We start from the raw sequence: 57,671 nt of genomic DNA on the forward strand, positions 1-57,671 counted from the left end.
ATGAATTTCATTATGTGTTCACTCGTGAGACTTGATATTTTTTACGTCCGGAGACGCTGATATCAATCCTGCGAGTGCCCACACAGATTGTCTGATAAATTGTTAAAGAGCGGTGCGAGCAGCGGGTTAACCGTCTGTCGCGAGGTGGCGTATATTACGCTTTCCTCCTTCAGAGTCAACTTCTTTTTGGGAAGTTTTTCTCCGGCGGCGCAGTCTCCTGTGCCTCTCAACCCGGCGGCCGGTAAGCCGGTGTTCCGTGTCAGTGGAGGCGCATTATAGGGGACGCTTCAGATAGCGCAAGTGCAAATTTAAACTTTTTTGCTGTTCGTCTGAAATTTGCACAAAAGCGCCGTTTTAGCCCTGTTTGATGCGTGCTGGCAGCGCGGCGAGGCTATCAATCACCCAGTCTGCTGCAGCTTCGCCTTCAGCGGTGACCGGCTTACCACTACGGACCAGTACTTTCTTACCCACGCCTGCAGCCTGACCCGCCAGCATATCTTCCAGCTTATCGCCCACCATATAAGAAGCCGCCATATCAATGTGCAGTTCCTGCTGCGCCGTTAACAACATCCCCGGCTGTGGTTTGCGGCAATCACACACCTGGCGAAACTCTTCAACAGTCGCCTCAGGATGATGCGGACAGAAATAGATGCCATCGAGATCCACATCACGATCGGCTAATGACCAGTCCATCCATTCGGTCAGCCGCATAAAGGTATCTTCGGTAAACATGCCGCGCGCAATACCAGACTGATTGGTCACTACGACCAAAGCAAAACCCATCTGCTTCAGTTGTTGTAGCGCCTCAATCGTGCCGTCAATGAACTGGAAGTTATCAATTTCATGGACATAGCCATGGTCGACGTTGAGGGTGCCATCGCGATCAAGAAAAATGGCTGGGACTTTATTCGCCACGTAGAAACTCCTGCTGTAAAAATTGCCGATCAGTATCGCATGATTGCTATAAAAGGGAGAATGCCAGATTGAATCACTTCCATTGATTTAGACGTCTGGATGCCTTACCATCCATCCAGCTTTGACAGCATATCAGGCTTAACCGCCTGCCACACCACGGACAACGCAACACGATAATAAATAACGTAATGATTAAATTAGAAAATATCACCAAGGTGTTCCAGCAAGGCAACCGCACCATTCAGGCGTTATCTGACGTCAGTCTGCACGTGCCTGCCGGACAAATTTATGGCGTCATCGGGGCTTCCGGTGCCGGCAAAAGTACATTGATCCGTTGCGTTAATCTGCTTGAGCGCCCGACTTCGGGCCGGGTACTGGTAGATGGTGCTGACCTGACTGCACTTAGTGAACGCCAGTTAACCCAGGCGCGTCGTCAGATCGGCATGATCTTTCAGCACTTTAACCTGATGAACTCCCGTACCGTCGCCGGCAACGTTTCACTGCCGCTGGAGCTGGGTAACCTGTCACGCGAGCAGATTAAGGCGCGGGTCGCTGAATTGCTGGAACTGGTCGGCCTGTCCGATAAGCATGATGCCTGGCCCGCAAACCTTTCAGGCGGCCAGAAGCAGCGCGTCGCCATTGCCCGCGCTCTGGCCAGTAATCCTAAGGTGCTGTTGTGCGATGAAGCCACCAGCGCGCTCGATCCGGCCACGACCCGCTCGATTCTGGAGCTGCTGAAAGACATTAACCGCCGTCTCGGCCTGACCATCCTGCTGATCACTCATGAAATGGATGTGGTGAAACGCATCTGTGACCAGGTCGCGGTTATCAGTCAGGGCGAACTGATCGAGAAAGACAGCGTCAGTGAAGTCTTCTCGCATCCGAAAACGCCGCTGGCGCAGCAGTTCATTCAGTCAACGTTGCATCTGGATATCCCGGATGACTATCAACAGCGTCTTTCGGCCGTCGCCAGCCATGACAGTGTGCCGCTGCTGCGTCTGGAGTTCACCGGTAAATCGGTCGATGCGCCACTGTTGTCGGAAGCGGCCCGCCGTTACAACGTCAATAACAACATTATCAGTGCCCAGATGGATTATGCCGGCGGTGTGAAGTTCGGCATTATGCTGGCCGAAATGCACGGCACAGAAAGCGATACCCGTCAGGCCATCGCCTGGCTGCAGGAGAATCACGTGAAAGTAGAGGTGTTAGGTTATGTCTGAGGCGATGATGTGGTTGCTGGGGCGCGGCGTATGGGAAACGCTGATGATGACCTTTGTCTCGGGCTTCTTTGGCTTTGTGCTGGGGCTGCCGGTCGGCGTGCTGCTGTATGTCACCCGTCCAGGCCAGATTCTTCAGAATCAGGGACTCTACCGGGTGCTCTCGGCGCTGGTGAATATCTTCCGTTCGATTCCCTTCATTATTCTGCTGGTCTGGATGATTCCGTTCACCCGCGTCATCGTCGGCACTTCAATTGGCTTACAGGCCGCCATCGTGCCGTTAACCGTCGGTGCCGCACCTTTTATTGCGCGTATGGTGGAAAACGCCCTGCTGGAGCTGCCAACCGGACTGATTGAAGCGTCACGCGCGATGGGCGCCACGCCAATGCAGATCGTCCGTAAGGTTCTGCTGCCGGAAGCGATGCCGGGCCTGGTCAACGCCGCGACGATTACCCTGATTACGCTGGTCGGTTACTCAGCAATGGGTGGTGCAGTCGGCGCTGGCGGTCTGGGTCAGATCGGTTATCAGTACGGTTATATCGGCTACAACGCCACCGTGATGAATACGGTATTGGTGTTGTTAGTGGTTTTGGTGTATCTCATTCAATTCTGTGGCGACCGCATCGTACGTGCGGTGTCCCATAAGTAAGCCAGCAATAACACTATTAAGGAAAGGATATGTCTTTCAGATTTAAAAAAATTGCCGCTGTGGGTGCACTGATTGGCGCGATTGCGCTGGCAGGATGCGATCAAAAAGAGAAAGATCCCAATCATATCAAAGTGGGCGTGATTGTCGGTGCTGAGCAGCAGGTAGCTGAAGCGGCACAGAAAGTCGCGAAAGAGAAGTATGGCCTCGACGTTGAGCTGGTGACGTTTAACGATTACGTGCTGCCTAACGAAGCGCTGAGCAAAGGCGATATCGACGCGAATGCCTTCCAGCATAAACCGTATCTGGATCAGCAGATCAAAGATCGTGGTTATAAGCTGGTCTCCGTCGGTAACTCCTTCGTCTACCCAATCGCGGGCTATTCGAAAAAGATTAAATCACTGGATGAGCTGCAGGACGGCGCTCAGGTGGCGATTCCCAACGATCCGACCAACCTGGGCCGTACCCTGCTGCTGCTGCAGAAAGTGGGTCTGATCAAACTGAAAGATGGCGTGGGCCTGCTGCCGACCTCGCTGGACATCACCGAGAACCCGAAGCATCTGAAAATTGTTGAGCTGGAAGCACCACAGCTGCCACGTTCACTCGACGATCAGCAGATTGCGCTGGCGGTCATCAACACCACCTACGCCAGCCAGATTGGTCTGACGCCAGCCAAAGACGGTATCTTTGTCGAAGATAAAGATTCCCCTTACGTGAACCTGATTGTGGCGCGTGAAGATAATAAAGATGCGGAAAACGTGAAGAAATTCGTTGAGGCTTATCAGTCTGACGAAGTCAGCGAAGCCGCGAATAAAGTCTTCAACGGCGGCGCCGTTAAAGGCTGGTAATACGGTTACTCATTTCTACCAGGGCGGCGCGATGCCGCCCTTTCTGTTATTGGGTCTCCTGCCCGACTTGTTATTTATTCTGGTCCTTGTTTCAATAACGCCACTTTTTGAAACCTGAGGATGTTGCCATGCGTTTTTTACCGCTCTGCTTGTTAGCATTGATGCTGACCGGGTGTGTCCATGAATATCACCCGATAAGCAGCGCACCTTCTCGTCCGCAGCAATCCAGCGAACCGGCCCGCAAACCTGCGTCGCGTCCTGCGCCGGTTAAGCTCTACACCGATGCGGCTGACCTGGTCAGCAAACCATTCCGTGATTTGGGCGAAGTCTCGGCTGAAGATTGCCAGATCAGTAACCAGAACTCGCCGGCTAACATCGCCACCGCGCGTAAACGCCTGCAGATCCGCGCCTCGCAGATGAAAGCCAACGCAGTGCTGCTGCATAAATGTGAAATTGTGACCGGAACGCCAGGCTGCTACCGCCAGGCGGTATGCCAGGGTTCGGCGCTGAAAGTCAGTAATCAATGAGTGAATTCGCCTTTGCGCAAATTGGGGTAATCCGCTCACCGTGGAAAGAGAAGTTTGCCGTACCGCGCCAGCCCGGTCTGGTGCAGGACGGCGGCGGCGAGCTACACCTGCTGGCACCCTATAACCAGCCGGAAGCGGTACGCGGGCTGGAAGCCTTCAGTCATCTCTGGCTGCTGTTCGTGTTTCATCAGACCATGGCCGGTGGCTGGCGACCGACGGTCCGTCCGCCCCGGCTCGGCGGCAATGCGCGCATCGGGGTGTTCGCGACCCGCTCAACCTTCCGCCCTAATCCGATTGGCATGTCGCTGGTTGAGCTCAAGGGCATTCATGTCGATAAACAGCAGGTGATCCTGCAGCTTGGCAGTCTGGATCTGGTCGACGGAACGCCGGTGGTTGATATCAAACCCTATCTGCCGTTTGCGGAAGCGATACCGCACGCCGAGGCTGGTTTTGCTCAGGCCGCACCGGCGGCTGATATGCCGGTCCGCTTCTCGGCTCAGGCGCAGCAGCAACTGCAACAGCAGCAGGTGCGCTACCCGCATCTGGCGCGCTTTATCAGTGAGGTGCTGGCGCAGGACCCTCGTCCCGCTTACCGTAAAGGTGAAGTGGAGCAACGGGAATATGCCGCCTGGCTGATCGATTTTAATGTGCGCTGGCGCATCGACGAGGCCGGAACGGAAGTGATCGCCATCGACCCGCGTTAAAACCCGCTTTTGAGCCGGTGATCTCACTGGTACACTAGCCGCCAGCAAAATTCTGTCTGTGACTTTCCGATCAACTGGAATCGTAATCAATGCGTACTACTCAATATCTGCTCTCTACTCAGAAAGAGACGCCTTCCGACGCTGAAGTGATCAGCCATCAGCTGATGCTGCGCGCCGGAATGATCCGCAAACTGGCTTCTGGCTTGTACACCTGGTTGCCGACCGGGGTGCGCGTGCTGAAAAAAGTCGAAAACATCGTGCGTGAAGAGATGAACAACGCCGGCGCGATTGAGATTTCAATGCCGGTGGTGCAGCCTGCCGACCTGTGGCAAGAGAGCGGTCGCTGGGAAGAGTATGGCCCGGAACTGTTACGTATTGCCGATCGCCACGATCGTCCGTTCGTGCTGGGTCCGACGCATGAAGAAGTGGTCACTGATCTGATCCGCAACGAGCTGAGCTCTTATAAGCAGTTGCCGCTGAATCTGTATCAGATTCAGACCAAATTCCGTGATGAAGTGCGCCCGCGTTTTGGCGTGATGCGTTCACGTGAATTCATCATGAAAGATGCTTACTCGTTCCACGTTTCGCAGGAGTCACTGCAGGAAACGTACGAGGCGATGTATCGCGCTTACAGCCAGAGCTTCACCCGTATGGGACTCGATTTCCGTGCGGTGCAGGCGGATACCGGCTCGATCGGCGGCAGCGCGTCACATGAGTTCCAGGTGCTGGCGCAGAGCGGCGAAGATGATGTGATCTTCTCTACTGACTCTGACTATGCGGCTAACATTGAACTGGCCGAAGCCGTTGCTCCAGCTGGCGAACGCGCCGCGCCGACCCAGGAAATGCGCATCGTTGATACCCCAGATGCCAAAACCATCGCCGAACTGGTTGAGCAATTCCAGCTGCCGATTGAGCAGACAGTGAAGACGCTGATCGTCAAAGGTGCGGAAGAGAGCGGCCATCCGCTGGTTGCCCTGCTGGTCCGCGGCGATCATCAGTTGAATGAGATCAAAGCGGAAAAAGCGGAGATCGTCGCTGCGCCGCTGGTGTTCGCCACCGAAGAAGAGATCCGGGCTGCCGTCGGTGCGGGTCCGGGTTCTATCGGTCCGGTCGGGCTGAAGATGCCAATCATCGCCGACCGTACCGTGGCGAAGATGAGTGATTTCAGCGCTGGCGCAAACGTCGACGGTAAACACTATTTTGGCATCAACTGGGAGCGCGATCTGCCGCTGGCCAGCGTGGCGGATATCCGTAACGTGGTCGAAGGCGATCTCAGCCCGGATGGCAAAGGCACGCTGCAGATTAAACGCGGCATCGAAGTGGGTCACATCTTCCAGCTTGGCACCAAATATTCTGACGCGATGAAAGCCTCGGTTCAGGGTGAAGATGGCCGCAATCAGGTGATGAGCATGGGCTGCTACGGCATCGGCATCACCCGTGTCGTCGCGGCGGCGATTGAACAGAACCATGATGAACGCGGCATTATCTGGCCTGCGGCGCTGGCACCGTTCGAAGTGGCGATTCTGCCAATGAACATGCAGAAATCGTTCCGGGTTAAAGAGCTGGCGGAAGAGCTCTACGCGACGCTCCGCGCCAAAGGTGTGGATGTCATTCTGGATGACCGTAAAGAGCGTCCGGGCGTGATGTTTGCCGACATGGAACTGATTGGTGTGCCGCACACCATCGTGATTGGCGATCGCAATCTCGACAATCAGGAGATTGAATATAAAGCGCGCCGTGCCGGTGAGAAGCAGATGATTAAGCAGGATGAGATCGTCGACTTCCTGCTGAAGGCTCTGAATAAGTAAGTTCTTAGCGATAGTCAAAGCGGGCTGAATCTGGCTGCAACGGATGAGCTCAACGCGAAGGAAACCGGGTCAGAAGAGGAAAGCGTCCCGCCGCCTGGATAAAAACGCCGGGAGCGTTTTTGAACAACGCATAACGTTGGCCCGTCTACGGGCGCACCTCAGGGATGAGGTGCGTAATTGTGCGGGCCGAGCGGCCATAGATGGCTTTAGCGACTTTCCGATCTGACCTTGTCCTCTGAGCAGGCTCGATTTCATCGCCGCACGAACCTGACTTTTTCAGCTCTCAAACGCCCCGCTTGCGGGGCGTTTTTTATTGTACTTTGCCGCGCATCGACTTAGTGGTACTGCGCCGTGCTTTCCCCTCCAGCCGTCGCTCTTTAGAAGCGCGGGTCGGCCGCGTCGCGCGCCGGGCCTTTTCCACCGTACTCAGTTCCCGAATCAGATTCACCAGACGCTGAAGCGCGGCTTCACGGTTCATCTCCTGACTGCGATGCTCCTGCGACTTAATCACCACGATCCCTTCGCGGGTAATCAAATGATGACTGGCGCTCAGCAATCGCTGTTTATAAAAGTCCGGCAACGAGGACGCGGCGATATCGAACCGCAAATGTATCGCCGTGCTGGCTTTATTGACATGTTGTCCACCGTTGCCTTGCGCACGAATCGCGGTCAGCTCAATTTCACTTTCCGGGATTTCAACACTGCGTGACAGCATAATCATCTGCCACCTTTCCCTGCGCTTATAGCGCTTACTGCCGATAACCTGTTCATCAACTTAACCTTTTGTGCTTTGACTCTTTCCGCGTCAGACAGCGGAATCTGTCACTTTAGCAGTGATTTGCGCGCTGTTCCTGCTTTAAGCGGGCTGATTTCCTGCAAATGGCTGTGATATAGTCGCCAGTTAACCAGAGTATTGACGCTCTGCTGAGGAGGGCCACGTGCAAAATTATTGTGAGTTAGTTCGCCGAAAATATGCCGAAATCGGCAGCGGGGATTTAGGTTACATACCCGATGCGATTGGCTGCGCATTGAAGGCGCTTAATGATATTGCCGCAAATACTGCGCTAAACTCTTCTGTCAGGGAACAGGCGGCCTACGCCGCTGCTAACTTATTGGTGAGCGACTATGTTGATAAATGAAGCGTACCAACCCATCAATTGCGATGATTACGACAATCTGGAACTCGCCTGCCAAAATAACTGGATGCTGTCGCTGGAGATGAAAAATGGCGAGCAGCTCAAGGCGAAGGCCGGCGAGATATTTTCACGCAAGAATGTGGAATATCTGTCCATTGATCTTGCCGGTGAAACCCGCGAGTTACGCCTCGACCATATCGCCAGCTTCAGTCACCCTGAACTGGGAACGGTCGTTGTCAGCGCAGAATAATCCACGTTTTCCGGGCGGGACTTTCCCGCCCTCTTCCGTTTCAGGGTTGTAACGATCCGTAGTAGGCCGCCAAATCTGCCATATCGGCATCACTTAATCCCGCGACGAACGCTTTCATCACTTCAGCCTGCCCCCCGTTACGCTCACCTTCCTTATAAGCCTGCAGGGCATGTTCAAGATATTCAGCGTGTTGCCCGGCCAGATTGGGATAGAGCGGCACCGTGGCTTTTCCTGCTGCACCGTGACAGGCCATGCAGCTGGCTGCCTTCTGCGCCCCACTCTGCGCATCACCCGCCGCCCAGGCCGGTAGCGCGGCGGCCACTAAACACGCCGCGATCCACGTTTTCATCATTGCTCTCCTGCGTTTCTATTTCGAATGCCAGACAACCTGCCAGCCATCCGCATCGATGGCCGCGCCCTCACGGGTAATGAAAAGATCCGGCGCGCAGATCAGCGTCTGGTTGTAAAAAATTAATGGAATCCGTTCGCGTTGCCACGGCGGAATGTGCAACGCCTGCCACAGCTTCTTCATTTCCCGTCCGCCGCTACGCCCTGCCAGATGAACCTGGCCCTGCGCATGGAACCGCACGCTGATCTGCTCATCCGGCTGGGGAAGACGTAACGGGCGCTGGGCCTGGCTGGCCTGCAGCAGGCCAAGATTGTCCGGCAACGCCAGCGGCTGGCTAATATCGGGCCACGCCAGCTGGATATCGCGTAGTGAGCTGAGCCGCGGCAGCCAGTAGAGCTGCTGGCGATAGCGTCGCAGTTCAGCCTGACCAGACTGCAGCCGCGGCTGGGCATCTTCGCGACTCGCCATCACTTCATGGCGGACACGGTTCAGCGCATCGCGTGACGGCATCGATCCGCCCTGCCCGGCAATCCAGCGGCGCAGCAGCGCATTGGCGCGCGCCTCACTCATCGTCAGTAAAGGTGGAAAGTGTAAGCTGCCGTCGGGCTGAGTCAGTGCGGCGAGCTGTTCGGCCAGCAGCTCATCCAGCAGCTGCTCCTGCTCAGCACAGAGTGCCGCGCTGCGCGCCGTCGCCTCGGCAAAATGGGGCCAGCGCTGACTCAGTTCCGGCAGCAGACGCTGGCGCAGAAAGTTACGGTCGTAGCGCAAATCCTGGTTGCTCTCATCCTCAACCCACACCAGTTGATGCGTTCGGGCATAGTGCTCCAGTGACTGGCGGGAATGATTAAGCAACGGACGTAGCAGGCGATGCGCGCCCAACATGCGGGATGGCGGCATCGCGGCTAAGCCCGCCGGACCACTGCCGCGCTTCAGCGCCAGCAAAAAGGTTTCGCATTGATCGTCGAGATGCTGGGCAGTGAGTAACGTTTCGCCAGGCTGTAGCGCCGCGCTCAGTGCCTGATAGCGGGCAGTGCGGGCGGCGGCTTCAATGCCGCTGTCGCGGCTATCGATCCTGACCCGCAGCACCTCGCAAGGTAGCTGCCATTGCTGGCAGAGCGCCAGACAGTGCGCCGCCCAGCGATCGGCATTAGGACTCAGGCCGTGATGAACATGCAGCGCCCGCAGGCGGGATTGAGGAGAGTGCTGCTGCCAGCGCCATGCCTGATGCAGCAGGACGGTGGAATCGAGTCCGCCACTGAATGCCACCACCAGCGCGGCATCCGGTTGCAGCAAAGAATCAAGAGCGGACAAAGACATGGTGCAATCCAGAAAATCGGGCCACCGGATGTGGCCCACTGAGCGCGCTATTTTACGCCTGATAAAGCTCCAGCGGCAAACCATCTGGATCGGCAAAGAAGGTGCACTGTTTACCGGTCAGCTCATCAATTCGGATCGGTTCGCACACCACGCCTTTCTCCGCCAGCGTTGCGGCGGCGGCGGCGACATCCGGCACGGTAAACGCGAGGTGACGCAATCCGCAGGCTTCAGGATGACTGACCCGTGCCGGCGGCTCAGGGAAAGAGAAGAGTTCGATGGTGTACTGGCCCTGTAACGCCAGGTCCCCTTTCCAGGAGTCGCGCGCTTCGCGGTAATATTCGCCCATCAGGCTGAAGCCCAGCACGTCACAATAGAACGCTTTGCTGCGCTGATAATCTGACGCGATGATCGCAATGTGGTGGATAGCCGTTAACTGCAGCATTTCAATTCCTTAATTTCAGACGAGCGCCTACCTTACGCAGGCACCCGATAGCTGACAATCTACAAAGTTCTTAACTGGCGTCGTTTTTCAGCACCCGAACGCGATATTCCCCTTCGTCGGTCAGCGTGGCACCATGGATATCGGTTTCAAAGCCCGGATAGTGGCGGCCAATGCTGCACAGCATTAACAGGAAATCGAGTACCGCACGGCTCTGTTCCGTGATCATCTCACCCGGCATCACCAGCGGCACGCCCGGCGGATAGGGCAAAATCATGTTGGCTGACACCCGCCCGACCAGCTCGCTGATATCGACGGTTTCAATATTGCCTTTCACCTGCTGCTGGAAAGCCTGATGCGGCGTCATTTTCATCTCCGGCAACACATCAAACGCCTGCAGCATCAGACGCGGCAGATCGTGATGGCGGATCAGCTGATGGATGCCCTGCGCCAGCGTCTGGATCCGCATATTGCGATAGAAGTCGGGATCTTCAGCGTAGAGATCCGGCAGCATATTTTTCACCCGCAAATTGAGATCGTAAGCGCGCTTGAACTCGGTCAGTCCGCGCAGCACGCTCATCGCTTTGGTTTTGTCGATGCCAATACTGAACAGGAACAGCAGGTTGTAAGGGCCGGTTTTCTCTACCACGATGCCGCGTTCATCCAGAAACTTCGCCACCAGCGCAGCCGGGATCCCCTCTTCGGCCATCTCACCCAGTTCGCTCATGCCCGGCGTCAGGATGGTGACCTTGATCGGATCGAGATACATGTGATCGCGATCGGCCTGGGTAAAGCCGTGCCACGCCTCGTCGCCAGGCTGGATCGGCCAGCACTGCGCCTCATCGATCTGTTCCGGCTGCCAGACATCAAAGAACCAGCTGTCAGACTCTTCACGCAGACGCTGGATCTCGCGGCGGAAATGCAGCGCGCGCTCCACCGAACGGTTGATCAGCCGCTTGCCCGGATTACCGCGCAGCATCGCCGCCGCGGTTTCAATCGACGAGACAATGGCGTAGTTCGGCGAAGTGGTGGTATGCATCATGTAGGCTTCGTTAAAGGTCTGCTCGTCGTAGTCGCCTTTAATATGAATCATCGACGCCTGTGAAAAGGCCGCCAGCAGCTTGTGGGTCGACTGAGTTTCGTACACCACTTTGCCCGGAATACGTTCGCCGCTCATGCCGCTTTTACCGGCGTAAATCGGGTGAAAATTGGTATAGGGCACCCAGGCGGAATCAAAGTGAATCGACGGCACATCCAGCGTCTCTTTAATGTACTGGGTGTTATAGAGCAGGCCGTCATAGGTCGAGTTAGTGATCACCGCATGGACCGGCCAGCTGGCACGTTCCGTGGCCGCGACTTTCTGTGTGATGCTGGCGCGGGTAAATTCCTGTTTTGGAATCCCGCCAAGAATACCCAGCGCGTTGCGGGTCGGCTTCAGCCAGATCGGGATCAGATCGCTCATCATCAGCAGATGCGTCAGAGACTTGTGGCAGTTACGGTCGATCAATACCGTGCTACCGGCCGGTGCCGCATACATGCCGACAATTTTATTTGAGGTCGAGGTGCCGTTGGTCACCATGTAACTTTGCTCCGCGCCAAAGGTGCGCGCCACATACTCTTCCGCTTCCAGATGCGGACCGGTGTGATCGAGCAGCGAGCCCAGTTCAGTCACTGAGATCGAGATATCGGACTTCAGGGTATTCGCGCCGAAGAAATCGTAGAACAGGCAGCCGACCGGACTTTTCTGGAAGGCGGTCCCCGCCATGTGACCGGGCGTGCAGAAGGTATATTTCCCCTCTTTGACATAGGTGAACAGCGCTTTGGTCAGCGGCGGCGTAATGTGGTCAATGTAGTCATCGGTGTACTGGCGGATATGCAGCGCGATATCGTCGGCGGCATTGAGCGCGTATTCAAAGAAGTGCAGCGGCATCCGCATCTCATTGATGCTGATATCCATCTGCGAATGGGTGTTGATGAAAGCATAGAGCGGCAGGTATTCGTTGAGCTGATTGATCTCGCCACAGAGTTCCGGGCTGTTATGCGCGTCCCAGTCGAAGATCACGCCGCTGATACGCGGATTGTGTTCAATCAGTTTCAGCAGATCGTCGCTGTTTTTTGGGTAAAGTAGCTGAAAACCTTGCAGATTTAATGCCGCGTCGAGTTCACGCAACGGCTCATCTTTATAAAACACGCCGTGCGCGCCCATGATCGCCAGAATATTCAATGCTCACCTCCCTTTGTCGTGGCATCGGGTAAGCATATACGCTAACCGATTGAAGGTGTAGCCAGCCGGCAAGCCACCTGCCGGATGAACAGCATGAAGGCGCAACGGTGGGCATTAAACAGACAGGAGAGGCTGGCGGCATAAAAAAAGCGGACCGGAGTCCGCTTTTTTAGCTATCTACCTAATCAGAATCAGGCGTAGCCGTAGCTCATCAGGCGCTGATAACGACGATCCAGCAGCTCTTCCGTGCTCAGGCCGTCGAGATCGGCCAGGTCGGCCAGCAGCTGCTGTTTCAGCGACTGCGCCATATCGACCGGATGACGGTGCGCTCCACCCAACGGCTCAGGAATTACCGAGTCGATCAGCTTCAGTTCTTTCAGACGGTGAGCGGTAATGCCCATCGCTTCCGCAGCCAGAGGCGCTTTATCGGCGCTCTTCCACAGAATCGAGGCGCAGCCTTCCGGTGAAATCACTGAATAGGTGCTGTACTGCAGCATGTTAACTTTATCGCCCACGCCAATCGCCAGCGCACCACCAGAACCGCCTTCACCAATTACGGTACAGATGACCGGCACTTTCAGGCCCGACATCTCACGCAGGTTGCGCGCAATAGCTTCTGACTGACCACGCTCTTCAGCACCCACGCCCGGATAGGCGCCTGGGGTATCGATGAAAGTGATGATGGGCATTTTAAAGCGTTCAGCCATCTCCATCAGGCGCAGCGCTTTGCGGTAGCCTTCCGGTGCTGGCATGCCGAAGTTACGGCGAATTTTCTCTTTAGTTTCACGCCCTTTCTGGTGGCCGATGATCATCACCGGACGGCCATCAAGACGCGCAATACCGCCGACAATCGCTTTGTCATCCGCATAAGCACGGTCGCCCGCCAGCTCATCGAAATCGTCGAACGCGTTACGGACGTAGTCAAAGGTATAAGGACGCAAAGGATGGCGCGCCAGTTGGGCGATTTGCCATGCGCCTAAGTCGGCGAAGATTTTACGGGTCAGCTCAACGCTTTTTTCGCGCAGGCGCTGAACTTCTTCGTCCAGATTAACGTGTTTATCATCCTGACGGCCAATCGAGGTCAGCGAATCGATCTTCGCTTCCAGTTCTGCGATCGGCTGTTCAAAATCCAGGTAATTAAGACTCATAATGTTCCTGTTTTAGTCAAACTCCAGTTCCACCTGCTCCGATCCAATCAACGAGCGCAGATCGTTAAGTAAACGATCGCTGGGCGAAATTCGCCACGCTGCACCAAAGCGCAGCTTCGCTCGCGCGTCGGCTCTCTGATAGTAGAGATGCACCGGAATGGTCCCTGAGCGATGAGGTTCCAGGGACTGACGGAGTCGGTTTAATAGCTGGTCATCAATTTGCCTGTCCGTCAGCGAGATAGCAAGTCCGCGCGCGTATTTTTCGCGCGCTTCGTCGATGTCCATGACTTCCCGGGCGGTCATTTTAAGGCCGCCGCTGAAGTCATCAAAGCTGACCTGTCCGCTGACGATCAGGATACGGTCTTTCTCCAGCAACTGCTGGTATTTGTCTAACGCATCGGTAAATAACATCACCTCAAGACGGCCGGAACGGTCGTCCAGAGTACAGATACCAATTCGGTTGCCGCGTTTGGTCACCATTACGCGTGCAGCGATCACCAGACCGGCCGCGACGGTAATTTTACCGCGATCGGTAGGATGCATATCTTTCAGCCGCACCCCGCCGACATAACGCTCAATTTCTTTCAGATACTGATTGATCGGGTGGCCGGTCAGATATAACCCCAGCGTTTCCCGTTCGCCATCGAGCTGAACCTGTTCTGGCCACGGCGTCACGCTGGCGTAGGATTTCTCAACCTGCTCCGGCTCCTCGGCCAGCACGCCGAACATGTCAGCCTGACCAATCGCTTCCGCTTTGGCGTGCTGATCGGCGGCTTTCAGCGCGTCACTGAGTGAACTCATCAGCGCGGCGCGGTGCGGTCCGAGACGATCGAAGGCGCCAGACATGATCAATTTTTCCATCACCCGACGGTTGATCTTTTTGGTGTCGGTTCGGGCGCAGAGATCAAACAGTTCGCGGAAGTAGCCGCCTTCGTTACGGGCATCAATGATCGCTTCGATCGGGCCTTCGCCGACGCCTTTTATTGCGCCGATACCGTAGACGATCTCGCCCGCTTCATTGACGTGGAACTGATAGAGACCGGAGTTGATGTCTGGCGGCAGCACTTTCAGTCCCATGCGCCAGCATTCATCCACCAGACCCACCACCTTCTCGGTGTTGTCCATGTCAGCGGTCATGACCGCCGCCATAAATTCGGCCGGATAGTGCGCTTTCAGCCACAGCGTCTGATAAGAAACCAGCGCATAGGCGGCGGAGTGTGACTTGTTAAAGCCATAGCCTGCAAATTTTTCTACCAGATCGAAGATTTTCATCGACAGTTCGCCGTCGATGCCCATTCTTTCCGCACCGTCCCGGAATACCGAACGCTGCTTGGCCATCTCTTCCGGTTTCTTTTTACCCATCGCACGGCGCAACATATCCGCGCCGCCCAGGGTATAACCGGAGAGAACCTGGGCGATCTGCATCACCTGTTCCTGATAGAGGATGATGCCGTAGGTTGGTTCCAGTACCGGCTTCAGGCTTTCGTGCTGCCACTGAATATCCGGATAGGAGATCGCTTCACGACCATGTTTACGGTCGATGAAGTTATCCACCATGCCGGACTGCAGCGGACCGGGACGGAACAGCGCCACCAGGGCGATCATATCTTCGAAGCAGTCAGGCTTCAGACGCTTGATCAGATCCTTCATGCCGCGTGATTCCAGCTGGAACACCGCGGTGGTTTCCGAGCGCTGCAGCATGTCGAAGCTTTTCTTGTCATCCAGCGGGATGGCGGCGATATCGATCGGCTCCAGGCCCTGCTTTTCCCGGCGCGGGTTGATCATCTTCAGCGCCCAGTCGATGATGGTCAGCGTACGCAGGCCGAGGAAGTCAAACTTCACCAGCCCGGCATATTCCACGTCATTCTTATCGAACTGGGTGACCGGAAACTGGCCGTGCTCATCGCAATAGAGCGGTGCGAAATCGGTAATTTTGGTCGGCGCAATCACCACGCCACCGGCATGTTTACCGGCGTTACGCGTGACGCCTTCCAGCTTACGCGCCATATCAATCAGCGCCTTCACCTCTTCATCCGCGTCATACATGGCCGGCAGCTGCGGCTCCGCGATAAAGGCTTTTTCCAGCGTCATGCCCGGATCGGGTGGGATCAGTTTTGAAATGCGATCGACAAAACCGTAAGGATGCCCCAGTACGCGGCCCACATCGCGGATCACCGCTTTCGCCGCCATAGTACCAAAGGTGATGATCTGGGAAACCGCTTCGCGTCCGTACATGTCAGCGACATGCTCAATCACCTGATCGCGCTTTTCCATACAGAAATCGACGTCGAAATCGGGCATCGACACACGTTCCGGGTTAAGGAAACGTTCGAACAGCAGGTCAAATTCCAGCGGATCGATATCCGTGATCTTCAGGGCGTACGCCACCAGCGAGCCGGCACCAGAGCCACGGCCCGGTCCGACCGGTACGCCGTTATCTTTCGACCACTGGATAAACTCCATCACGATCAGGAAGTAGCCTGGGAAACCCATCTGGTTGATAACGTTGAGTTCAATCTCCAGACGTTCATCATATTCCGGGCGTTTCTCTGCGCGTTCCGCTTCATCGGGGAACAGGAAAGCCAGACGATCTTCCAGTCCTTCACGCGACTTCACCACCAGATAATCTTCGGTGGTCATGTCGCCGGTCGGGAATTGTGGCAGGAAATACTCACCCAACCGGACGGTAACATTACAACGCTTAGCAATCTCTACGCTGTTTTCCAGCGCTTCGGGGATGTCCGAAAACAGCTCGCACATCTCCGCTTCGCTGCGCATATATTGCTGAGGACTGTAGTTGCGTGGACGTTTTGGATCGTCCAGCGTGTAGCCATCGTGGATGGCAACGCGGATTTCATGGGCGTCGAAATCCTCTTCATTAATGAAGCAGACTTCGTTGGTGGCGACGACCGGTACGCCTTCTGCGATTGCCAGTTCAACCGCCGCATGCAGGTAGCTCTCTTCATCCTGGCGACCGGTGCGCACCAGTTCCAGATAGTAGCGATCGGCAAAATGCTGCTGATAAAACGCCAGACACTGCGAAACCAGCGCCGTATTGCCACGCAGCAGGCTGCGTCCCACATCGCCGCGACGTCCGCCCGACAGCAGGATCAATCCCTCGTTTAACTCCACCAGCCAGTCACGATCGATGATCGGTCCGGCCACGCCGTAACCTCGCTGATAGGCGCGGGAAATCAATAGCGTCAGGTTCTGATAACCGGTGTTGTTAGCGGCCAGTACCGTCAGTTGGGTTAACTCATCCCCCATCAGTTCGCTGGCGACGTTGAAGTCGGCGCCAATGATCGGCTTGATCCCTGCGCCGTGCGCGCCACCGTAGAATTTCACCAATCCACACAGGTTAGTAAAATCGGTAATCGCCATCGCCGGCATACCCAGGGCAGCCGCCTTCTTGATCAGCGGCCCGGTTTTCGCCAGGCCATCAACCATCGAATAGTCACTGTGGACACGCAGATGTATAAAACGGGGTTCAGCCATATCAGTTTCCGGTTAAAACAGTGTCAGGCTATTAAAGCGTAAGGGGCTGGCGGGCTGCCAGTACGTCGGCATCAATCAGCGCGTTGCGTACCGGAGCAAAACTGCGACGGTGGTGCGGCGTGGCGCCATACTGCGTCAATTTTTCCATGTGCAGCGCCGTCGGATAACCTTTGTGCTGCGCGAAACCATACTGCGGGAACAGCAGATCGAGTTCCGCCATCTCACGGTCACGCGTCACTTTGGCGATGATGGAGGCGGCGCTAATCTCTGCGACCAGGCTATCCCCTTTCACCACCGCCTGCGACGGCATCGGCAGCGCCGGACAGCGGTTACCGTCAATCAGCACGTAGTCCGGCAGAATGTGCAGACCGGCGACCGCGCGCTGCATTGCCAGCATGGTGGCGTGCAAAATGTTCAGCTGGTCAATTTCTTCCGGTTCCGCACGACCCAGACTCCAGGCCAGCGCTTTTTCTTTAATTTCGTCATACAGCGCCAGCCGGCGTTTTTCTGACAATTTTTTCGAATCCGCCAGGCCAACGATCGGCTTCGCCGGATCGAGGATCACTGCGGCAGTGACGACCGCGCCGACCAGCGGCCCGCGCCCTACTTCGTCCACGCCGGCAATCAGCCCGGCAGCAGGATAGATAAAATCAGGCATTGGCCAGCTCCAGTACCGCATCCGCCGCTTGTTCATCGGCGTTCCAGCGGATCTGTTGATGTAATTCATGAAACGTCTGCAGCAGAGTGTCGCGCTCAGGCCCGGCGTGCAGCAGCGGATCTAAGGCGGCTGCCAGCGCATCCGGCTGACATTCATCCTGCAGCAACTCGGTCACCAGCTCGCGCCCGGCCAGCAGGTTGGGGAGCGAAACGTAGGGCGTTTTCACCAGCCGCTTCGCCAGCCAGAAGGTAGCAGGCTTCATCCGGTAACCGACCACCATCGGGCATTTTGCCAGCATGCATTCGAGTGCGGCAGTGCCGGACGCCAGTAATGCGGCGTCGCTCGCAATCATCGCTTCACGCCCGTGACCATCTAACAGATGCATCGGGAGTTCAGGTGCCACTTCGGCTTTGATTTTCTCAAACTGCTCGCGGCGTCGGGCGTTAACCAGCGGCACCACAATCTCCAGCGCCGGATAGTGCTGACGCAGTCGCTGGGCGGTTCTGAGAAAATCACCGCTGAGCATCTCCACTTCTGCACCGCGACTGCCAGGCAGCAGCGCCAGGCAGAGCGCATCATCGGCAATCGCCAGGTGACGGCGCGCGGCCAGCTTATCGGGTTGCAGCGGCATTGCATCCGCCATGGTATGGCCGATAAAGCGACAGGGGACGTTATAACGATCGTAGAAGGCTTTTTCAAACGGCAGAAACGCCAGTACCAGATCGGTGTTACGGCCAATCTTAAACACGCGCTTTTGCCGCCATGCCCAGACGGACGGGCTGACGTAGTGGATAGTGCGAATGCCCGCGCGCTTGAGGTTGCCTTCCAGCGTGATATTGAAATCGGGCGCATCGATACCGACGAACACATCCGGTTGCAGTTCGGTAAAGCGCTGAGTCAGATCGCGGCGGATGGTCAGCAGGCGTCGCAGCCGGCCCAGCACTTCAACAATGCCCATCACCGCCAGTTCTTCCATCTCGTACCAGGCTTCGCAGCCTTCCGCCTGCATCAGCGGACCGGCTACGCCGACAAAGCGAGCCTCAGGATGGCGCGCTTTTAACGCGCGGATCAGACCGGCACCAAGAATATCGCCGGAGGTTTCTCCGGCGACCAGGGCAATCGTTAAGGGACGCGCTGACATGGATTAACGAATTAATCCACGGGTTGAGCGGGCAAAGAAATCGTAGAAAGGCTGCACTTCGCTGTGCTGCTTCGCGATCGCTTCAATCTCCGGCTTCACTTCATCCAGCGTTCTGCCGCTGCGATAAAGCAATTTGTAGGCATTACGAATCGCGTGTAGTGACTCTTTGCTAAAGCCACGACGCTTCAGACCTTCAATGTTGATCCCGAACGGCGTGGCGTGGTTGCCCTGAGCAATCACGTAAGGCGGGACATCCTGCGCTACGCCGGAACAGCCGCCAACCATCACATGCGCACCAATTGTGCACCACTGATGTACCGCCGTCATGCCGCCAATAATGGCGAAATCATCGACCGTGACGTGACCACCCAGGGTCGCGTTGTTGGCGAAGATGCAGCGGTTACCGATCACGCAGTCATGCGCAATGTGCGCATTCACCATCAGCAGATTATCGCTGCCCACCTGGGTGACATGGCCGCCCTGCGTCGTGCCGCGATGAATCGTCACGCTTTCACGGATGCGGTTGCGATCGCCGATTTCAACCCGCGTCGGTTCACCGGCATATTTCAGATCCTGGTTCACTTCACCAATCGAGGCGAACTGATAGATCTGATTATCTTTGCCGATACGCGTATGGCCGTTAATCACGACGTGTGATTTCAGGACCGTTCCCTCACCGATTTCAACGTTGGCCCCAACAAAGCAAAACGGACCAATGTGAACGTTAGCGCCAATAATGGCGCCTTCTTCGATGACAGAACTGGCATGGATAGTGGCGGTAGGATCAATCACGAATTATGCCTCCCGGCTACGGGCACACATCATGGTCGCTTCACAAACGATTTTGCCATCGACGGTCGCCACGCCTTTAAAGCGGGTCAGACCACGGCGGGTTTTCTCGAAAGTGACTTCCATGATCATTTGATCGCCCGGCACGACCGGACGCTTGAAGCGGGCATCGTCGATACCGGCAAAGTAGTAGAGTTCACCCGGTTCCAGTTTACCCACGCTTTTGAACGCCAGAATACCGGTGGCCTGCGCCATCGCTTCCAGAATCAGAACGCCAGGAAAAATCGGTTTACCAGGGAAGTGCCCCTGGAAAAACGGTTCATTAACAGAAACGTTCTTTACTGCGCGCAGGTATTTGTGCTCTTCAAATTCCAGCACACGGTCTACCAGCAGAAACGGATAGCGGTGCGGCAGCAGCTCTAAAATCTCTTCAATTTTCAGAGTATGAGTTTCAGTAGTCAAAATACTCTTCCCGTCCTAAAAATCTGATGACATCAATAACACGGCCTGCACAGATCAATATGATCGTCCGCAGGCCGCAAATAGGTTCTGTGGCGCCTGGCTTCCCTGCTTAACACTTTTATTATGAAAGCCGGTCAGTTTTGGGATGGCGGTTAGTCGTCTTTACCGACCTTGCGCTCGATGGCTTTTAAGCGTTTGCTCATGTCATCGATGTTCATCACCAGCGCTGCAGTTTTGCGCCAGGTTTTGTTGGGTTGTAGCGGAATGCCCGACGAGTATACACCAGGCTCTGTGATCGGACGCATGACCATGCCCATACCGGTCACCGTCACTTTGTCACAGATTTCCATATGACCGTTAATGACGCTGGCACCACCAATCATACAATAACGACCAATTTTTAAACTACCCGCCATGATCACACCGCCTGCAACCGCAGTATTGTCACCAATAACCACGTTGTGGGCGATCTGACACTGGTTGTCTATGATAACACCATTGCCGATCAGAGTGTTATCCAGCGCACCGCGATCAATGGTGGTACAGGCACCTATTTCCACACGATCGCCGATAATGACAGCACCTAACTGGGGGATTTTCACCCAGTTACCGCGATCGTTGGCATAACCAAAGCCATCAGAACCAATGACGGTACCGGACTGAATCAGACAATCCTGACCGATCTGAATTTCATGATAAACCGAGACATTGGCCCACAAACGCGTGCCGCTGCCGATGCGGGTTTTTTTGCCAACAAAGCATCCCGCGCCGATCACCACATTGTCGCCCAGTTCAACATCCGCTTCGATCACTGCATTCGCGCCAATGGCGACATTCGCGCCGAGTCGGGCGCTGGGATCGATAACGGCGCTGGGCGCAATATTGCTGGCCGGTTGAGGCGTAGTATCGAGTATTTGCGCCATACGCGCATACGTCAGGTAAGGGTTTTTCACTACCAGCGCTGCGGTGTGGCACCACTCCAGATCCGCTTCCGTCAGCACCACGGCTGAGGCCTTAATCAGGGCGAGTTGCTCGCGGTAACGGCTGTTTGCAAGAAAAGTGATTTGGCCAGTTGTGGCGGATTGCATAGAAGCAATGCCGGAGATGACGATATCGCCATCTCCGTGCAATTCTGCATCCAACTGCTGGGCTAAATCAGCCAGTCGAATAGATGACATCAATTATTTAACCTGTTTCAGCACGTCGGCAGTGATGTCTTTTGCGTTTGATGCATAAGCCACCGCGTTAGCGTCGATTACGACGTCGTAGCCATCGCTGTCAGCGACTTTCTTCACGGCATCCTGAATACGGCTCAGCAGCTTGTTACGCTCTTCCATCTGACGACGGCGATTATCCTGCTCGAAAGCCTGCGCTTTAGAGGAGAAGGCTTCACGCTGCGACATCACGTCTTTTTCCATACGGCTGCGTTCGCTGGCCTTCATGGTAGAACCGTCACGCTGCAGACGCTGCATTTTGGTTTGCAGATCGCGTTCCTGGCTCTGCAGTTCGGTGGCGCGGCCTTTGAACTCATTTTCCAGCTGTTTAGCAACAGTCGCACGTTGCGGTAACTGTTGGAAAATGCTGGACACGTTTACCACTGCAATTTTGTCAGCAGCCTGAACACCAGCGGAAACCGCTAAAGCAAGACCCAGACCTGCGGCACACAACAACTTTTTCACTATAAACTCCTTACCATCAACGTTTGTGTCAGCGACACAGTGTTTGCCCCGGAACAGCAACATGAGCTGCCCGGTAGCAAGACTTCAGCTATGCATCCTTGCTCAGAACATTACCAGGTTTTACCAATGTTAAACTGGAACTGCTCTGACTTGTCTCCATCAATTTTCTTGATCGGCTGGGCGTAAGAGAACACCAGTGGGCCGAGCGGCGACATCCACTGCAGCGCAACACCGCTTGATACGCGGATATTGTTTGGATCGCTGTAGTCCGGAATACCCGCTGCACGCGTTTCCGCCGTATTTTCCCACTTGGTATCCCACGCCGTACCGGCATCGACAAACACCGAGGTACGGACCGAGTTAGCATACTTCTCGCTCAGGAACGGCGTTGGCGTAATCAGCTCCAGGCTGGCTATCGCCATGGCGTTACCGCCCACCGCATCATCCGACTTACAGATACCGTTTGGATCGGCGATCCGGCAGTTGGACGAGTTATTATTGTAGTACGCAGCCTTCGGACCAATCGTATTGGACTGGAAGCCACGAACGGTGCTGGAACCACCGGCATAGAAGTTCTCATAGAACGGCATCTCTTTGCCGTCGAGACCATCGCCATAACCGACACGACCACGGCCTAACAGCACCCAGGTGCGATCCTGGTTAATCGGCACATATTGCTGAGTATCCAGCGTGGCCTTGTAGAAGCTGTTATCCGAACCTGGAATGGTGACCTTACCGTTCAGGTTGGTCCGGTTACCGGAGGTCGGGAAGAAACCGCGATCCAGGGTGTTATAGGTCCAGCCGTAGTTGAAGGTGAAGTCATCTGCTGAGAAATCCCCTTCGTCATTGAGCTGCTGCGGCTTGCCGACCGAATTAAGATAACGCCACATCGCAACCTGCGGCTGCATGTTTGACAGGTCATTATGGACATAGCCCAGACCGACGCGCAGGGTGTTGTTTTCATTAATCGGGAAGCCAAGCGTTCCGTCTACACCATAACTTTTGTTGGTATAGTCAGAAAGGTCAGCATTGTCTGCTTTAAAGTCGTTATAGAACAGACGACCACCCAGACTGACACCGTCAACGGTGAAGTAAGGGTCAGTCAGCGAGAACTCGGCATAGGTCTGGTAGTCATTTTTGGTACCGCTGATGCCAACGGTATTACCAGTGCCCAGCCAGTTGTCCTGCGTAACGCCGACCTGGAAGCTGACGCCACTTTCGGTGCCGTAACCGACGCCGAAGTTAAAGGTACCGGTGTTACGCTCTTTAACTTTGTAGACCACGTCAACCTGATCAGGCGAACCGGGCACACGCTGCGTATCGACATCGACGGTTTCGAAGTAGCCGGTACGGTTCAGACGCTCTTTGCCCTGCTCAACCAGATCGCTGCCCAGCCATGCCCCTTCCATCTGACGCATTTCGCGACGCAGCACCGAATCTTTCGAGGTGTCGTTGCCTTCGAAACGGACGTTACGGACATAGTAGCGGTTGCCGGCATCCACATTGATATGCAGTTTTACCGTCTTATCGGCATCGTTGATTTCTGGCTGAGAAACCACGCGCGGATAGGCGTAGCCATAGCGACCCAGCAGCTTCTTGATGTCATCTTCCATCTTCGTGACTTTCGCGCCGTTATACAGCTCGCCCGCCGGAATCTTGGTCAGATGTTCAATTTCTGCTGAATGGCCTGCCATGCTGCCATTGACGATCACGCCAGCGATTTTGTACTGATCGCCTTCGGTGATGTTGACCGTAATGTAGATGCCCTTCTTGTCCGGCGTCAGGCTGACCTGCGTGGAGTCGATGTTGAAGCGGGCATAACCGCGATCGAGATAGAAGCTGCGCAGGGTTTCAAGGTCGCCCGCCAGTTTCTGTTTCTGGTATTTACGATCGCCGACCACGTTCCACCACGGCACTTCATCGCGCAGCTGGAAACGGGAGATCAGTTCATCGGAACTGAAGGCTTTGTTCCCGACGATGTTGATCTGCTGAATCTTGGCAGAGACACCTTCGGTGAACACCAGTTTCAGATCGACACGGTTACGCGGCAGCGGCGTAACGACCGCTTTCACGCTGGCAGTATATTTACCGACGCTGTAGTAGAAATCTTCCAGTCCCTTCTCAATGGAAGAGAGCATGGTACGGTCCAGCGCTTCGCCGACGCGTACACCAGAGGCTTCCAGATTTTGTTTAAGCTGATCCTCTTTCACCGCTTTGTTACCGGTGAAGGTAATGCTGGCAATGGTAGGACGTTCTTTGACCTGGACAATCAGCGTTGTACCGTCTCGCAGGACCTGAACATCCTCAAAGTTGCCAGTAGCGAACAGCGAGCGAATGGTATTTCTGACATCATCGTCATTCACCGTATCGCCAACCCGTACTGGCATGCTCAGCAGAGCCGCGCCGACGGCGACTCGCTGCAGCCCTTCGAAATGAATATCCTTCACCACGAAATCGTCTGCACCGTAAACGGTGGCGCTGCTAAACAGCAGCGACGCTATGAGCAACTTTTTCATCGCCATCGTTATTATGCGTTTTCCTAACACATCCCTCGAATGTTCGCGTTTCCGCGATTACAGACGGGAGAAATCATTGAAAAGTGCAAGCCCCATTAACAGCACCAGTAAAATCGAACCGATGCGATAACTAAAGTCCTGAACTCGCTCGGACACCGGTCCACCTTTGATCTTTTCGATCGCCAGGAAGAGCAAGTGCCCACCATCTAAAACCGGCAGAGGAAACAGATTGATGATGCCCAGGTTGACGCTAATCAACGCCAGAAACATCAGGTAGTAAATCAACCCATACTCTGCTGACAATCCTGCACCCTGCGCAATCGAAATTGGTCCGCTCAGGTTGTTCAGCTTTACATCACCGGTTATTAACTTGCCCAGCATAGAAACGGTGAGCTTCATCAGTTGCCAGGTTTTTACACTGGCTTCGCCGATTGCCGCAAACGCGCCATACTGTCTTACCGTTTTATACTCTTCTGGCAGTGGAACAATTCGGGGAATGACGCCCGCAAACCCTTCCGCTTCGTTGCCAGGTTTCGCCTCTGGCGTCATCGTCAGCGTGATGTTGTCACCGCCGCGATCCACCTCAAGCGCCATGCTTTTGCCGGGATTATCCCGGACCTGAGCGACAAAAGCCTGCCACTGCGATAATGGCTGACCATCGACTTTAACGATCCTGTCGCCTGCTTGCAAACCGGCTTCACTGGCTGGCGAGTTCGCCTGAACTTCGGCGAGGGTGGTTTCTATCTGCGGACCGCGCGGACGAATACCCAATGCCACCACCGGGTCCTGCTTATCAGGTTCAAACTGCCAGTTACGTAAATCCAGCGGCTTCTGTTGCGTGGCCTCTTCGCCGAAACGCGCCACGGTTAAGGTGGCAGTGCTGTCGCCGATTTTACCGACCAGCGCCATGCGTACAGCATCCCAGTCAGGCGTTTCGATACCGTCAACCGCCTTTAGTTCCATGCCAGGCTTAATTTGCGCTTCTGCAGCCACCGAACCGTTTAAAATTTCGCCAACGACCGGACGTACGCCAGGCACGCCGTGAATAAACACAACCCAGTAAGCGAAGATGGCGAAAAGGAAATTGGCGATGGGACCGGCCGCAATGATCGAGGCTCGTTGCCAGATAGCTTTGTTATTGAACGCCTGATGGCGCAGCTCAGCCGGTACGCTTTCAACGCGTTCGTCGAGCATTTTGACGTAGCCGCCGAGTGGGATCAGCGCGATAACAAATTCGGTGCCGTGACGGTCGCGGCGCTGCCAGAGTGACTTACCGAAACCGATGGAGAAGCGCTCGACTTTGACACCGCAGCGGCGAGCGACCCAGAAGTGGCCAAACTCATGTACGGTAATCAGCACGCCCAGCGCGACGATAAAGGCGACAAAACTCCAGATTATACTCAACATCGTTGCCTGTCCTTAAAGGGTGCGGAACACCAGCAGCAGTAAACAGGCAAACACCGGCACTGCCGCCGTCAGACTATCGATGCGATCCAGAATGCCGCCGTGACCGGGAATCAGGTTGCCACTGTCTTTAATCCCCGCTTCACGTTTGAACATGCTCTCGGTCAGGTCACCCAGCACCGAGGCCAGCGTGGCGATAATCGCGCAGATCACCAGCGTGCCGGCTGATACCGTCAGCGGTGCCAGCGTGGCAAACAGCAGTGCAATCAGCGCCGACGACACCAGACCGCCAAGAAAACCTTCCCAGGTTTTACCTGGAGAGACTTTCGGTGCCAGCTTGTGCTTACCAAACATTTTGCCAAACATGTAGGCACCCGAATCGGCGCCCCACACCAGCAACATCACAAACAGCAGCCACCAGGCACCGGCGAAATGGTCGGTATCGTAATGATACTGACGCAGCGCCATCATGCCCCAGAAGAAAGGCACCAGCGTTAACACGCCAAACAGTAAGCGGAGCGGACGCGAATGGCGCCAGAACGACGCCGAAGCAGGATAGGAGAGCACCAGCAACAGCGCAACAACCCACCACACCAGCGACGCCCAAAGCGAGGTCGCGACCTGCGGCAGATGCACATCATGTTGATAAGGTGGCAAGGTAAACAGCATCAGCGCCAGCAGCAGCCCACAGAGCACGGCCAGCCAGATGCGTTGTTGACGGGACGCCATGCCAGCCAGTTGCCCCCATTCCCAGGCAGCCAGCATGCAGATAACGATGGTGGTAATAGCAAAACCCACCGGCGGTAACCAGAACAGAGCAGCAATTACCAGCGGAATTAATATCAACGCGGTAATCAGACGAGACTTCAGCAAAGGTTACCCCCAGATTGCTCAGGCGCCGCCTGGTGCAGCGCCGCCAAAACGACGCTCCCGCAGAGAGAATGCATTCAGTGCACCTTCAAAAACGTGTTCATCGAAATCCGGCCAGAGCACATCGGTAAAATAGAATTCAGCATAGGCAATTTGCCACAGCAGGAAGTTGCTAATCCGATGCTCTCCCCCGGTCCTTATCACTAAATCCACTGGCGCCAGCTCATGCATACAGAGCTGCGACGTCAGGCTCTCTTCGGTAATCTGGTCAGGACGCAGTAAACCTTCCTGTACCTGTTCTGCCAGTTTTTTCACGCCTTCGATAATATCCCAACGGCCGCCGTAGTTCGCAGCGATGTTGAGCGTCAGGCCATCATTATTTGCGGTCAGCGCCTCAGAACGACGAATCCGCTCCTGAATACGCGGGCTGAACCGGCTGGTATCGCCAATGATGCGTAAACGGACATTGTGCTTGTGCAGGCTCTTTACTTCACTGTCGAGCGCCCAGACAAACAGCTCCATTAATGCGGTGACTTCCTGCGCCGGACGGCTCCAGTTTTCACTACTGAAAGCATAGAGCGTCAGCGCCTCAAGGTTGTTACTCACGGCAAAACTGACCGCGCGGCGAACCGATTTCACGCCCGCTTTGTGGCCGGAAATACGCAATTTTCCCTGATTTTTGGCCCAGCGACCATTGCCATCCATGATGATAGCGACGTGGCGCGGACCGGTTCCCTGCTGGTCATCAGTGTTGTTGTGATTGTTAGACGACATAACGCGTACTCTATTCCTTTCATCAGAAATGCTGTGGTTTCTGAATACATTGCGCCCGATCTAAATCCTGACACCTTATGTCAGGCTACACCGAATCCGGTGACAGACCGTGAAACGCGAGCCAGCGACTATACCATTTTCACCTGAAGCGAACAAATGGCCTCATAACGATCGGCGTCACGACGTGAAGCGCGACAACATTTCTGTCGCCAGCGCGCGTGCGGTGCGATCGATTTCAAGGACAGCGTCCACCGAATCCGGTTCCGGACACGCCTGTGCCGCCAGCACAGCGCTGTTCAGCGCGGCGATGTCGGTAAAGCGAATCTGGTGATTCAGGAAAGCCGCAACGGCAACCTCGTTGGCAGCATTGAGCGTGGTGGTCGCCGCCTGCCCTGCTTCACAAGCGTCGATCGCCAGCTTCAGACAGGGGTAGCGACCAAAATCAGGTTCTGCAAACGTCAGCGCCGACATGCGGGTGAAATCCAGCGGCGTGACGCCAGCGTGAATACGCGCAGGCCAGGCCATGCTGTGGGCAATCGGCGTACGCATATCGGGAGAACCCAACTGAGCCAGCACGCTGCCATCGCAGTATCGCACCATGGAGTGAATCACCGATTGTGGGTGCAGTATCACTTCCATCTGCGCTGCGCTGGCATTAAACAGCCAACGGGCTTCAATGTATTCAAGACCTTTATTCATCATGGTGGCCGAATCAACGGAGATTTTTCGCCCCATTGACCAGTTCGGATGTGCACAGGCCTGATCCGGCGACATGGCGCTAAGATCCGCTAAATCTGTGTCACGAAAAGGACCACCTGATCCCGTAAGGATAATCGACTCAATGCCGTTATCCTGCAGGTCAGCGTAACCTAACTGATGCTGGATGGTAGCCGGTAAACTCTGAAAAATGGCGTTATGCTCGCTGTCGACCGGCAGTAATTGAGCATTATGATGGCGCACCGCCTCCATAAACAAACGGCCGCAGGTGACAAGCGATTCTTTATTCGCCAGCAGCACGGTTTTGCCGGCGCGGATCGCTGCCAGCGTCGGCAGCAGACCGGATGCGCCGACAATTGCCGCCATCACCTGATCGACCTCATCCAGCGCTGCCAGCTCACAGGCTGCCTGAACGCCGGAGAGCACTTCAGTGTTTACCTTGAGTGCTCTCAGTCGCTCACGCAACGCGGCTGCTGACGTTTCGTCGGCCATTGCGGCATAGCGCGGATGGAAAGTGGCACACTGTTCGGCCATCAGCGCTACGTTTTGGCCGGCAACCAGCGCCGTAATCTGGTAACGCTCCGGATTGGCGCGCACCACCGCCAGGGTACTGGTGCCGATCGACCCGGTTGAGCCCAGCAGAGTTAATCGCTTCATGATGCTATCCATGTGAAGTCAACAGACGTGCCCGCAGGCACAATGTAAAACGCCGCCAGATGTCGCATTCATACGAATACCTCTCTGTACGGCGTTTTGTCCGGCAGTGATGGGATTAGAAATCCATCAGCTCCGTCTCTTTTTCTGACAGTGCAGCATCAACTTTCTTGATGTGTGCATCGGTCATTTTCTGAATTTCATCCTGCGCACGACGCTCGTCGTCTTCGCTGATCTCTTTATCTTTCAGCAGCGCTTTGATTTTATCGTTGGCATCGCGACGGACGTTACGTACCGACACGCGGCCCTGCTCGGCTTCGCCGCGCACGATTTTGATCAGGTCTTTACGGCGCTCTTCCGTCAGTGCAGGCAGCGGAACACGAATATCCGTGCCGGCTGAACTTGGGTTCAGGCCCAGATCGGAGGTCATGATCGCCTTTTCGACTGCCGGACCGAGGGAGCGATCAAACACGTTGATTTTCAGCGTGCGTGAATCTTCCACGGTGACGGAGGCGAGCTGACGCAGCGGCGTTGGCGTACCGTAATATTCGACGACGATGCCGTCGAGCAGCGAAGGTGAAGCACGACCGGTGCGCACTTTGCTGATGGTGGTTTTGAATGCTTCGACGCATTTGTCCATGCGCGTATCAGCATCTTTTTTGATGTCGTTAATCACGTTGAAACCCTTGGATTCGGTTTGACCTGGCCAGTTCCGGCATAACCGGAAGCGGGATCGATAATCATCGATAATCCTGACTGGTGCGCGATGCGTTATCATCGCGCTGACAGAATATACCTTATTTTATCTCGCCTCGGGTATTAATGCGTAATCAGGGTGCCTTCTTTTTCACCCATCACTACGCGACGCAGTGCGCCAGGTTTATTCATGTTGAAGACGCGGATCGGCAATTTATGATCACGCGCCAGAGTGAAGGCGGCAAGATCCATCACTTTCAGCTCCTGATCCAGCACTTCAGCGTAGGTGAGCTGTTCATACAGCGTCGCGTCCGGGGTTTTCACCGGGTCGGCAGAGTAAACGCCGTCAACCTTGGTTGCTTTCAGTACCACGTCGGCTTCAATCTCAATGCCGCGCAGGCAGGCAGCAGAGTCAGTGGTGAAGAACGGGTTACCGGTACCGGCAGAGAAAATCACCACGCGGTTGTTGCGCAGCAGGCTAATCGCTTCCGCCCAGCTGTAGTTGTCACAGACGCCGTTCAGTGGAATTGCCGACATCAGGCGTGCGTTCACATAGGCGCGGTGCAGTGCATCACGCATTGCCAGGCCGTTCATCACGGTCGCCAGCATTCCCATGTGGTCGCCCACGACGCGGTTCATGCCAGCCTGTGCCAGGCCTGCGCCACGGAACAGGTTACCCCCGCCAATCACAACGCCAACCTGGATGCCCAGTTCAACCAGTTCTTTTACCTCTTGTGCCATACGGTCAAGCACACTCGCGTCAATACCAAAACCTTCAGCGCCTTGCAGGGCTTCGCCGCTCAGTTTCAGCAGGATACGTTGATAAACAGGTTTTGCGTTGGTCGCCATGGTCAGTTCTTCCTGGAAGATAGGGTGATAAGGAGAAGTAAAATCTGATCGATCATCCGCTTACCGCAATCAAATTGCTATTGGGATGAAACTGAAAACGTGTCTGTTGCGGTTCACAGACAAAAAAGAACCGCCTTCTGGCGGTTCTTTCAGAGCATTAAGACTGTTTGGACATGGCTGCAACTTCTGCAGCGAAGTCAGACTCAACTTTCTCGATGCCTTCACCCACTTCGAAGCGGATGAAATTGATGACGTCAGCGCCCTGCTCTTTCAGCGCCTGGCCAACGGTTTTGCTTGGGTCGATAACGAAAGCCTGACCGGTCAGAGAAACTTCGCCGGTGAATTTCTTCATACGGCCTTCAACCATCTTCTCTGCAATCTCTTTTGGCTTGCCAGACTGCATCGCGATGTCCAGCTGAACCTGGTACTCTTTCTCTACCACGTCGGCAGAAACGTCTTCTGGCTTAACAAACTCAGGCTTGCTCGCCGCAACGTGCATCGCGATCTGCTTGATCAGATCTTCGTTTGCGCCAGTGGTTGAAACCAGTACGCCGATACGTGCGCCGTGCAGGTAGCTGCCCAGCTCTGCGCCTTCCAGGATTGCCACACGGCGGATGTTGATGTTCTCACCGATTTTAGCAACCAGCGCAACGCGCTCTTCTTCGAACTGCGCTTTCAGGACTTCAACGTCGGTAACGCGATCCGCTGCAGCCGCATCCAGAACTTTGTCTGCGAATGCCTGGAAACCACCATCTTTCGCAACGAAGTCAGTCTGGCAGTTCACTTCCAGAATCACGCCGTAGTCACCAACGATTTTGGTTTTGATTACGCCATCAGCAGCAACGTTGCCTGCTTTTTTCGCTGCTTTGATTGCGCCAGACTTACGCATGTTCTCAATCGCCAGCTCAATGTCGCCGTTCGCTTCAGTCAGCGCTTTTTTGCAATCCATCATGCCCGCGCCAGTACGTTCGCGCAGTTCTTTTACCAATGCAGCGGTAATGTCAGCCATTCCAGAATCCTCGGTTCGTGCCCCGGTACGTTTGCACCCACAGACACTTATTTGCGGAAAATTTACTCTGTCCCGCTGTCCCGAAGGGAGCGTGACAGACTTAGATAAAATAAAGGGGCCAGCATTGGCCCCTTACAGATCACATCTGAATACTAAGGGCTCTTATGCAGAGCAAACCTTATTAAGCGTTTTCTAAAGACGCTTCTTCAGCTTGCTCAGCCAGGTCCTGAGAACGGCCTTCGCGCACGGTGGTCGCAACGGCAGTCAGGTACAGGTTTACAGCACGGATCGCATCGTCGTTACCTGGGATAACGAAATCAACGCCATCTGGATCTGAGTTGGTATCAACGATAGCAAATACCGGGATACCCAGGTTGTTTGCTTCTTTGATTGCGATGTGTTCGTGGTCGGCATCAACAACAAACAGCGCGTCTGGCAGACCGCCCATATCTTTGATACCGCCCAGGCTGTTTTCCAGCTTGGCCAGCTCACGCCCACGCATCAGCGCTTCTTTTTTGGTCAGTTTGTCGAAAGTACCATCCTGAGACTGAGTCTCAAGATCTTTCAGACGTTTGATTGACTGACGTACGGTTTTCCAGTTGGTCAGCATGCCACCTAACCAGCGGTGGTTTACGAAGAACTGGTCGCAGCTCAGTGCAGACTCTTTTACCGCTTCAGCAGCAGCGCGCTTAGTACCTACGATCAGGATCTTACCTTTACGGGAAGCGATCTTGTTCAGTTCAGCCAGAGCTTCGTTGAACATAGGGACAGTTTTTTCCAGGTTGATGATGTGAACCTTGTTACGAGCACCAAAGATGAATGGCTTCATTTTTGGGTTCCAGTAACGGGTCTGGTGACCGAAGTGAACACCAGCCTGGAGCATGTCGCGCATGGAAACAGTTGCCATGATAACCTCTAAAAGTTTGATTGGGGTTGGGCCTCCATGTATCCCATACGACCGACCTCTTTCAAGGCACCCCGGCGTATGTGTCGATACATGTGTGTTTTATTACACATAATGAGAGTTATGCGTTTCCTGCCGACCGATAGACCCAGCCTGCAGAGAATCGTCGGCGCGCTTTATACCATAACCGCGCCCTGGACGCCAATAAATGATCGCTGACGGAGGCCAGCGCGTTCTCTATTTGGCAGCCCATTTACTGGCTGCTAACATGACAGCACAGAACTTATTATTGTCGAAAATTTCGACAAATGCGGATTAATTTAATGGCAATTTCAATTAAAACCCCTGAAGAAATCGAAAAAATGCGCGTTGCGGGCCGTCTGGCTGCCGAGGTGCTGGAGATGATCGAGCCACACGTTCAACCGGGTGTCACCACCGGTGAGCTGGACCGCATCTGCCACGACTACATCACGCAGCATCAGCAGGCAGTTTCTGCCTGCCTCGGCTACCACGGCTTTCCGAAGTCGGTCTGCATTTCGGTCAATGAGGTAGTCTGTCACGGTATCCCCAGCGATGACCGCCAGTTAAAAGATGGCGACATCATCAATATCGATGTCACCGTGATTAAAGATGAATACCACGGTGATACCTCGAAGATGTTTATCGTGGGTAAGCCGACCATTCAGGGCGAGCGTCTGTGCCGCGTCACGCAGGAGAGCCTCTATCTTTCATTGCGCCTGATTAAGCCAGGCATCCGTCTGCGTGAGCTGGGCCGCGCGATTCAGAAATATGTGGAGGCGAATGACTTCTCGGTGGTGCGTGAGTATTGCGGTCACGGCATCGGCAAGGGCTTCCATGAAGAGCCACAGGTGCTGCATTACGATGCGGACGATGGCGGCGTGGTGCTGCAGGCGGGCATGACCTTTACCGTAGAACCGATGGTCAATGCGGGCGATTACCGCATCCGCACCATGAAAGATGGCTGGACGGTAAAAACCAAAGATCGCAGCTTGTCCGCGCAGTATGAGCATACTATTGTGGTGACGGAAAACGGCTGTGAGATCTTAACCCTGCGCAAAGATGACACCCTGCCTGCGGTGCTGGTTGCTGAAGGGTAATTCCCCCACTACAGAATCAAGCCGGCGCTATGCCGGCTTTTTTTTGGCTGAAGAAGAGAAGAGCTGCATGAGCGTGAGCCTGTCGGAAGAGGTACAAAACGGTCTGGTCGATTCCCCGGCCGAATGGGATGACGATCAGCTCACCCGCGACATCCTGAAACAGCGGCTGGAGCAGTTTCATCAGTACCTGTCCACCGCGTTCGACGCCGGTGAACCGGTCGAGCCGCTGATTGACGCCCGCACGCTATTTATCGATCGCCTGCTGCGTCGCCTGTGGCGCTTCTTCGGCTTTGACCCGATGAGTGATATCGCCCTGGTGGCCGTCGGCGGTTATGGCCGTGCCGAACTGCATCCGCTGTCGGACATCGACGTGCTGATCCTCAGCCGTCAGCCGCTGGATGACCAGGCGGCACAGCGCACCAGCGCGCTGCTGACCCTGATGTGGGATCTGAAGCTGGAAGTCGGCCACAGCGTGCGCACTCTGGAAGAGTGTCTGCTGGAAGGCTTATCGGATCTGACCGTTGCGACCAACCTGATTGAGTCACGGATGCTGACCGGTGATGTGGCGCTGTTTCTTGAACTGCAGAAAAACGTCTTCAGCGACGGATTCTGGCCCTCGTCATCCTTTTTCGCCGCCAAAATCGAAGAGCAGCAGGAGCGCCATAAACGCTATCACGGCACCAGCTATAACCTTGAGCCAGACATCAAAAGCAGCCCTGGCGGTCTGCGCGATATCCACACTCTGCAATGGGTGGCGCGCCGCCATTTTGGAGCCACCACGCTGGATGAGATGGTCGGCTTCGGTTTCCTCACCGAAGTGGAGCGCAGCGAGCTGAACGAGTGCCAGGAGTTTCTCTGGCGCATCCGCTTCGCCCTGCACCTCTCCCTGCCCCGCTACGACAACCGCCTGCTGTTCGATCGTCAGCTCAGCGTGGCGCAACGCCTCAACTATCAGGGCGAAGGCAACGAGCCGGTCGAGCGGATGATGAAAGATTTTTACCGGGTCACGCGGCGGATAGGTGAACTGAATCAGATGCTGCTGCAGCTGTTTGATGAAGCCATTCTGGCGCTGCCGACCAGTGAAAAGCCCTGCCCGATCGACGATGACTTTCAGCTGCGCGGCGACCTGATTGACCTGCGCGATGCCACCCTGTTTGAGCGTGAGCCGCAGGCGATTCTGCGCATGTTCTACGTTATGGTGCGCAACGACGCCATTAAAGGCATCTACTCCACCACGCTGCGTCATCTGCGCCATGCGCGCCGCAATCTGAAACAGCCGCTGTGTCAGATCCCGGAAGCGCGTCGCACCTTTATGTCTATTCTGCGTCATCCTGGCGCCGTCAGCCGGGCGCTGGTGCCGATGCATCGTCACAGTGTGTTATGGGCTTACACGCCGCTGTGGGGTCATATTGTCGGCCAGATGCAATTCGATCTGTTCCACGCCTATACCGTTGATGAGCACACCATTCGCGTCCTGCAGAAGCTGGAGAGTTTCGCCAGCGAAACGACCCGATCGCAGCACCCGCTGTGCGTTGAGCTCTGGCCGCGCCTGCCGCAGCAGGAGCTGTTGCTGATGGCTGCGCTGCTACATGACATCGCCAAAGGGCGCGGCGGCGATCACTCGATTCTCGGCGCCCAGGATGCGCTCGACTTCGCTGAAATGCACGGCCTGAACTCGCGTGAAACCCAGCTGGTCGCCTGGCTGGTGCGCCATCATCTGCTGATGTCAGTCACCGCGCAGCGCCGCGATATTCAGGACCCGACGGTGATCCAGCAGTTCGCCGAGGTGATGCAGAATGAAAACCGGCTGCGCTATCTGGTCTGCCTGACCGTGGCGGATATCTGCGCCACCAACGAAAGCCTGTGGAACAGCTGGAAGCAGAGCCTGTTGCGCGAACTGTTTTTCGCCACCGAGAAACAGCTGCGGCGCGGTATGGAGAACAGCCCGGACCTGCGCGAACGGGTGCGCCACCATCGTCTGCAGGCGCTGGCGCTGCTGCGGATGGACAATATCGATGAAGAGCGGTTGCACCAAATCTGGAACCGCTGCCGCGCCGACTATTTCCTGCGGCATACGCCGAATCAGATCGCCTGGCATGCCCGGCATCTGATGGGCCACGATCTGACAAAACCGCTGGTGCTGGTCAGCCCGCAGGCGACGCGCGGCGGCACCGAGATTTTTATCTGGAGTCCGGATCGACCGCACCTGTTTGCCGCCGTGGCGGGCGAGCTGGATCGCCGCAACCTCAGCGTGCACGATGCGCAAATCTTTACCAGCCGCGACGGCATGGCGATGGATACCTTTATTGTGCTGGAGCCCGATGGCAGTCCGCTGTCACCCGACCGCCATCCGATGATTATTCAGGCGCTGGAACAGGCGATTACCCAGTCAGACTGGGTGCCGCCGCGAACCCGTCGTCCGTCGGCCAAACTGAAGCACTTCAGCGTGGATACCGAAGTCAATTTCCTGCCAACCCACACCGACCGCCGCAGCTACCTGGAACTGGTGGCGCTCGATCAGCCCGGCCTGCTGGCGCGGGTCGGTGAAGTGTTTGCCGATCTCGGCGTCTCGCTGCACGGCGCGCGCATCAGCACCATCGGCGAGCGGGTCGAGGATTTGTTTATTCTCGCCAACAGTGAGCGCCAGGCGCTGAGTGAAGAAATGCGTAAAGCGTTGCAACAACGGTTGACAGAAGCCCTTAATCCAAACGATAAAGTGTGACCAAAGTCGATTTGTGAATCTTAAACTTTTTACTGGTGTCGGGGGATTGCCCGGCACTGCACATGACAGATCAGGAAAAAAATATGCAACAGTTACAGAGCGTTATTGAATCCGCCTTCGAACGTCGTGCTGATATCACCCCAGCCAGCGTCGACAACGAAACCCGTGATGCCATCAACCAGGTGATCTCTCTGCTGGACAGCGGTGCACTGCGCGTTTCCGAAAAGATCGACGGCGAGTGGGTAACGCATCAGTGGCTGAAGAAAGCGGTCCTGCTCTCTTTCCGCATCAACGACAACCAGGTAATGGAAGGCGCGGAAACCCGTTTCTACGACAAAGTACCCATGAAATTTGCTGGCTGGGATGAGACGCGTTTCAGAGAAGCGGGTTTCCGTGTCGTGCCACCTGCGGCGGTGCGTCAGGGTGCCTATATCGCCCGCAACACCGTGCTGATGCCTTCTTACGTCAACATTGGCGCCTTTGTGGATGAAGGCACCATGGTGGATACCTGGGCGACCGTGGGTTCCTGCGCGCAGATCGGTAAAAACGTTCATCTCTCTGGCGGCGTGGGTATCGGTGGCGTGCTGGAACCGCTGCAGGCAAACCCGACCATCATCGAAGATAACTGCTTCATTGGCGCACGCTCTGAAATCGTTGAAGGCGTCATCGTTGAAGAAGGTTCGGTGATCTCGATGGGCGTTTACATCGGCCAGAGCACCAAAATTTATGACCGCGAAACCGGTGAAGTGCATTATGGCCGCGTGCCGGCGGGCTCGGTGGTGGTTTCCGGTAACCTGCCCTCTAAAGATGGCAGCTACAGCCTCTACTGTGCCGTTATCGTCAAGAAAGTAGATGCGAAAACGCTTGGCAAAACAGGTATCAACGAACTGCTGCGTACCATCGACTAATGTCACTGACGGGCTGGAAACCGGCCCGTCATCTTTTCTTTACAGCCATTCCCAAATAACATGCTTCGCGCCGCGAATTAACTGGTGCGTTTAGTTTTTATTCAGGTCATAATCCGCGCCAGTTAAATCCCGTCGCGCAATGTTCATCCAGCTTATTTATGTCTACAGTTGTTTAACGTCATGAACACGACTGCGCGCTTCTCACTTTTTGATGGAAACAACGCTATGTATGACAATCTGAAAAGCTTAGGTATCAGTAATCCGGACGATATTGATCGCTACAGCCTGCGTCAGGAAGCCAATAACGATATTCTCAAGATCTACTTCCGCAAAGACAAAGGGGAGTTTTTCGCCAAAAGCGTAAAATTCAAATATCCGCGTCAGCGCAAAACCGTAGTAGCCGATCACGCCACGCAGGGCTACAAAGAAGTGCAGGAAATCAGTCCTAATCTGCGCTATGTGATCGACGAGCTGGACCAGATTTGCCAGCGCGACCAGGTTGAAGTGGACCTGAAACGCAAAATCCTTGATGACCTGCGTCATCTGGAAAGCGTGGTATCACACAAGATTACCGAAATTGAATCTGATCTGGAAAAGCTGACCCGCAGCGGTCGTTAATTCCCTGCCAGACCAGCGATGAAAAAGGCCAGCACTGCTGGCCTTTGCTTTTTCTGCCGCGCCGTTTCTCTCAGCCCTGCTCATCCAGCTGCAGTGCCACGTAGAGCAGCAGCCGATCGTCAAAATGGCTGAGATTCAGCCCGGTTAACTCCGAAATCCGGTTCAGTCGATATTCCAGCGTATTGCGGTGGATAAACAGCGCACGTGCAGTCGCACTCGGCTGCACATTATGCGTAAACCACGCAATCAGCGTCCGTCGCAGCAAGCCGTTGTTATCCATGCTCTTGAGCTTCGCCAGCGGCCGCGCCAGTTCATTGGCCTGCCAGCCGCCGCGCAGGCTGTCGAGCAGCACCGGCAGCACCAGATCCTGATAAAAATAGCTGCGCACGTCCGGCATCCGCTGTTTACCAACCATCATGGTGGTGCGGGCAGTTCGGTAAGAACGTGCAATGCTGCCAGGGCCGGTGAAGAAGTTCCCCAGCGCAATCCGCATCCGCAGATGACCACTCTCTTTCATCCGCTGCAACAGCTGCTCTACCCGTCGGCGGTGATCCTCCTGATCGTAACGTCCATGCCCGTTCAGGGCCGGTTTCAGCACCACCATTTCGGTTAGCGAAACAATGGCGATCAGATTGTCACGCTCCGGCGTGGTCAGCAGCGTTTGAAGCTGTTGCAGTTCTGACATGGCGCTATCCACACCGAGCTGGCCGCTATCGACCTCAACCACAGCGACCACCCGCGGCTGGTTAAGATCGATGCCGAGCCGCTGCGCCCATTCGGTTAGCTGGGGCGACAGGGTATCGCTGCGAATCAGGTTCAGCACCAGCTCTTCACGCAGGCGGCTGTCCTGCGCCAGCATATGCAGCAACCGCGCCTGCTCCAGCATCATCTCTGCCGTCATACAGACCAGTTCACCATAATGGCGCAGCGCCAGCGGCTCACCTGTCAGACCGATCACCCCGACAATATCGCCATCAATCCGCAACGGCAGGTTAATGCCCGGCCGTACCCCGTGCAGATGTTTCGCCACCGCTTCATCAATATCGACCACCCGTCCCTGAGAGAGCACCAGCAGCGCGCCTTCGTGCAATTCCCCAATCCGCTCGCGATCGCCGCTGCCGATAATCCGGCCACGCGCGTCCATCACGTTGACATTGCTGTCAATAATTTTCATGGTGCGCGCCACGATATCCTGCGCCAGCCGGGCATCAAGATGATAGGTAGCCATCCATTACTCCAGAAAAAGAGGGGGAGAGATAGAATACGCATGGAAGGCGGCCAGAACATTGTGCAACTGCACAGAGCCAGCCGGGCATTTAGCGAATTTGCGGTCAGCATCACATTCTGCCCGGTGACGGACAGAGGAAATAAAAAAGGCGGACCGAAGTCCGCCTGATAGCCTTGCGTTATCGCTTACTGCATCAGCAGGTAGATGCTGCTGTCGCCGCGCTTGACGTTCAGCGCCAGTACCGACGGTTTAGAATCAAGGATCTTACGCAGTTCGCCCAGATTGGTCACCGGCTGCTGGTTCACGCCCTGAATCACATCGCCCTTTTTCAGGCCGATACGCGCAGCAGCGCTGCCCGCTTTGACGTTATCCACGCGAACCCCTTTATCGCCGACTTCGCTGTTGCTGAGGTCCGCGCCTTCAATACCGGTGTAGATGGTGGCGGATTGCACTTTCGCCTGGCTGCTCTGCTGCAACTGAACCGAAACATCCACTGGCTTACCGTCACGCAGCAGGCCCAGCTTCAGGGTGGTGCCGATGGGCAGCGAACCCACTTCGGCACGCAGCGCCGCAAAGCTGGTCAGTGGTTTACCGTTCATTGACACCACCACATCGCCCGCTTTGATACCGGCTTTCGCCGCTGCCGAACCTGGCAGCACCTGACTGACAAAGGCACCGCGCTGCGCATCGACTTTCATCGCTTTCGCCAGCTCAGAGTTCAGCTCGGTACCCAGCACACCCAGCTCACCGCGCTTAACCTGACCAAACTCCACCATCTGCGCAGTCAGGTTTTTCACCATATTACTCGGGATGGCAAAGCCGATACCGATGTTGCCGCCATCCGGTGCCAGAATCGCCGTATTGATACCGATCAGCTCACCGTTAAGATTAACCAGCGCGCCGCCGGAGTTACCCCGGTTGATCGCCGCATCGGTCTGGATAAAGTTCTCGTAATTCTCCACGTTCAGGCCGCTGCGGCCCAGCGCGGAGACGATGCCCGAGGTCACGGTTTCACCCAGGCCATACGGGTTACCGATCGCCACGGTGTAGTCACCGACCCGCAGATTGTCAGAGTCGGCCATTTTCACTGCGGTGAGGTTTTTCGCATCCTGCAACTGAATCAGGGCAATATCGGAGCTTGGATCTTTGCCGATCACTTTCGCGTCATAGCGACGGCCATCGCTCAGCTGAACCTGAATTTTGGTGGCGTTATTCACCACATGGTTGTTGGTGACCACATAGCCTTTTTCAGCGTTGATCACCACACCCGATCCCAGCGCACGGAATTTTTCCTGCTGCGTATTCGGGCCAGGCGCGCCGCCCTCAGCACCGCCGCCGCTCTGGCACATCGGTGAACTCTGGAACGGTGAGCCATCCTGGCAGAAAGGCGAATTATCGCCAAAGAACTGCTGGAACTGCTGCGGCATACGCGGCGTTTTTACCGTGGTGGTGCCTTCTACACTAATACTGACCACTGAAGGCATCACCTTCTCCAGCATCGGTGCCAGACTTGGCAGTTGCTGACTATCAGAAGAGGCGGTTTGCGCAGCGGAAACGGTCACGGGCGCCAGTGCCATACTCAGGCTCAGGGCCAGCGCACTTAACATTAAGCTCTTTTTTTTCATTTTTTGGTTTCTCTTGAGGATAACTGTCCAGACCATTGCTGTGGTCGATGAGTGAGATAATTGTTTTAGCGCGAAGTTCCTTTTAAAGTTTCAACCAAAGGTAAAAATTTATTCCCGACCTTTACAATTGACGATTATTCGACGGCCATTAAACGCCGGTACTCATCCCAGGCGTAGAGATCGGTCATCCCGCTAATATAATCCTGAATCAGGCGAAAACGATAATAACGTTCCCACAACAGCCGCTCATATTTATGCTCTACCACCAGCGTACGCATTTTATGCAGATAGGCTTTACGGTGTTTGCCGGAGAGTTTATGGAACAGCCGGGTCTCTATCGGGTGCTGCCGCAAAAAGTCCTCGTTTATCAGGGTAGTAAAGGCTTCGTAATTGAGACGCATCAGCGGTTGATAAATTTCCAGCAACCCCTTGATCACCCGATAGCCCTGTAATTCCAGCTGTTCTACTTCGGAATGATTAAATACCTGCTGGCGCGCTACCGTTTTGAATAACTGCAGCAGACGGCCCTCTTCGCCATCATCTTCCAGCAGCGCATGATTGAAGTGACCGTCGAATATCGCGGGCAGATTATCTACAAAACGCTTCACGGCATAGGTCACTAACACACTCTGAACATTTACGCGTAATGACATAAAAAATTGATCGCTGCGGCTGCGGCGTTTTTTACTGCAGGCTTCACGCCAGGCTTCGCCAATGGTGCGGCTGAATGCGTCATTATTTTTAACCGGACCCCAGGCTTTATTGAGAAATTCATACAAACTCTCAACATTAAATATATCTTTTTCTACAGCGTCGTCCAAATCGGCAATACAATAGGAGATGTCATCGGCCGCTTCCATTATATAGGTCAGCGGAAAACGGTGATGTTCGGCCATATTGGTCGCGGCGCGCAGGTCGCTAATATAGTCCTGCTCGGAAAGATAAAAGCCTGGCTTCTTCATTAATACGCTAAATTCAGCGGGCTTCTCGCCCTGCCACCAGGCTGGCGCGGTATATTTGAGAATGCAGGCCACCTGCGAATAGCTGAGGTTGAGTTGCAACAGGCTATGGACCATCCGTATCGCCTGTGCATTGCCTTCGAAATGACACAAGTCCTGACGGATCATCGCATTTAACTGGTCGAAGGCGCGGCGTTGCGTGTCGCCTTCCACGCCCGCCACCAGCGGATCGACCAGCTCAGCGGGAAGATTATCTTCAAACCAGTCGTTGATCGCCGCCTCGCCGAAATGACCAAACGGCGGATTACCCACGTCATGCAGCAGGCACGCCATCTCGATCAGGCTTTCAAATGCGCCTTCCAGCTCGTCCAGCCCATACTGCGCCAGCCCGCCCTGCATTTTCAGGGTCTGCAGGATCTCCTTGGTGATGTAGCGACCGGTCTGCTGCACTTCCAGCGAGTGGGTCAGCCGTGAGCGCACCGCGGCGTTACGCTCCAGCGGAAAGACCTGGGTTTTCTGCTGCAACCGGCGGATGGCCGCGGAATTAATGATCCGTCCGCGGTCGCTCTCAAAGTGGCGGGTAATGTAATATTCCCCCTCCGGATCTTTTCGACTGGTATAAGGGCGTGAGAAGCTGATCTTCTTCCTGAAATTGATCGCTGACATTGATTACCCCTTATTTTTTCGTGAATTAATCCCCTGTTAGCCATGCTAGACTATGCCCTAAATTTCGACCTTTTACATTAGCGGGACTCACTATGAAAGCAGGCATTATTGGTGCGATGGAGCAGGAAGTTACCCTGCTGCGCGACAAAATCGAAAACCGTCAAACTTTATCGCTGGCTGGCTGTGAAATTTATACCGGCATCCTGAACGGCGTTGAGGTTGCACTGCTGAAATCGGGCATTGGTAAAACCTCCGCCGCGCTGGGTACCACCCTGCTGCTGCAGCTGTGTAAGCCAGACGTGGTGATCAATACCGGTTCTGCCGGTGGCTTAGCCTCTTCGCTGAGCGTGGGCGATATCGTGGTATCGGAAGAAGTGCGTTATCACGATGCTGATGTCACCGCCTTTGGTTATGAGCCAGGCCAGATGGCCGGCTGCCCGGCAGCCTTTGTCGCCGACAGTGGTCTGATTGCCGCCGCCGAAGCCTGCATTCAGCAGCTCGATCTCAATGCGGTACGTGGCCTGGTGGTCAGCGGTGACGCCTTTATCAACGGTGCCGGGCCGCTGGAACGCATTCGTCAGCAGTTCCCGCAGGCGATCGCCGTAGAAATGGAAGCCGCGGCCATCGGTCACGTCTGTCACCAGTTCCAGGTGCCTTTTGTGGTGGTTCGCGCTATCTCTGACGTCGCTGACCAGGCTTCGCATCTGAGCTTTGATGAGTTCCTCAGCGTTGCGGCTAAGCAGTCGTCGCTGATGGTGGAGAACCTGCTGGCGCGCCTGGCGCGTGGCTAAATCGCTACTGCTCTGCTGGCTGCTGCTGATCAGCGGCAGCCTGCTGGCTTCCCCACCGCGTGTTATCACCCTCGCTCCCCACCTGACTGAACTCGCCTTTGCCGCCGGGATTACCCCGATTGCGGTCAGCGCCTGGTCTGACTATCCGCCGCAGGCGAAACCGATTGAGCAGGTTGCCAACTGGCAGGGAATTAACCTCGAACGTATTCTGCAACTGAAGCCGGATCTGATTTTAGCCTGGCGTGGCGGCAACCCGCAGCGGCAGATCGATCAGCTACAGCAGCTCGGAATGAAAATAGAATGGGTCGATCCGGTTACGCTGGATCAGATGATCGCCACGCTGGACAAGCTGGCGCAGTGGAGCCCGCATCCCGAACAGGCCGTGAAAGCCGCACAGCAATTGCGACAGCAGGAAGCCGGGCTGCGTCAGCGCTACGCTCACCTGCCGGTGGTGCCGCTGTTTTTACAGTTTGGTCAGCAGCCGCTGTTTACCGCCGCCAGATCGACCTTACAAAACGAGATCATTGAACTCTGCAGCGGTCGGAATATCTTTGCTGACAGCCGTGTCAGCTGGCCGCAGGTCAGCCGCGAACAGGTGCTGATGCGTCATCCGCAGGCGATTGTGATCGGCGGGACTGCCCGCCAGGCTGAGAACGTCCGGACATTCTGGCAGCCGCAGCTCAGCGTGCCGGTGATCGCGATTAATGATGACTGGCTCAGCCGTCCCGGCCCACGGCTGATACTGGCGGCCGGACAGCTGTGTGCCGCCCTGCATCCCGCACAAAAATCCAACTAATCGGTTAAAGAAACAGCCTTTTTTGCCGTTAATCAAGATATGAGACGCGCGCGCCACGTATGCTCGCCGTCCTTTTAGCGCTTAGCGCTTTTTGAACAACACCAGGAACCTTACATGACCAGAGCACTGCTACTAGCGATGGGGCTGCTGATCCCGGCGTACACGCTGGCGGGATCGGTGAGCGGCTCTATTGGCGTCAGGCTTGTCATCTTTTCACGCTGTGAAATTCAGCGTCCTGAAGCGCGGTCTGTGCCGCAGATCGACTGCGGCGGACAGACAAGTGCGCAACCGCGGGTGACGCGCAGCGTCATTCAGTCAGAGGGGAGTGAAAGAAAAAACCATCAGCTGGTAACGATAGAGTGGTAAGCGAGGCCGTCAGGAAGACGGCCTGCATCATCAGATACTGAACGAAGAACCACAGCCACAGGTGGTTTTGGCGTTCGGGTTAGTGACGATAAAACGTGAGCCTTCCAGCCCTTCGGTGTAATCCACCGAACCGCCCACCAGATACTGCAGGCTCATCGGATCGACCACCAGCGAAACGCCCTGTTTCTCGATAGTCATATCGCCGTCGTTCATCTGGTCATCAAAAGTAAAACCGTACTGGAAGCCGCTGCAACCTCCGCCGGTGATATAAACGCGTAATTTCAGCGCCGGGTTCTCTTCGTCGGCAATCAGGTTCTTCACCTTGGTGGCTGCTGCGTCGGTAAACTGCAACGGCAGTGCTGCTACATCATCACTCATGTTTTACTCCGCTAAACGTCCAGGTCAGAAAACGACCTTAATACCGCTATTATCTGCCAGCACCTCAGCGCAATCAAGCTCTGCCCTTCGCACTCTGTGCCGCTTTCACTAAGGTTAAGTATAGCGGCTGGTGAAACCGGCTTTCGTCTGCTGCGCCTCTTCCGTAGAATGGCGCGATATTTTTATGAACCGCTGGAGCCGAAAATGAGTAAGTCCGAACAACTGTTTGCCGAGGCACAACGCCTGATTCCGGGTGGCGTAAACTCGCCGGTACGCGCATTTACCGGTGTGGGCGGCGTTCCGCTGTTTATCGAACACGCCAATGGCGCCTACCTGTATGACGCCGATGGCAAAGCCTACATTGATTATGTCGGATCATGGGGCCCGATGGTGCTGGGGCACAATAACGCCGGGATTCGCAACGCGGTGATTGAGGCCGCTGAGCGCGGTCTGAGCTTTGGCGCGCCAACGGAGATGGAAGTCACCATGGCGCAGCTGGTGTGCGAACTGGTGCCGAGCATGGAGATGGTGCGCATGGTCAACTCCGGCACCGAAGCCACCATGAGCGCCATTCGCCTGGCGCGTGGCTTTACCGGCCGCGATAAAATCATCAAGTTCGAAGGTTGCTATCACGGCCACGCCGATCATCTGCTGGTCAAAGCCGGCTCGGGCGCATTAACTCTCGGTCAGCCTAATTCACCAGGCGTGCCGGCCGATTTTGCGAAGCATACCCTGACCTGCACCTATAACGATCTCGATTCAGTCCGCACCGCCTTTGAACAGTATCCCGCAGCGATCGCGGCGATCATCGTCGAGCCGGTCGCCGGCAATATGAACTGCATTCCGCCGCAGCCAGACTTCCTGCCCGGCCTGCGGGCGCTGTGTGATGAGTTCGGCGCGCTGCTGATCATTGATGAAGTGATGACCGGTTTCCGCGTGGCGCTGGGCGGCGCGCAGGAGTATTACAACGTCCGTCCGGACCTGACCTGCCTTGGAAAGATTATCGGTGGCGGGATGCCGGTTGGCGCGTTTGGCGGCCGTCGTGAAGTGATGGCGGCGCTGGCCCCGACCGGTCCGGTCTATCAGGCGGGTACGCTGTCGGGCAACCCGATCGCGATGGCGGCCGGTTACGCCTGTCTGACTCAGATTGCGCAGCCTGGTACCCATCAGACGCTGGATGCCCTGACCCGCAAACTGGCGACCGGCCTGCGTGACGCGGCGCAGCAGCAAAACATTCCGCTGGTGGTTAACCACGTCGGCGGCATGTTTGGCCTTTTCTTCACCGATGCTGACAGCGTGACCTGTTACGCCGACGTCACCCGCTGCGATGTGGAGCGCTTTAAAACCTTCTTCCACCTGATGCTGGAAGAAGGCGTCTACTTTGCGCCGTCGGCCTTTGAAGCGGGCTTTATGTCGCTGGCCCATAGCGAAGAAGATATTCAGCGCACCATCGACGCCGCGCGTCGTTGTTTCGCGAAGCTGTAATCGCCAGTAATAGCAATCTCAGACCGGCAAGCGCCGGTCTTTTTTTTAGCCTGAACGCCGCAGCAGCCAGATAAAGTAAGGTGCGCCTAAAAAGGTCGCCATCAGCCCGGCCGGGATTTGATCCGGAAACGCCAGCATCCGCCCGCACCAGTCCGCCAACACCATCAATCCCGCCCCCAGCAAGCCTGACAGCAGCAACTGCGGTAAGGCCCGCCGGAAGCCCAGCATCCGGGCCATATGCGGTGCCATGAGTCCGACAAAGCTCAGCGGTCCGATAGTCAGCGTGGCGCTGGCAGTCAGCGCCGCAGCCAGCAGCAGCAGGCTGAGCCGGGCCGGGGTTAATGCCATGCCAGCCGAGCGTGCCGTTGCGCTACCGAGCGGCAGCAGCGTCAGCCAGCGGCTGGCCAGCGGGGCCAGCGCCACCAGCAGCAGCGCACAGATCGCGCTCTGTATCGCCTGACTGCCGCTGATGTTATAGGTGGAGCCGGAAATCCAGCTCAGCAGGCCGCCCATGCGCGGATCGCCACTGGCCAGCAGCAGCATCAGCAGCGTGACAAAGGCGCTGTTAAGCGCCATCCCCGCCAGCAGCATCCGCTCCGGCGAGAAGCCGCCGCGGCTGGCTACAGCCATGATCACCAGCAGGGTCAGCGCTGCGCCGATCGCGCCAGCGGGCAGCAGCCACATCAGCGCATCGCCCGGCACGAAGAACATCATCACCACCACACCACAGGCGGCACCGGAACTGATGCCGAGCACTTCCGGGCTGGCCATCGGATTACCGGTCAGACGCTGGATCAGACTGCCCGCCACGCCGAGCATCAGCCCGGTCACCAGCGCGGCCAGCACGCGCGGGGCGCGCCACGGCAGCAGCTGATGCAGCATCTCGCCCGCAGACCAGATCCAGCCCTGCGCATTGCGGCCAAACGCCAGGCCGCCCCACGCCAGCAGTGCCAGCACCAGCAGGCCAGCCAGTGCCCAGCGCAGCAGATGCTGTCGCTCAGCCGGAACCTTATCGCCCTGGTTCAGCGCCGGTGCCACCGAGCCGGTCCGCAGTCGTGGCAGCAGCCACAGCAGAATCGGCACGCCCAGCAGCGCGGTGGCGGTGCCGGTCGGGATATCGCGCCAGTGGACGCTCAACCACTGCACGCAGCCATCCGCCAGCCACAGCAGCAGCGCGCCGATCAGCGGTGCCAGCATCATCCGGCTGATTAACCGGCGTCCACCCAGCAACTTCGCCAGCAACGGCGCAAACAGCCCGATAAAACCGATAATCCCGGCGACATTGACCAGTTGCGCGCTGAGCAGGATCGCCAGCGCCAGCGCGCCGATACGCGCCAGCGACAGCGCCAGTCCCAGATTCTTCGCCACGCCATCATCCAGCCCCATTAGCGTCAGCGGACGCAGCAGCGCCAGCGCCAGCAGCAGTGCCAGCAGCAGACGCGGCCAGAGTTGCAGCACGTTTTCCCAGCTCATCTGATTCAGCGCGCCGGTGCTCCACAGGAACATGTTCTGCAACTGATCGTGATTGAAGATGGCAAAAATCTGGTTCACCGCGCCGCTGTAGAGACTCAGCACCAGGCCAGCCAGAATCAGGGTGACCGGTGACAGACGCTTGCGCCACGCCACGCCAAACACCAGCACGCCAACCCCGACGGCCCCGATCAGGGCAGCGAACTGCTGAGTGATCGCGCCGCCGGGCAACTGCCACAAGGTCGCCACGGTGATGCCGAGCTGTGCGCCAGAGGAGACACCCAGCGTGGTCGGTTCGGCCAGCGGATTACGCAGCACCTGCTGGAACAGCAAACCGGCTAAGCCCAGCCCGGCCCCAACCAGCAGCGCCAGCGCCAGACGCGGCAGCAGGCTGTAGTGAAACACCATCTGCGCCACGTTATCGGTGACAGGCGACCACAGCGCCTGCGACCACTGCGCCGGCGGTAACGCCTGCTGCAGGTTAACCAGCGTCAGGCCCGCCGCCAGCAGAAACAGCAGGCTGAGCAGCGCCGTGGGAAACAGAGCATGGCGCATCAGTGCGTCTCCAGCGCGCGTTCCAGCACGCGCACAAAGTGCAGCGCCGACAGCGTCGCGCCGTAATACCAGACCGCCGGTACGCGCTGAAAGCGCCCGGCCCGTACAAACGGCATTGACTGCCACAGCGGGCTACGCATCAGTTGCTGCATATCCGCCTCGTTATCATGATCAAAGCAGATGACATCCACCTCGCTCAGCGAGGCCAGCTGTTCGATACCCACCACCGCGCTGCCCCAGAAGTTGGTTTCGCCCTGCCAGCCATTTTTCAGGCCCAGCAAGGTCATGACTTCAAGAAACAGGCTGTTTTTGCCGAAGGTAATAGCGTGGCGACTGTCGAGCAGCGACATCAGCAACAGCGTCCGTCCGGCATAAGGTGCCAGACGCTGGCGCGCCGCAGCCAGTTCATTGTCGACCTCGCGCAGATGCTGCCCGGCCACCGCGCTTAATCCAAGGCGTGATGCCAGCTGACGAAGCGAGGCGCGCGCGGTGCTAAAAGGTTTACCGTCACCGCTGTTCAGATCGAAACCCATAATGGGCGCAATACGCGTCAGCTTCTCTTTCGACGGGCCGTAGCCGTTAGAACAGAGGATCAGCGACGGCTGCATCTGCGCCATCAGTTCCAGATTCGGTTCAGTGCGCAGGCCCACATCCACCACCGCGTCGGGCAGTGACGGCTCGCCGACCCAGATGTTGTAATTGTGCAGATCCGCTACCCCATAGGGCGTGACGCCAAGCGCCAGCAGCAGTTCGGTGGGTAGCCATTCCAGGGCAATAATGCGCGACAGATCTGGCGTGGCAGCGCCCAGCGGCAGGCTGCGGAGCAAGGGTGCAGCCGCCAGCGCCAGCATCAACCTGCGGCGTAACAGATCGGGCATGAGGCCATCCTTAGTAGACAAAACTGACCGGGGCGCCGCCCTGCGGATGCGGTAAAATGCCCATCGGTATGCCGTAAATCTCGCCGAGCACCTCAGCCTGCATGATCGTCTCCGGCCCGCCCTGGGCGATTAACGCACCCTGACGTAGCGCCACCAGATGATCACAGTAGCGTGCCGCCATATTGATATCGTGCAGCACCGCAATCACGGTCAGCCCGCGCTCACGGCTCAGCGTCTGAATCAGCGCCAGGACCTCGACCTGATGGGCGATATCCAGCGCCGAAGTCGGCTCATCCAGCAACAGACAGCGGCTGTTCTGCGCCACCATCATCGCCAGCCAGGCGCGCTGACGTTCACCGCCCGACAGGCTATCAACTAACCGTCCGGCGAAGGCGTTCAGCCCGACGCGCGCAATCGCATCCTCGACCCGGTCGCGATCGTCCTGACCAAAACGCCCCAGCGCGCCGTGCCACGGATAGCGACCAATCGCCACCAGCTCGCGCACCGTCATGCCTTCCGCGGCCGGTAGCTGCTGCGGCAGATAGGCCACCTCACGGGCAAAAGCCTTGCTGTTCCAGCGTTCAACCGGCTGCTGGTTGAGCAGCACCTGGCCGGTGCTGGCGCTCTGATGACGACCCAGCATTTTCAGCAGCGTCGATTTACCCGAGCCGTTGTGACCAATCAGCGCGGTGACTTTGCCTGGCGGAAAGGTCAGCGACAGCGGCTGAAGGAGAGTACGACCCGGTACCTGAAAACTGGCGTTATCCAGTGTAAAGGTCGCGTCTTCTGCGTGCGGATGCGGCATGGTTATCCCTGTGAACGGGCGCCGCAGCGCCCGGATCAATCAAAATCTGAAAGTGGCAGTACCCACAATCTGGCGTTCCGCGCCCCAGTAGCAGGCGTAGTCACGGTAGCAGCTGGCGACATATTCACGGTCAAACAGGTTGTTGACGTTGACGCCCACTGTCGAGCCCGGCAAACCGAAACGCGCGAGATCGTATTTCAGCGCGGCATCGACCGTGGTGTAACCGGCCACCTTAAAGTTCTGGTTCGAGAGTCCAGCAGCGCTATTATCTGTGGTTTCAGCATACAGCCCCTGACTTTCACCCACGTAGCGAACCCCAGCGCCGATCGTTACCCCTGACAAAGCGGTCTCGTGGAAGGTGTAATCACTCCACAAGGAGGCCATGTGCTTCGGCACCTGTACCGGCGTTTTGCCTTTCAGCAGCGTATCTTCGGTATATTCCGCATCGGTATAGGTATAGGACGCGGTCAGGTTGACGTTGGCATTGAGCGCCGCTTTGGCTTCCAGTTCCACACCGCGCGACCGGATTTCACCGCCCTGCACGCTGAAACTGAGATTACCGGGTTCAGCCGTCAGGTTTTTGGTTTTGGTCAGCTGGTAAACGGCGGCGGTAAGCACCACCGGACGATCTTTGGGAACATATTTCACGCCAGCTTCATATTGCTTCGCGCGTGAGGGATCAAAGGGTTGACCGCCGGACGTAGTGCCGGTGTTGGGAATGAATGATTCGCTGTAGCTAAAGTAGGGAGCCACACCATTATCAAACACATAGTTCAGACCACCGCGCCAGGTGAATGCCTGGTCGTGATTTTTCACTTCGGTACTGCTGCTGCGGTTAAGCGCAGAGGTCGTGGCGTAATCGTAACGGCTGCCTAACGTCAGTACCCAGCGATTCCACTCCATCTGATCCTGTGCATAAAGACCGGTTTGTTCTTGTTTATTGAGATAGTGATAAGGGTATGGCGTACCGATTGCAGTGTCATTGCCATATTGGGGGTTGATCGCATTAAGTGGCGTAACAGTGCCGAAGGCAGCATCAATATCGTTACGGGTCCGTTGATAATCGACGCCCAGCAGCAGCGTGTGATCCAGCTGGCCGGTGGCAAATTTCGCCTGCGCCTGAGTATCGACCGCAAACTGATTGAGCTTCTCTTCAGAAATGGCGGAGCCGCGATTAATCTCCTGAGTTTGCGGATTAAAACCGCTGCCATAAATACTGCGGTAATCGGTGCGCAGGTCGGCATAACGCAGGTTCTGGCGCACCGTCCAGGTGTCATTAAAGCTGTGCTCGGCGTTATAACCGACCATTTTGGTGTTACGCGAAATCTTGTTGCTCTGCTCGCCTTCATCAAAATTGGTTGGCAGTTTGTACTCGCTGCCATCAGGACGGGTAATCGGCACCACTGTACCCTGGCGCGGCAGCCAGCCGTAATAGCCGGTTTCCGGCTCGTTCTGGAAATAGGTCAGCAGATCAATACGGGTACGGTCATCCGGACGCCAGCTGAATGCCGGTGCGATGGTGTAACGCTTCTCTTTGTTCATCGCCTGCTGCGCATCCTGACTGCGCGCCTGACCGGTCAGACGATAGCTGTAGACGCCATCATCATCCAGCGCGCCACCAAAGTCGAAGCCGGTTGAGAACAGGTTATCGTTGCCCATCTGGAACTGCACTTCACGCAGGGTTTCCTGAGTCGGACGCTTACTCACCAGCGAGACCACACCGCCGGGATTGCTCTTGCCGTACAGCACCGACACCGGACCACGCAGCAGTTCAGCGCGCTCCAGGAAGTAAGGATCGATGGCGAACTCAGAGTAGTTATCCCCCTGCAGTTTCAGGCCATCCAGGTACTGGTTGGTATTGGTTTCGCTGAAGCCGCGAATCGACAGGGCATCAATCACGTCTGAACTGCCGCGGTTGCCGGTCAGCACGCCAGGCGTGTAGTTAAACGCCCCTTTGACGCTGGTGACGTTACGCATTTCCATCTCTTCGCGTGTCACCACGGAAACAGACTGCGGATTTTTTTCGATCGGCGTATCGGTTTTGGTCCCGGTGGCGCTCTGTTTCGCCGCGATAGTCGCCGCTGGTCCCCACGCGCTTTCGGCTGGCGCGCTGGCACCGCCGTCTGCTGACACCACCAGGGTCTCCTCCGCCAGCAGGTTACTGCTCAGGCTGGTCAAAGCCAGCGCAATCATGATTCCCAAAGGCTGGCGGTAAAACTGTTTTTTTACAGAACAAGGAAAAGTCGTTCGCGCATTCATAAAGGTGTCTCTTAACTATGAGGGATCGGCAGGCGAATCGAAACGATAATGATTATTATAACGGTCGGATAATATGCGAAACGCCGCCGGGACTGCAAGGATAAATCCCAGGCGTGACGCCGTTTGCAGCGCGATTAACCGGTATTGATCAGGCACAAAAAAAGGGCGCCGAAGCGCCCTTTTTAACCAGTCTGGTGAAATTATTTACCAAACATATCTTTTATCCACCCCGCTACGCCGTCGCTGTCTTTCTGCTCCTGCGGTTGCTGAGCCGGTTGTTGCTGTTGCTGCTGCTGTTGTTGCTGTTGCTGATCAAACAGCTGTTGCTGCTGCTGGACCTGTTGCTGCTGCTGCTGACACAGCGCATTCGGGTCCAGCGCCCAGACCGGCAGTGAACGCCAGGTGCTGCTGCCACTGCCGCAGACAAAGTTGCCAGCCGAGTCGATGTTCATCAGTGATACATCTTCCGGTGGCGTCAGCTGCAACGGCATCGGTGCCTGGTTGTCAAGGTAGCGGCGATAGAGCTGCATCGCCCCGCTGGCGCCATAGAGTTTGGTCGGCTGGTTGTTGTCACGACCGACCCAGGTAATCGCCACTTCTTTACCATCGATACCGGCAAACCAGCTGTCGACCAGATCGTTGGTGGTTCCGGTCTTGCCCGCCAGGTGGGCATTCGGGAAACGCGCCCCCAGCGCACGCGCCGTACCGTGATCCGCCACCTGCTGCATGGTGTAGAGCGTCAGATAGGCCGCCTGAGCTGGCTCAACGCGCTGCGCCTGCGGATAGCTCTGATAGAGCACGCTGCCATCTTCCGCAATCACCGAGCGCACCGCCGACAGCGAAGCGCGGTTGCCGCCGCTGGCGATCGACTGGAACGCCTGCGCCACTTCAACCGGCGTCAGGTTCAACGCACCCAGTAACATCGCGGGCACCGGATGCAGCTGATCTTTCGGCACGCCCAGCTTGTTCCAGGTATCAACCACCGCATCCAGACCCAGCGTCATCCCCAGATTCACCGTAGGCACGTTCATCGAGTTGGTCAGCGCATCCACCAGCATCACTTTGCCGCTGAAGCGACGGTCGTCGTTCATCGGTTTCCAGACGCTGCCGTTGGGCTGCTTCAGCGCAATCGGCTCATCGGCGATCCAGCTGTTCAGGCGATAGCTGTTCGGCTGACTCAGCGCGGTGAGATAGGTCGCCGGTTTGGCCAGTGAACCGATCGAGCGGCGCGCCTGCAGCGCACGGTTGTAACCGGCATACTGCGGATCGGCACCGCCGACCATGGCGCGCACTTCACCGCTGAAGCGGTCAACCACCACCATCGCGGTTTCCAGATCTTTCAGGCCACGCTGTTTTTTCAGCGTGGGAATGCCGTCGATCACCGCTTTTTCCGCCGCATCCTGCGAGACCGGATCGAGGGTGGTGAAGATCTTCACGCCGGAGAGATCTTTCACCTTGTCGCCGAGCTTCGCCTGCAGTTCATTACGCACCATCTGCATAAAGGCTGGCTGCGGCGTAATCACCCCGCCTTTCGGCTGCACGCCCAGCGGACGCGCCGACAGCATGTCATACAGCTCCTGGTCGATCACTTTCTGCTGCTGCAACAGGCGCAGCACCAGATTGCGGCGTTCCAGCGCCAGTTTCGGGTTACGCCACGGGTTATAGAGTGACGCGCCTTTCACCATGCCGACCAGCATCGCCTGTTGATCCAGACTCAGCTCATCAACCGGGCGACCAAAGTAGTAGAGACTGGCCAGCGGGAAGCCGCGAATCTGATCGCTGCCAGCCTGACCGAGATACACCTCGTTCAGGTAGAGTTCCAGAATGCGGTCTTTGCTGTAGCGCGCATCCATGATCACCGCCATGTAGGCTTCACGCGCTTTACGCCACAGCGAACGCTCGTTGGTGAGGAACAGGTTTTTTACCAGCTGCTGGGTCAGCGTACTGCCGCCCTGCACCGCTTTCCCGGCCGTGATGTTGGCGAGGAAGGCGCGACCAATCGAATAGGGGCTGATGCCGTCATGTTCGTAGAAGTGGCGATCCTCGGTGGCAATCAGCGTATCGACCAGCAGATCCGGGAAACCGGCGCGCGGTACGAACAGACGCTGTTCACCGTTCGGCGATTGCAGCATGGTGATCAGTCGCGGATCGAGGCGGAAAAAGCCAAAATCGCGGCCGGTATCGAGGTTTTTAATCTCGCTCAGCTCATCTTTGCTGAAGCTCATCCGTGCGTGGATCTGCCCCTCTTTACTGTCGGGGAAATCGAACGGGCGACGCAGCAGATCAATGGTGTTGCCTTTGACCGAAAACTCGCCAGGCCGGGTGATGCGTGACACCTCGCGGTATTGCGTCCCTTCCAGCAGCGCGACCATTTCACTTTTGTTGTAGGCCATCCCCGGTTCAAGGCTGACCATACGGCCATAAACGGTGGCGGGCAGTTGCCACACTTTACCGTCTATCCGGCTGCGAATTTCCGAGTCGAGGTAGACGCCCCACGCGGCCATGACCACCACAAACACCAGGAACAGCTTAATTAACCATCCCAGCCAACGGCGTTTGCCGCGCGGCGGTTTTCCACCTTTACCTTTACGTGGCACCGGCGCTTCCTCCTCGTCATCATTAAAATCGTCCTGATCGATATCCTGTTCGATATCCCTGCGGCGTCCCCGGCGCGCGCTGCTGCGCGGCGGCAACGGTTTACCTTTGCGCCCAATAGGTTCGCGATCGTTCCCAGACATTGCTTTTATTCTCCAGGCATAGCTTACGGCTGCGCCGCTACTCTAACTGCTTTCTGGCGTTCCGCATGGCAGAACCCTCTGAATTCGATCCAGCGGTCTCAACCCTGCGGGGACATTTTTTTGGTGCGCCTTGTTGGCAAGGCGGTGGCCGGATCGTCTGGCCAGGGATGTTTAGGATAGCGTCCTTTCATCTCTTTGCGGACCTCCGGGTACGCGCCGCGCCAGAACGCCGCCAGGTCACGGGTAATCTGTAACGGGCGCTGCGCCGGTGATAACAGCTCCAGCACCAGCGGCACCCGACCTTCCGCAACGGCAGGATTGGTGGCTTCGCCAAACATCTCCTGAATCCGCACCGCCAGCGCCGGTGGCTTGTCTGCATCATAGCGGATCGGCAGCCGGCTTCCGGTCGGCACAGTGTAATGAGTTGGCAGCGCACTATCCAGCCGCTGACGTTGTGACCATGTGAGTAAATGTAATAGCGCGTTGACAAGGTCTACCGATTGCAGCGTTTTCAGATCGCGCACGACGGACATCTGCGGCAATAGCCACTGCGGGAGGCTGTCGAGCAGCGCGGCGTCATCCACCGCCGGCCACGACTCTTCCGGCAACCACTGTGCGGCACACTGGATGCGCAGCCGCAACTGCTCCGCCTGCGGCGTCCAGCCCAATACCGCCAGACCTTTTTCGGCGATCCAGCGCAGCATCGCTGCGTGCAGCACCGCCGGTTCCGGGCGGGCCAGCGGCTGGGTTTTCAGCACCAGCGCGCCAATCTGCTCACGCCGGAAAGCGCGCAGCGTGCCTTTCTCCTCATCCCATTCCACTTCGGTCCGGCGTTCAATCAGCGCTGGCTGCTGCTGACACAGCGCCTCAATATCGACCGGCAGCGCCAGCAGCATTCGTGCGTCCGGCGTGGCGCTGACCTGCAACAGCGCCGGAGCGATCAGCCACGCGTTGCGGGTCAGGCCATCCTGCTGATCCAGCCGGGCGCCCAGTCCATTGGCCAGCTGATAACGGCCGCTCTCGTCGCGCCGTCGCGCCAGTCGATCGCCAAATCCTGCCGCCAGCAAGCTGGCGAAGCGATCCTCATCCACCCGACCGCCGCTGACCTTGATCCGTCGCTGCCACTGCTGCGCCCGACGCAGCCACTGCGGTTGCGGCCGGTGCAGCGCATCACGCAGATCGGCACTGCCGCTGCGCGGCGGATCTTCCAGAATCGCCACCAGCAGCGCCGCGCTGGCGACCGCATCAGCATCCTGCCCGGCGGCGCACAGCATCGCCGCCAGCCGGGGATCGCAGCCCAGCGCGGCCATCCGCCGTCCCAGCGGATTGAGCAGTCCATGATTGTCCAGCGCGCCGAGGCGGGTTAACTGTTGCTGCGCCGCTGCCAGATGTCTGGCTGGCGGCAGATCAAGCCACTGCAGCTGTTGCGGCTGGGTACAGCCCCACTGCAGCAGATCGAGCCACAGTGAGGAGAGATCGCTGTGCAGGATTTCCGCTTCGCTCTGTGCCGCCGCGCGTGACGCCTGTTCCTGCGGCAGCAGATGCAGGCAGATGCCCGGCATTAAACGTCCGGCACGTCCGGCGCGCTGGGTCATCGAGGCCTGACTGATGCGCTGAGTCTGCAGACGCGTCACGCCGCTGCGGGCATCAAACAGCGCACTGCGTTCCAGCGCACTGTCGACCACCAGCCGAATCCCCTCAATGGTCAGGCTGGTCTCGGCGATATTGGTGGCGAGCACCACTTTGCGTCTTCCCTGTTCGGCGGGCAGAATCGCCCGACGCTGTGCCGCCAGCGGCAGTGCGCCATACAGCGGCGTCAGGTCGATGTCGTCACTGATGCGTGATTCCAGTTCGCGCTTAACCCGTTCGATTTCCGCCACGCCAGGCAAAAACAGCAGCAACGAGCCCTGCTCCTCGCGCAGCAGCTGCGCCACTTCACGCGCCACAGCCTCTTCAAAACGTACGTTAGCGTTCAGTGAGGCGTAGCGCCGTTCAACCGGGTAGCTGCGCCCTTCTGAGACGATCAGCGGCGCATCCGGCAGCAGCGCCGCCAGCCGGGCGTTGTCCAGCGTGGCGGACATCAGCATAATCTTCAGGTCATCGCGCAGTCCCTGCTGGACATCCAGCAGCAGCGCCAGCGCCAGATCGGCCTGCAGGCTGCGCTCGTGGAACTCATCGAGGATCACCAGCGCAACCCCGTCCAGCATCGGATCGTGCTGTAACATCCGGGTCAGCATTCCTTCGGTCACCACTTCCAGCCGGGTCTGTGGCCCGACGCAGCTTTCGCCGCGCATCCGGAACCCGACCGTGGCACCCGGCTGTTCGCCCAGCTGCTCCGCCAGCCGCTGCGCCACGTTGCGCGCCGCCAGCCGTCGCGGCTCCAGCATAATGATCCGGCCTGGCAACTCCGCCTGCTGCAACAGCTGTAGCGGCAGCCAGGTTGATTTGCCTGCGCCGGTCGGTGCCGCCAGCAGGATTTGTGAGGCGCGGCTCAGCGCTGCCAGAATGTCAGGCAGCACCGCGCTGACCGGTAAATCGCTCACAGCAAACTCCGCTTCTGCCTGTGCTAAGATGGCGCGCATTGTAGCATTCATCCGTGATATTTGCCGGAGAGCGCCATGGCGACACAACGCTTATTTTTTGCCCTCAGCCTGCCCGACGCGATGCAGCAACAGCTGGTGCGCTGGCGGGCCGATACCTTTCCCGCCGAGGCGGGCCGACCGGTCGCCGCCGCCAATCTGCACCTGACGCTGGCGTTTCTCGGTGAGGTGACGCCAGAGACCGCGCAGCGGCTGCAAACCCTGGCATCGCGCATTGTGCAGCCGGCGTTTGATCTCGATCTGGATGATGCCGGTCACTGGCCGCGTCCCGGCGTGGTGTGGCTCGGCTGCCAGCGCGCGCCGCGCGGTCTGTTGCAACTGGCCAGCCTGTTGCGGGCGCAGGCCGCCCGGCACGGCTGTCACCAGAGTCCGCAGCCGTTTCATCCGCACATTACCCTGTTGCGCCATGCAACCCAGCCGGTGGCCCTGCCGCCACGCGGCTTTCACTGGCGCTTTCGCGTCAGCCAGTTTTCTCTGTTCGCCTCCGACTACGTGCAGGGCCGGACCCGCTATCGCGCGCTGGCCAGCTGGCCGTTACAGCCTTAATCCAGGAACCTTATG

General features: G+C 56.7%; 51 protein-coding genes (1 of these 51 running past the window's edge). 18 read left to right on the forward strand and 33 right to left on the reverse strand.

What is annotated here, in order from left to right; all coding sequences use genetic code 11:
- Positions 1 to 354: 354 nt before the first annotated feature.
- Entirely contained in the window at positions 355 to 915 is a 561-nt protein-coding gene (gene gmhB / locus WFK59_RS11085; protein ID WP_262287782.1) for a D-glycero-beta-D-manno-heptose 1,7-bisphosphate 7-phosphatase, read from the reverse strand.
- Positions 916 to 1,103: 188 nt separating this feature from the next.
- Between gmhB and metN the strand changes: the two genes are divergently transcribed.
- The 6 genes from metN (at position 1,104) to proS (ending at position 6,665) form a co-directional block, all read left to right on the forward strand.
- Positions 1,104 to 2,135, forward strand: coding sequence for a methionine ABC transporter ATP-binding protein MetN (metN, locus tag WFK59_RS11090; RefSeq protein WP_233985227.1), 1,032 nt, complete (start codon positions 1,104 to 1,106; stop codon positions 2,133 to 2,135).
- Positions 2,128 to 2,781, forward strand: a complete 654-nt coding sequence (locus WFK59_RS11095) for a methionine ABC transporter permease MetI (RefSeq protein ID WP_009091958.1) — start codon at positions 2,128 to 2,130, stop codon at positions 2,779 to 2,781. The genes metN and WFK59_RS11095 overlap by 8 nt, the downstream gene beginning before the upstream one ends.
- 29 nt (positions 2,782 to 2,810) lie before the next feature.
- Positions 2,811 to 3,626 (forward strand): MetQ/NlpA family lipoprotein, encoded by an 816-nt coding sequence (locus tag WFK59_RS11100; RefSeq protein ID WP_233985228.1) that lies wholly within the window; start codon positions 2,811 to 2,813, stop codon positions 3,624 to 3,626.
- A gap of 128 nt (positions 3,627 to 3,754) precedes the next feature.
- Positions 3,755 to 4,153: an Rcs stress response system protein RcsF gene (gene rcsF, locus WFK59_RS11105; RefSeq protein WP_233985229.1), complete on the forward strand. Its 399-nt coding sequence runs from the start codon at positions 3,755 to 3,757 to the stop codon at positions 4,151 to 4,153.
- A complete protein-coding gene (gene tsaA / locus WFK59_RS11110; protein WP_233985230.1) occupies positions 4,150 to 4,857 on the forward strand; it encodes a tRNA (N6-threonylcarbamoyladenosine(37)-N6)-methyltransferase TrmO in 708 nt (235 codons plus the stop codon). The genes rcsF and tsaA overlap by 4 nt, the downstream gene beginning before the upstream one ends.
- Before the next feature lie 89 nt (positions 4,858 to 4,946).
- A complete protein-coding gene (gene proS / locus WFK59_RS11115; RefSeq protein ID WP_233985231.1) occupies positions 4,947 to 6,665 on the forward strand; it encodes a proline--tRNA ligase in 1,719 nt (572 codons plus the stop codon).
- Between the two features lie 310 nt (positions 6,666 to 6,975).
- Here the strand turns inward: proS and arfB are convergent, their stop codons facing one another.
- Complete coding sequence (gene arfB / locus WFK59_RS11120) at positions 6,976 to 7,386, reverse strand: alternative ribosome rescue aminoacyl-tRNA hydrolase ArfB (RefSeq protein WP_094120992.1); 411 nt, start codon at positions 7,384 to 7,386, stop codon at positions 6,976 to 6,978.
- A gap of 217 nt (positions 7,387 to 7,603) precedes the next feature.
- Between arfB and WFK59_RS11125 the strand changes: the two genes are divergently transcribed.
- Positions 7,604 to 7,804 carry a YaeP family protein gene (locus WFK59_RS11125; RefSeq protein ID WP_031375293.1) on the forward strand — a complete coding sequence of 67 codons (201 nt, stop codon included), beginning with the start codon at positions 7,604 to 7,606 and terminating at the stop codon, positions 7,802 to 7,804.
- Entirely contained in the window at positions 7,791 to 8,051 is a 261-nt protein-coding gene (rof, locus tag WFK59_RS11130; RefSeq protein ID WP_233985232.1) for a Rho-binding antiterminator, read from the forward strand. The genes WFK59_RS11125 and rof overlap by 14 nt, the downstream gene beginning before the upstream one ends.
- Before the next feature lie 40 nt (positions 8,052 to 8,091).
- Here the strand turns inward: rof and WFK59_RS11135 are convergent, their stop codons facing one another.
- From WFK59_RS11135 to rpsB, 21 genes are all read right to left on the reverse strand, one after another.
- The gene (locus WFK59_RS11135) at positions 8,092 to 8,400 is read right to left on the reverse strand and encodes a c-type cytochrome (protein ID WP_336755804.1); all 309 of its coding nucleotides are present in this window, start codon (positions 8,398 to 8,400) and stop codon (positions 8,092 to 8,094) included.
- An 18-nt stretch (positions 8,401 to 8,418) separates the two neighbouring features.
- A complete protein-coding gene (gene tilS / locus WFK59_RS11140; protein ID WP_336755805.1) occupies positions 8,419 to 9,717 on the reverse strand; it encodes a tRNA lysidine(34) synthetase TilS in 1,299 nt (432 codons plus the stop codon).
- Between the two features lie 52 nt (positions 9,718 to 9,769).
- Positions 9,770 to 10,159 carry a VOC family protein gene (locus WFK59_RS11145; protein WP_233985234.1) on the reverse strand — a complete coding sequence of 130 codons (390 nt, stop codon included), beginning with the start codon at positions 10,157 to 10,159 and terminating at the stop codon, positions 9,770 to 9,772.
- Positions 10,160 to 10,229: 70 nt separating this feature from the next.
- Positions 10,230 to 12,380 carry a lysine decarboxylase LdcC gene (locus WFK59_RS11150; protein ID WP_336755806.1) on the reverse strand — a complete coding sequence of 717 codons (2,151 nt, stop codon included), beginning with the start codon at positions 12,378 to 12,380 and terminating at the stop codon, positions 10,230 to 10,232.
- Between the two features lie 191 nt (positions 12,381 to 12,571).
- Positions 12,572 to 13,528 carry an acetyl-CoA carboxylase carboxyl transferase subunit alpha gene (gene accA, locus WFK59_RS11155; RefSeq protein WP_031375289.1) on the reverse strand — a complete coding sequence of 319 codons (957 nt, stop codon included), beginning with the start codon at positions 13,526 to 13,528 and terminating at the stop codon, positions 12,572 to 12,574.
- A 12-nt stretch (positions 13,529 to 13,540) separates the two neighbouring features.
- The gene (gene dnaE / locus WFK59_RS11160; RefSeq protein ID WP_233985236.1) at positions 13,541 to 17,023 is read right to left on the reverse strand and encodes a DNA polymerase III subunit alpha; all 3,483 of its coding nucleotides are present in this window, start codon (positions 17,021 to 17,023) and stop codon (positions 13,541 to 13,543) included.
- 31 nt (positions 17,024 to 17,054) lie between these two features.
- A complete protein-coding gene (gene rnhB, locus WFK59_RS11165; RefSeq protein ID WP_262287783.1) occupies positions 17,055 to 17,681 on the reverse strand; it encodes a ribonuclease HII in 627 nt (208 codons plus the stop codon).
- The gene (lpxB, locus tag WFK59_RS11170; RefSeq protein WP_233985238.1) at positions 17,674 to 18,822 is read right to left on the reverse strand and encodes a lipid-A-disaccharide synthase; all 1,149 of its coding nucleotides are present in this window, start codon (positions 18,820 to 18,822) and stop codon (positions 17,674 to 17,676) included. The genes rnhB and lpxB overlap by 8 nt, the downstream gene beginning before the upstream one ends.
- Before the next feature lie 3 nt (positions 18,823 to 18,825).
- Positions 18,826 to 19,614: an acyl-ACP--UDP-N-acetylglucosamine O-acyltransferase gene (gene lpxA, locus WFK59_RS11175; protein ID WP_233985239.1), complete on the reverse strand. Its 789-nt coding sequence runs from the start codon at positions 19,612 to 19,614 to the stop codon at positions 18,826 to 18,828.
- Positions 19,615 to 19,617: 3 nt separating this feature from the next.
- Positions 19,618 to 20,073: a 3-hydroxyacyl-ACP dehydratase FabZ gene (gene fabZ, locus WFK59_RS11180; RefSeq protein WP_031375286.1), complete on the reverse strand. Its 456-nt coding sequence runs from the start codon at positions 20,071 to 20,073 to the stop codon at positions 19,618 to 19,620.
- A gap of 152 nt (positions 20,074 to 20,225) precedes the next feature.
- Positions 20,226 to 21,251, reverse strand: a complete 1,026-nt coding sequence (lpxD, locus tag WFK59_RS11185) for a UDP-3-O-(3-hydroxymyristoyl)glucosamine N-acyltransferase (RefSeq protein ID WP_233985240.1) — start codon at positions 21,249 to 21,251, stop codon at positions 20,226 to 20,228.
- A 3-nt stretch (positions 21,252 to 21,254) separates the two neighbouring features.
- Positions 21,255 to 21,752, reverse strand: a complete 498-nt coding sequence (gene skp / locus WFK59_RS11190) for a molecular chaperone Skp (RefSeq protein ID WP_003852644.1) — start codon at positions 21,750 to 21,752, stop codon at positions 21,255 to 21,257.
- Between the two features lie 110 nt (positions 21,753 to 21,862).
- Entirely contained in the window at positions 21,863 to 24,274 is a 2,412-nt protein-coding gene (gene bamA, locus WFK59_RS11195; protein WP_336755807.1) for an outer membrane protein assembly factor BamA, read from the reverse strand.
- A gap of 51 nt (positions 24,275 to 24,325) precedes the next feature.
- Entirely contained in the window at positions 24,326 to 25,675 is a 1,350-nt protein-coding gene (rseP, locus tag WFK59_RS11200) for a sigma E protease regulator RseP (protein WP_233985242.1), read from the reverse strand.
- A 12-nt stretch (positions 25,676 to 25,687) separates the two neighbouring features.
- Positions 25,688 to 26,545, reverse strand: a complete 858-nt coding sequence (gene cdsA, locus WFK59_RS11205; protein ID WP_233985243.1) for a phosphatidate cytidylyltransferase — start codon at positions 26,543 to 26,545, stop codon at positions 25,688 to 25,690.
- An 18-nt stretch (positions 26,546 to 26,563) separates the two neighbouring features.
- Positions 26,564 to 27,316 (reverse strand): (2E,6E)-farnesyl-diphosphate-specific ditrans,polycis-undecaprenyl-diphosphate synthase, encoded by a 753-nt coding sequence (gene ispU, locus WFK59_RS11210; protein ID WP_336755808.1) that lies wholly within the window; start codon positions 27,314 to 27,316, stop codon positions 26,564 to 26,566.
- Positions 27,317 to 27,493: 177 nt separating this feature from the next.
- Positions 27,494 to 28,690, reverse strand: a complete 1,197-nt coding sequence (gene ispC, locus WFK59_RS11215) for a 1-deoxy-D-xylulose-5-phosphate reductoisomerase (protein ID WP_233985245.1) — start codon at positions 28,688 to 28,690, stop codon at positions 27,494 to 27,496.
- Between the two features lie 115 nt (positions 28,691 to 28,805).
- Entirely contained in the window at positions 28,806 to 29,363 is a 558-nt protein-coding gene (gene frr / locus WFK59_RS11220) for a ribosome recycling factor (RefSeq protein WP_031375279.1), read from the reverse strand.
- A 143-nt stretch (positions 29,364 to 29,506) separates the two neighbouring features.
- Positions 29,507 to 30,232, reverse strand: coding sequence for a UMP kinase (gene pyrH / locus WFK59_RS11225; protein WP_031375278.1), 726 nt, complete (start codon positions 30,230 to 30,232; stop codon positions 29,507 to 29,509).
- Between the two features lie 157 nt (positions 30,233 to 30,389).
- Positions 30,390 to 31,241, reverse strand: a complete 852-nt coding sequence (gene tsf, locus WFK59_RS11230) for a translation elongation factor Ts (protein ID WP_094120979.1) — start codon at positions 31,239 to 31,241, stop codon at positions 30,390 to 30,392.
- A gap of 181 nt (positions 31,242 to 31,422) precedes the next feature.
- On the reverse strand, positions 31,423 to 32,148 hold the full coding sequence (gene rpsB, locus WFK59_RS11235; RefSeq protein WP_233985246.1) for a 30S ribosomal protein S2: 726 nt from the start codon (positions 32,146 to 32,148) through the stop codon (positions 31,423 to 31,425).
- Between the two features lie 320 nt (positions 32,149 to 32,468).
- Between rpsB and map the strand changes: the two genes are divergently transcribed.
- The 4 genes from map (at position 32,469) to WFK59_RS11255 (ending at position 37,511) form a co-directional block, all read left to right on the forward strand.
- Positions 32,469 to 33,263, forward strand: a complete 795-nt coding sequence (map, locus tag WFK59_RS11240) for a type I methionyl aminopeptidase (protein WP_233985247.1) — start codon at positions 32,469 to 32,471, stop codon at positions 33,261 to 33,263.
- A 67-nt stretch (positions 33,264 to 33,330) separates the two neighbouring features.
- Positions 33,331 to 35,985, forward strand: coding sequence for a bifunctional uridylyltransferase/uridylyl-removing protein GlnD (gene glnD / locus WFK59_RS11245; protein ID WP_336755809.1), 2,655 nt, complete (start codon positions 33,331 to 33,333; stop codon positions 35,983 to 35,985).
- A gap of 83 nt (positions 35,986 to 36,068) precedes the next feature.
- Positions 36,069 to 36,893 (forward strand): 2,3,4,5-tetrahydropyridine-2,6-dicarboxylate N-succinyltransferase, encoded by an 825-nt coding sequence (dapD, locus tag WFK59_RS11250; protein ID WP_336755810.1) that lies wholly within the window; start codon positions 36,069 to 36,071, stop codon positions 36,891 to 36,893.
- Between the two features lie 225 nt (positions 36,894 to 37,118).
- Positions 37,119 to 37,511 (forward strand): DUF3461 family protein, encoded by a 393-nt coding sequence (locus WFK59_RS11255; RefSeq protein WP_193585240.1) that lies wholly within the window; start codon positions 37,119 to 37,121, stop codon positions 37,509 to 37,511.
- A 70-nt stretch (positions 37,512 to 37,581) separates the two neighbouring features.
- Here the strand turns inward: WFK59_RS11255 and WFK59_RS11260 are convergent, their stop codons facing one another.
- The 3 genes from WFK59_RS11260 to dgt form a co-directional block, all read right to left on the reverse strand.
- Complete coding sequence (locus WFK59_RS11260; protein WP_233985250.1) at positions 37,582 to 38,739, reverse strand: CdaR family transcriptional regulator; 1,158 nt, start codon at positions 38,737 to 38,739, stop codon at positions 37,582 to 37,584.
- Between the two features lie 185 nt (positions 38,740 to 38,924).
- Positions 38,925 to 40,364 carry a serine endoprotease DegP gene (gene degP / locus WFK59_RS11265; protein ID WP_233985251.1) on the reverse strand — a complete coding sequence of 480 codons (1,440 nt, stop codon included), beginning with the start codon at positions 40,362 to 40,364 and terminating at the stop codon, positions 38,925 to 38,927.
- Positions 40,365 to 40,498: 134 nt separating this feature from the next.
- Positions 40,499 to 41,989: a dGTPase gene (gene dgt, locus WFK59_RS11270; RefSeq protein WP_233985252.1), complete on the reverse strand. Its 1,491-nt coding sequence runs from the start codon at positions 41,987 to 41,989 to the stop codon at positions 40,499 to 40,501.
- 92 nt (positions 41,990 to 42,081) lie between these two features.
- On the opposite strand from dgt, the gene mtnN reads away from it, so the two are divergent.
- The 3 genes from mtnN (at position 42,082) to WFK59_RS11285 (ending at position 43,942) form a co-directional block, all read left to right on the forward strand.
- Positions 42,082 to 42,780 (forward strand): 5'-methylthioadenosine/S-adenosylhomocysteine nucleosidase, encoded by a 699-nt coding sequence (gene mtnN / locus WFK59_RS11275; RefSeq protein WP_233985253.1) that lies wholly within the window; start codon positions 42,082 to 42,084, stop codon positions 42,778 to 42,780.
- Complete coding sequence (btuF, locus tag WFK59_RS11280; RefSeq protein ID WP_233985254.1) at positions 42,773 to 43,576, forward strand: vitamin B12 ABC transporter substrate-binding protein BtuF; 804 nt, start codon at positions 42,773 to 42,775, stop codon at positions 43,574 to 43,576. Before mtnN ends, btuF begins: the two co-directional genes overlap by 8 nt.
- A 114-nt stretch (positions 43,577 to 43,690) precedes the next feature.
- On the forward strand, positions 43,691 to 43,942 hold the full coding sequence (locus WFK59_RS11285; RefSeq protein ID WP_336755811.1) for a hypothetical protein: 252 nt from the start codon (positions 43,691 to 43,693) through the stop codon (positions 43,940 to 43,942).
- Between the two features lie 30 nt (positions 43,943 to 43,972).
- On the opposite strand, the gene erpA is transcribed toward WFK59_RS11285, so the two are convergent.
- Complete coding sequence (erpA, locus tag WFK59_RS11290; RefSeq protein ID WP_031375266.1) at positions 43,973 to 44,320, reverse strand: iron-sulfur cluster insertion protein ErpA; 348 nt, start codon at positions 44,318 to 44,320, stop codon at positions 43,973 to 43,975.
- Positions 44,321 to 44,524: 204 nt separating this feature from the next.
- On the opposite strand from erpA, the gene hemL reads away from it, so the two are divergent.
- Positions 44,525 to 45,805, forward strand: coding sequence for a glutamate-1-semialdehyde 2,1-aminomutase (gene hemL / locus WFK59_RS11295; RefSeq protein WP_233985256.1), 1,281 nt, complete (start codon positions 44,525 to 44,527; stop codon positions 45,803 to 45,805).
- Between the two features lie 45 nt (positions 45,806 to 45,850).
- Here the strand turns inward: hemL and fhuB are convergent, their stop codons facing one another.
- The 6 genes from fhuB to hrpB all read right to left on the reverse strand — a co-directional run bounded on the left by fhuB (position 45,851) and on the right by hrpB (position 57,092).
- Positions 45,851 to 47,830, reverse strand: coding sequence for a Fe(3+)-hydroxamate ABC transporter permease FhuB (gene fhuB / locus WFK59_RS11300; protein ID WP_336755812.1), 1,980 nt, complete (start codon positions 47,828 to 47,830; stop codon positions 45,851 to 45,853).
- Positions 47,830 to 48,708: a Fe(3+)-hydroxamate ABC transporter substrate-binding protein FhuD gene (fhuD, locus tag WFK59_RS11305; protein ID WP_336755813.1), complete on the reverse strand. Its 879-nt coding sequence runs from the start codon at positions 48,706 to 48,708 to the stop codon at positions 47,830 to 47,832. The genes fhuB and fhuD overlap by 1 nt, the downstream gene beginning before the upstream one ends.
- A gap of 10 nt (positions 48,709 to 48,718) precedes the next feature.
- Positions 48,719 to 49,513 carry a Fe3+-hydroxamate ABC transporter ATP-binding protein FhuC gene (gene fhuC / locus WFK59_RS11310; RefSeq protein ID WP_233985259.1) on the reverse strand — a complete coding sequence of 265 codons (795 nt, stop codon included), beginning with the start codon at positions 49,511 to 49,513 and terminating at the stop codon, positions 48,719 to 48,721.
- A gap of 39 nt (positions 49,514 to 49,552) precedes the next feature.
- Complete coding sequence (gene fhuA / locus WFK59_RS11315; protein ID WP_336755814.1) at positions 49,553 to 51,772, reverse strand: ferrichrome porin FhuA; 2,220 nt, start codon at positions 51,770 to 51,772, stop codon at positions 49,553 to 49,555.
- A 200-nt stretch (positions 51,773 to 51,972) separates the two neighbouring features.
- A complete protein-coding gene (mrcB, locus tag WFK59_RS11320) occupies positions 51,973 to 54,510 on the reverse strand; it encodes a bifunctional glycosyl transferase/transpeptidase (RefSeq protein ID WP_233985260.1) in 2,538 nt (845 codons plus the stop codon).
- Between the two features lie 98 nt (positions 54,511 to 54,608).
- Positions 54,609 to 57,092: an ATP-dependent helicase HrpB gene (gene hrpB, locus WFK59_RS11325; protein WP_336755815.1), complete on the reverse strand. Its 2,484-nt coding sequence runs from the start codon at positions 57,090 to 57,092 to the stop codon at positions 54,609 to 54,611.
- Between the two features lie 36 nt (positions 57,093 to 57,128).
- Between hrpB and thpR the strand changes: the two genes are divergently transcribed.
- Both thpR and sfsA read left to right on the forward strand, forming a co-directional pair.
- Complete coding sequence (gene thpR, locus WFK59_RS11330) at positions 57,129 to 57,656, forward strand: RNA 2',3'-cyclic phosphodiesterase (RefSeq protein WP_336755816.1); 528 nt, start codon at positions 57,129 to 57,131, stop codon at positions 57,654 to 57,656.
- 12 nt (positions 57,657 to 57,668) lie between these two features.
- Positions 57,669 to 57,671, forward strand: partial view of a DNA/RNA nuclease SfsA gene (gene sfsA, locus WFK59_RS11335; protein WP_336755817.1) — the 5' end (the start) only. It continues 702 nt past the right edge of the window; 3 of the gene's 705 nt are visible here — the first part of the coding sequence; its start codon is at positions 57,669 to 57,671; the stop codon falls past the right edge of the window.

It is taken from the genome of Pantoea sp. USHLN298 (assembly GCF_037149395.1).
Taxonomy (GTDB): domain Bacteria; phylum Pseudomonadota; class Gammaproteobacteria; order Enterobacterales; family Enterobacteriaceae; genus Pantoea; species Pantoea astica.

What these genes read in the sequence shown, in the direction of transcription:
- metN (WP_233985227.1), top strand. Translation starts at nt 1,104, where the DNA reads ATGATTAAATTAGAAAATATCACCAAGGTGTTCCAGCAAGGCAACCGC.
- WFK59_RS11095 (WP_009091958.1), top strand. Translation starts at nt 2,128, where the DNA reads ATGTCTGAGGCGATGATGTGGTTGCTGGGGCGCGGCGTATGGGAAACG.
- WFK59_RS11100 (WP_233985228.1), top strand. Translation starts at nt 2,811, where the DNA reads ATGTCTTTCAGATTTAAAAAAATTGCCGCTGTGGGTGCACTGATTGGC.
- rcsF (WP_233985229.1), top strand. Translation starts at nt 3,755, where the DNA reads ATGCGTTTTTTACCGCTCTGCTTGTTAGCATTGATGCTGACCGGGTGT.
- tsaA (WP_233985230.1), top strand. Translation starts at nt 4,150, where the DNA reads ATGAGTGAATTCGCCTTTGCGCAAATTGGGGTAATCCGCTCACCGTGG.
- proS (WP_233985231.1), top strand. Translation starts at nt 4,947, where the DNA reads ATGCGTACTACTCAATATCTGCTCTCTACTCAGAAAGAGACGCCTTCC.
- arfB (WP_094120992.1), bottom strand. Translation starts at nt 7,386, where the DNA reads ATGATTATGCTGTCACGCAGTGTTGAAATCCCGGAAAGTGAAATTGAG.
- rof (WP_233985232.1), top strand. Translation starts at nt 7,791, where the DNA reads ATGTTGATAAATGAAGCGTACCAACCCATCAATTGCGATGATTACGAC.
- WFK59_RS11135 (WP_336755804.1), bottom strand. Translation starts at nt 8,400, where the DNA reads ATGAAAACGTGGATCGCGGCGTGTTTAGTGGCCGCCGCGCTACCGGCC.
- tilS (WP_336755805.1), bottom strand. Translation starts at nt 9,717, where the DNA reads ATGTCTTTGTCCGCTCTTGATTCTTTGCTGCAACCGGATGCCGCGCTG.
- WFK59_RS11145 (WP_233985234.1), bottom strand. Translation starts at nt 10,159, where the DNA reads ATGCTGCAGTTAACGGCTATCCACCACATTGCGATCATCGCGTCAGAT.
- accA (WP_031375289.1), bottom strand. Translation starts at nt 13,528, where the DNA reads ATGAGTCTTAATTACCTGGATTTTGAACAGCCGATCGCAGAACTGGAA.
- dnaE (WP_233985236.1), bottom strand. Translation starts at nt 17,023, where the DNA reads ATGGCTGAACCCCGTTTTATACATCTGCGTGTCCACAGTGACTATTCG.
- rnhB (WP_262287783.1), bottom strand. Translation starts at nt 17,681, where the DNA reads ATGCCTGATTTTATCTATCCTGCTGCCGGGCTGATTGCCGGCGTGGAC.
- lpxB (WP_233985238.1), bottom strand. Translation starts at nt 18,822, where the DNA reads ATGTCAGCGCGTCCCTTAACGATTGCCCTGGTCGCCGGAGAAACCTCC.
- lpxD (WP_233985240.1), bottom strand. Translation starts at nt 21,251, where the DNA reads ATGTCATCTATTCGACTGGCTGATTTAGCCCAGCAGTTGGATGCAGAA.
- bamA (WP_336755807.1), bottom strand. Translation starts at nt 24,274, where the DNA reads ATGGCGATGAAAAAGTTGCTCATAGCGTCGCTGCTGTTTAGCAGCGCC.
- rseP (WP_233985242.1), bottom strand. Translation starts at nt 25,675, where the DNA reads ATGTTGAGTATAATCTGGAGTTTTGTCGCCTTTATCGTCGCGCTGGGC.
- ispU (WP_336755808.1), bottom strand. Translation starts at nt 27,316, where the DNA reads ATGTCGTCTAACAATCACAACAACACTGATGACCAGCAGGGAACCGGT.
- ispC (WP_233985245.1), bottom strand. Translation starts at nt 28,690, where the DNA reads ATGAAGCGATTAACTCTGCTGGGCTCAACCGGGTCGATCGGCACCAGT.
- pyrH (WP_031375278.1), bottom strand. Translation starts at nt 30,232, where the DNA reads ATGGCGACCAACGCAAAACCTGTTTATCAACGTATCCTGCTGAAACTG.
- tsf (WP_094120979.1), bottom strand. Translation starts at nt 31,241, where the DNA reads ATGGCTGACATTACCGCTGCATTGGTAAAAGAACTGCGCGAACGTACT.
- rpsB (WP_233985246.1), bottom strand. Translation starts at nt 32,148, where the DNA reads ATGGCAACTGTTTCCATGCGCGACATGCTCCAGGCTGGTGTTCACTTC.
- map (WP_233985247.1), top strand. Translation starts at nt 32,469, where the DNA reads ATGGCAATTTCAATTAAAACCCCTGAAGAAATCGAAAAAATGCGCGTT.
- glnD (WP_336755809.1), top strand. Translation starts at nt 33,331, where the DNA reads ATGAGCGTGAGCCTGTCGGAAGAGGTACAAAACGGTCTGGTCGATTCC.
- dapD (WP_336755810.1), top strand. Translation starts at nt 36,069, where the DNA reads ATGCAACAGTTACAGAGCGTTATTGAATCCGCCTTCGAACGTCGTGCT.
- WFK59_RS11255 (WP_193585240.1), top strand. Translation starts at nt 37,119, where the DNA reads ATGTATGACAATCTGAAAAGCTTAGGTATCAGTAATCCGGACGATATT.
- WFK59_RS11260 (WP_233985250.1), bottom strand. Translation starts at nt 38,739, where the DNA reads ATGGCTACCTATCATCTTGATGCCCGGCTGGCGCAGGATATCGTGGCG.
- degP (WP_233985251.1), bottom strand. Translation starts at nt 40,364, where the DNA reads ATGAAAAAAAAGAGCTTAATGTTAAGTGCGCTGGCCCTGAGCCTGAGT.
- dgt (WP_233985252.1), bottom strand. Translation starts at nt 41,989, where the DNA reads ATGTCAGCGATCAATTTCAGGAAGAAGATCAGCTTCTCACGCCCTTAT.
- mtnN (WP_233985253.1), top strand. Translation starts at nt 42,082, where the DNA reads ATGAAAGCAGGCATTATTGGTGCGATGGAGCAGGAAGTTACCCTGCTG.
- WFK59_RS11285 (WP_336755811.1), top strand. Translation starts at nt 43,691, where the DNA reads ATGACCAGAGCACTGCTACTAGCGATGGGGCTGCTGATCCCGGCGTAC.
- erpA (WP_031375266.1), bottom strand. Translation starts at nt 44,320, where the DNA reads ATGAGTGATGATGTAGCAGCACTGCCGTTGCAGTTTACCGACGCAGCA.
- hemL (WP_233985256.1), top strand. Translation starts at nt 44,525, where the DNA reads ATGAGTAAGTCCGAACAACTGTTTGCCGAGGCACAACGCCTGATTCCG.
- fhuB (WP_336755812.1), bottom strand. Translation starts at nt 47,830, where the DNA reads ATGCGCCATGCTCTGTTTCCCACGGCGCTGCTCAGCCTGCTGTTTCTG.
- fhuD (WP_336755813.1), bottom strand. Translation starts at nt 48,708, where the DNA reads ATGCCCGATCTGTTACGCCGCAGGTTGATGCTGGCGCTGGCGGCTGCA.
- fhuC (WP_233985259.1), bottom strand. Translation starts at nt 49,513, where the DNA reads ATGCCGCATCCGCACGCAGAAGACGCGACCTTTACACTGGATAACGCC.
- fhuA (WP_336755814.1), bottom strand. Translation starts at nt 51,772, where the DNA reads ATGAATGCGCGAACGACTTTTCCTTGTTCTGTAAAAAAACAGTTTTAC.
- mrcB (WP_233985260.1), bottom strand. Translation starts at nt 54,510, where the DNA reads ATGTCTGGGAACGATCGCGAACCTATTGGGCGCAAAGGTAAACCGTTG.
- hrpB (WP_336755815.1), bottom strand. Translation starts at nt 57,092, where the DNA reads ATGCGCGCCATCTTAGCACAGGCAGAAGCGGAGTTTGCTGTGAGCGAT.
- thpR (WP_336755816.1), top strand. Translation starts at nt 57,129, where the DNA reads ATGGCGACACAACGCTTATTTTTTGCCCTCAGCCTGCCCGACGCGATG.